The 57130-nt window shown below is 73.0% G+C and carries 53 protein-coding genes and 1 pseudogene (1 of these 54 running past the window's edge); 9 read left to right on the top strand and 45 right to left on the bottom strand.

What is annotated here, in order from left to right:
- From OG500_RS25350 to OG500_RS25340, 3 genes are all read left to right on the top strand, one after another.
- Nucleotides 1-169, top strand: partial view of an aspartate aminotransferase family protein gene (locus tag OG500_RS25350; RefSeq protein WP_327069120.1) — the end only. The gene continues 1226 nt to the left of window position 1, outside the view; the window shows 169 of its 1395 coding nt (coding positions 1227-1395); the start codon falls outside the window, past its left edge; its stop codon occupies nt 167-169.
- Between the two features lie 354 nt (nt 170-523).
- Nucleotides 524-1246 (top strand): ABC transporter ATP-binding protein, encoded by a 723-nt coding sequence (locus tag OG500_RS25345; RefSeq protein WP_329583637.1) that lies wholly within the window; start codon nt 524-526, stop codon nt 1244-1246.
- 64 nt (nt 1247-1310) lie between these two features.
- Nucleotides 1311-2468 (top strand): hypothetical protein, encoded by a 1158-nt coding sequence (locus OG500_RS25340; RefSeq protein WP_327069118.1) that lies wholly within the window; start codon nt 1311-1313, stop codon nt 2466-2468.
- A gap of 52 nt (nt 2469-2520) precedes the next feature.
- Here OG500_RS25340 and rlmN read toward each other — a convergent pair whose 3' ends face one another.
- The 6 genes from rlmN to rpsB all read right to left on the bottom strand — a co-directional run bounded on the left by rlmN (nt 2521) and on the right by rpsB (nt 8194).
- Nucleotides 2521-3621, bottom strand: coding sequence for a 23S rRNA (adenine(2503)-C(2))-methyltransferase RlmN (rlmN, locus tag OG500_RS25335; RefSeq protein ID WP_327069117.1), 1101 nt, complete (start codon nt 3619-3621; stop codon nt 2521-2523).
- Between the two features lie 100 nt (nt 3622-3721).
- Nucleotides 3722-4681, bottom strand: coding sequence for a phosphatidate cytidylyltransferase (locus tag OG500_RS25330; protein ID WP_327069116.1), 960 nt, complete (start codon nt 4679-4681; stop codon nt 3722-3724).
- Complete coding sequence (gene frr / locus OG500_RS25325) at nt 4681-5238, bottom strand: ribosome recycling factor (protein WP_327069115.1); 558 nt, start codon at nt 5236-5238, stop codon at nt 4681-4683. The genes OG500_RS25330 and frr overlap by 1 nt, the downstream gene beginning before the upstream one ends.
- 74 nt (nt 5239-5312) lie before the next feature.
- Nucleotides 5313-6068: a UMP kinase gene (gene pyrH, locus OG500_RS25320; RefSeq protein WP_327069114.1), complete on the bottom strand. Its 756-nt coding sequence runs from the start codon at nt 6066-6068 to the stop codon at nt 5313-5315.
- A gap of 267 nt (nt 6069-6335) precedes the next feature.
- Entirely contained in the window at nt 6336-7172 is an 837-nt protein-coding gene (gene tsf / locus OG500_RS25315; RefSeq protein WP_327069113.1) for a translation elongation factor Ts, read from the bottom strand.
- A 131-nt stretch (nt 7173-7303) separates the two neighbouring features.
- Entirely contained in the window at nt 7304-8194 is an 891-nt protein-coding gene (gene rpsB / locus OG500_RS25310) for a 30S ribosomal protein S2 (RefSeq protein ID WP_327069112.1), read from the bottom strand.
- Between the two features lie 555 nt (nt 8195-8749).
- Here rpsB and OG500_RS25305 point away from each other — a divergent pair.
- Nucleotides 8750-9391 (top strand): annotated as a pseudogene (locus OG500_RS25305) (peptidoglycan DD-metalloendopeptidase family protein); the annotation flags it as partial.
- A 137-nt stretch (nt 9392-9528) separates the two neighbouring features.
- Here OG500_RS25305 and OG500_RS25300 read toward each other — a convergent pair.
- The 18 genes from OG500_RS25300 to proS form a co-directional block, all read right to left on the bottom strand.
- Nucleotides 9529-10098, bottom strand: coding sequence for a TetR/AcrR family transcriptional regulator (locus OG500_RS25300; protein ID WP_327071683.1), 570 nt, complete (start codon nt 10096-10098; stop codon nt 9529-9531).
- A gap of 136 nt (nt 10099-10234) precedes the next feature.
- The gene (gene whiG, locus OG500_RS25295; RefSeq protein ID WP_327069111.1) at nt 10235-11083 is read right to left on the bottom strand and encodes an RNA polymerase sigma factor WhiG; all 849 of its coding nucleotides are present in this window, start codon (nt 11081-11083) and stop codon (nt 10235-10237) included.
- A gap of 1599 nt (nt 11084-12682) precedes the next feature.
- Entirely contained in the window at nt 12683-13912 is a 1230-nt protein-coding gene (gene dprA / locus OG500_RS25290) for a DNA-processing protein DprA (protein ID WP_329583628.1), read from the bottom strand.
- Nucleotides 13909-15543, bottom strand: coding sequence for a YifB family Mg chelatase-like AAA ATPase (locus OG500_RS25285; RefSeq protein ID WP_329583625.1), 1635 nt, complete (start codon nt 15541-15543; stop codon nt 13909-13911). Before OG500_RS25285 ends, dprA begins: the two co-directional genes overlap by 4 nt.
- Nucleotide 15544: 1 nt before the next feature.
- Nucleotides 15545-16042, bottom strand: coding sequence for a YraN family protein (locus tag OG500_RS25280; protein WP_329583621.1), 498 nt, complete (start codon nt 16040-16042; stop codon nt 15545-15547).
- A 140-nt stretch (nt 16043-16182) separates the two neighbouring features.
- The gene (locus OG500_RS25275; protein WP_110669769.1) at nt 16183-16509 is read right to left on the bottom strand and encodes a DUF2469 domain-containing protein; all 327 of its coding nucleotides are present in this window, start codon (nt 16507-16509) and stop codon (nt 16183-16185) included.
- A 57-nt stretch (nt 16510-16566) separates the two neighbouring features.
- Nucleotides 16567-17061 (bottom strand): NUDIX hydrolase, encoded by a 495-nt coding sequence (locus OG500_RS25270; RefSeq protein WP_327069107.1) that lies wholly within the window; start codon nt 17059-17061, stop codon nt 16567-16569.
- 46 nt (nt 17062-17107) lie between these two features.
- Nucleotides 17108-17908, bottom strand: coding sequence for a signal peptidase I (gene lepB / locus OG500_RS25265; protein WP_329583614.1), 801 nt, complete (start codon nt 17906-17908; stop codon nt 17108-17110).
- Between the two features lie 113 nt (nt 17909-18021).
- Nucleotides 18022-19035, bottom strand: a complete 1014-nt coding sequence (gene lepB, locus OG500_RS25260) for a signal peptidase I (protein WP_327069105.1) — start codon at nt 19033-19035, stop codon at nt 18022-18024.
- Nucleotides 19036-19278: 243 nt separating this feature from the next.
- Complete coding sequence (gene lepB, locus OG500_RS25255; RefSeq protein ID WP_329583609.1) at nt 19279-20271, bottom strand: signal peptidase I; 993 nt, start codon at nt 20269-20271, stop codon at nt 19279-19281.
- A gap of 70 nt (nt 20272-20341) precedes the next feature.
- On the bottom strand, nt 20342-21238 hold the full coding sequence (gene lepB / locus OG500_RS25250; protein WP_329583606.1) for a signal peptidase I: 897 nt from the start codon (nt 21236-21238) through the stop codon (nt 20342-20344).
- Between the two features lie 65 nt (nt 21239-21303).
- Nucleotides 21304-21654 carry a 50S ribosomal protein L19 gene (gene rplS, locus OG500_RS25245; RefSeq protein WP_327069102.1) on the bottom strand — a complete coding sequence of 117 codons (351 nt, stop codon included), beginning with the start codon at nt 21652-21654 and terminating at the stop codon, nt 21304-21306.
- A gap of 166 nt (nt 21655-21820) precedes the next feature.
- Nucleotides 21821-22639 carry a tRNA (guanosine(37)-N1)-methyltransferase TrmD gene (gene trmD / locus OG500_RS25240; RefSeq protein ID WP_327071682.1) on the bottom strand — a complete coding sequence of 273 codons (819 nt, stop codon included), beginning with the start codon at nt 22637-22639 and terminating at the stop codon, nt 21821-21823.
- 53 nt (nt 22640-22692) lie between these two features.
- The gene (rimM, locus tag OG500_RS25235; protein WP_329583601.1) at nt 22693-23241 is read right to left on the bottom strand and encodes a ribosome maturation factor RimM; all 549 of its coding nucleotides are present in this window, start codon (nt 23239-23241) and stop codon (nt 22693-22695) included.
- A gap of 135 nt (nt 23242-23376) precedes the next feature.
- A complete protein-coding gene (locus OG500_RS25230) occupies nt 23377-23616 on the bottom strand; it encodes an RNA-binding protein (RefSeq protein WP_266293475.1) in 240 nt (79 codons plus the stop codon).
- A gap of 2 nt (nt 23617-23618) precedes the next feature.
- Nucleotides 23619-24056, bottom strand: coding sequence for a 30S ribosomal protein S16 (gene rpsP / locus OG500_RS25225; RefSeq protein WP_329583598.1), 438 nt, complete (start codon nt 24054-24056; stop codon nt 23619-23621).
- 240 nt (nt 24057-24296) lie between these two features.
- Nucleotides 24297-24920, bottom strand: coding sequence for a hypothetical protein (locus OG500_RS25220; protein WP_442789224.1), 624 nt, complete (start codon nt 24918-24920; stop codon nt 24297-24299).
- Between the two features lie 310 nt (nt 24921-25230).
- Entirely contained in the window at nt 25231-26643 is a 1413-nt protein-coding gene (gene proS / locus OG500_RS25215) for a proline--tRNA ligase (RefSeq protein ID WP_327069097.1), read from the bottom strand.
- Nucleotides 26644-26868: 225 nt separating this feature from the next.
- Here proS and OG500_RS25210 point away from each other — a divergent pair, with 225 nt between their 5' ends.
- A complete protein-coding gene (locus tag OG500_RS25210; RefSeq protein ID WP_329583594.1) occupies nt 26869-27645 on the top strand; it encodes a class I SAM-dependent methyltransferase in 777 nt (258 codons plus the stop codon).
- 27 nt (nt 27646-27672) lie between these two features.
- Here the strand turns inward: OG500_RS25210 and ftsH are convergent, their stop codons facing one another.
- The 7 genes from ftsH to nsdA form a co-directional block, all read right to left on the bottom strand.
- Nucleotides 27673-29592 carry an ATP-dependent zinc metalloprotease FtsH gene (ftsH, locus tag OG500_RS25205; protein WP_327069095.1) on the bottom strand — a complete coding sequence of 640 codons (1920 nt, stop codon included), beginning with the start codon at nt 29590-29592 and terminating at the stop codon, nt 27673-27675.
- Nucleotides 29593-29664: 72 nt separating this feature from the next.
- A complete protein-coding gene (locus tag OG500_RS25200; RefSeq protein ID WP_327069094.1) occupies nt 29665-30195 on the bottom strand; it encodes a GNAT family N-acetyltransferase in 531 nt (176 codons plus the stop codon).
- 94 nt (nt 30196-30289) lie between these two features.
- A complete protein-coding gene (ffh, locus tag OG500_RS25195) occupies nt 30290-31858 on the bottom strand; it encodes a signal recognition particle protein (protein ID WP_327069093.1) in 1569 nt (522 codons plus the stop codon).
- A gap of 88 nt (nt 31859-31946) precedes the next feature.
- Entirely contained in the window at nt 31947-34394 is a 2448-nt protein-coding gene (locus OG500_RS25190) for a [protein-PII] uridylyltransferase (protein WP_329583589.1), read from the bottom strand.
- An 87-nt stretch (nt 34395-34481) separates the two neighbouring features.
- The gene (locus tag OG500_RS25185; RefSeq protein ID WP_327069091.1) at nt 34482-34820 is read right to left on the bottom strand and encodes a P-II family nitrogen regulator; all 339 of its coding nucleotides are present in this window, start codon (nt 34818-34820) and stop codon (nt 34482-34484) included.
- Nucleotides 34817-36178: an ammonium transporter gene (locus OG500_RS25180; RefSeq protein WP_329583586.1), complete on the bottom strand. Its 1362-nt coding sequence runs from the start codon at nt 36176-36178 to the stop codon at nt 34817-34819. Before OG500_RS25180 ends, OG500_RS25185 begins: the two co-directional genes overlap by 4 nt.
- A 320-nt stretch (nt 36179-36498) precedes the next feature.
- The gene (gene nsdA / locus OG500_RS25175; RefSeq protein ID WP_327069089.1) at nt 36499-37956 is read right to left on the bottom strand and encodes a transcriptional repressor NsdA; all 1458 of its coding nucleotides are present in this window, start codon (nt 37954-37956) and stop codon (nt 36499-36501) included.
- Nucleotides 37957-38305: 349 nt separating this feature from the next.
- Between nsdA and OG500_RS25170 the strand changes: the two genes are divergently transcribed.
- Nucleotides 38306-39022, top strand: a complete 717-nt coding sequence (locus tag OG500_RS25170) for a bifunctional DNA primase/polymerase (RefSeq protein WP_327069088.1) — start codon at nt 38306-38308, stop codon at nt 39020-39022.
- A 98-nt stretch (nt 39023-39120) separates the two neighbouring features.
- On the opposite strand, the gene ftsY is transcribed toward OG500_RS25170, so the two are convergent.
- The 6 genes from ftsY to OG500_RS25140 all read right to left on the bottom strand — a co-directional run bounded on the left by ftsY (nt 39121) and on the right by OG500_RS25140 (nt 47634).
- Nucleotides 39121-40353 carry a signal recognition particle-docking protein FtsY gene (ftsY, locus tag OG500_RS25165; protein ID WP_327069087.1) on the bottom strand — a complete coding sequence of 411 codons (1233 nt, stop codon included), beginning with the start codon at nt 40351-40353 and terminating at the stop codon, nt 39121-39123.
- A gap of 262 nt (nt 40354-40615) precedes the next feature.
- A complete protein-coding gene (smc, locus tag OG500_RS25160; RefSeq protein ID WP_329583582.1) occupies nt 40616-44407 on the bottom strand; it encodes a chromosome segregation protein SMC in 3792 nt (1263 codons plus the stop codon).
- Between the two features lie 322 nt (nt 44408-44729).
- Nucleotides 44730-44933 carry a hypothetical protein gene (locus OG500_RS25155; protein WP_184935389.1) on the bottom strand — a complete coding sequence of 68 codons (204 nt, stop codon included), beginning with the start codon at nt 44931-44933 and terminating at the stop codon, nt 44730-44732.
- A gap of 359 nt (nt 44934-45292) precedes the next feature.
- Complete coding sequence (locus tag OG500_RS25150) at nt 45293-45571, bottom strand: acylphosphatase (RefSeq protein WP_327069085.1); 279 nt, start codon at nt 45569-45571, stop codon at nt 45293-45295.
- Nucleotides 45572-45599: 28 nt separating this feature from the next.
- Entirely contained in the window at nt 45600-46148 is a 549-nt protein-coding gene (locus OG500_RS25145) for a winged helix-turn-helix transcriptional regulator (RefSeq protein WP_327069084.1), read from the bottom strand.
- A 94-nt stretch (nt 46149-46242) separates the two neighbouring features.
- Nucleotides 46243-47634: a hypothetical protein gene (locus OG500_RS25140; protein ID WP_329583577.1), complete on the bottom strand. Its 1392-nt coding sequence runs from the start codon at nt 47632-47634 to the stop codon at nt 46243-46245.
- A gap of 302 nt (nt 47635-47936) precedes the next feature.
- On the opposite strand from OG500_RS25140, the gene OG500_RS25135 reads away from it, so the two are divergent.
- The 3 genes from OG500_RS25135 to OG500_RS25125 all read left to right on the top strand — a co-directional run bounded on the left by OG500_RS25135 (nt 47937) and on the right by OG500_RS25125 (nt 51246).
- Complete coding sequence (locus OG500_RS25135; protein WP_329583573.1) at nt 47937-48539, top strand: DUF6542 domain-containing protein; 603 nt, start codon at nt 47937-47939, stop codon at nt 48537-48539.
- Entirely contained in the window at nt 48532-50178 is a 1647-nt protein-coding gene (locus OG500_RS25130; RefSeq protein ID WP_327069081.1) for an LCP family protein, read from the top strand. The genes OG500_RS25135 and OG500_RS25130 overlap by 8 nt, the downstream gene beginning before the upstream one ends.
- A gap of 156 nt (nt 50179-50334) precedes the next feature.
- Nucleotides 50335-51246: a hypothetical protein gene (locus tag OG500_RS25125; RefSeq protein WP_327069080.1), complete on the top strand. Its 912-nt coding sequence runs from the start codon at nt 50335-50337 to the stop codon at nt 51244-51246.
- A gap of 73 nt (nt 51247-51319) precedes the next feature.
- Here OG500_RS25125 and mutM read toward each other — a convergent pair whose 3' ends face one another.
- From mutM to OG500_RS25085, 8 genes are all read right to left on the bottom strand, one after another.
- A complete protein-coding gene (mutM, locus tag OG500_RS25120) occupies nt 51320-52192 on the bottom strand; it encodes a bifunctional DNA-formamidopyrimidine glycosylase/DNA-(apurinic or apyrimidinic site) lyase (protein ID WP_327069079.1) in 873 nt (290 codons plus the stop codon).
- A gap of 59 nt (nt 52193-52251) precedes the next feature.
- Nucleotides 52252-53031 carry a ribonuclease III gene (gene rnc / locus OG500_RS25115; RefSeq protein ID WP_327069078.1) on the bottom strand — a complete coding sequence of 260 codons (780 nt, stop codon included), beginning with the start codon at nt 53029-53031 and terminating at the stop codon, nt 52252-52254.
- Between the two features lie 20 nt (nt 53032-53051).
- Entirely contained in the window at nt 53052-53225 is a 174-nt protein-coding gene (gene rpmF, locus OG500_RS25110) for a 50S ribosomal protein L32 (RefSeq protein WP_030056747.1), read from the bottom strand.
- 2 nt (nt 53226-53227) lie between these two features.
- Complete coding sequence (locus OG500_RS25105; RefSeq protein WP_327069077.1) at nt 53228-53869, bottom strand: YceD family protein; 642 nt, start codon at nt 53867-53869, stop codon at nt 53228-53230.
- Nucleotides 53870-54041: 172 nt separating this feature from the next.
- The gene (locus tag OG500_RS25100) at nt 54042-55232 is read right to left on the bottom strand and encodes a cell division initiation protein (RefSeq protein WP_442789223.1); all 1191 of its coding nucleotides are present in this window, start codon (nt 55230-55232) and stop codon (nt 54042-54044) included.
- A 127-nt stretch (nt 55233-55359) separates the two neighbouring features.
- Nucleotides 55360-55848: a pantetheine-phosphate adenylyltransferase gene (gene coaD / locus OG500_RS25095; protein WP_327069075.1), complete on the bottom strand. Its 489-nt coding sequence runs from the start codon at nt 55846-55848 to the stop codon at nt 55360-55362.
- A gap of 67 nt (nt 55849-55915) precedes the next feature.
- Entirely contained in the window at nt 55916-56479 is a 564-nt protein-coding gene (gene rsmD, locus OG500_RS25090; RefSeq protein WP_327069074.1) for a 16S rRNA (guanine(966)-N(2))-methyltransferase RsmD, read from the bottom strand.
- Nucleotides 56480-56613: 134 nt separating this feature from the next.
- Complete coding sequence (locus tag OG500_RS25085; protein WP_327069073.1) at nt 56614-57123, bottom strand: hypothetical protein; 510 nt, start codon at nt 57121-57123, stop codon at nt 56614-56616.
- Nucleotides 57124-57130 lie beyond the last annotated feature (7 nt).

Genomic DNA, 57130 nt, shown 5'->3' with positions numbered 1-57130 from the left:
CGGCTTCCTCTCGAAGGCGCTCTTCGACAACGGGCTGTACTGCCGTGCCGACGACCGTGGCGACCCGGTCATCCAGCTGGCCCCGCCGCTGATCTCCGACCAGTCGACCTTCGACGAGATCGAGCAGATCCTGCGGGTCAGCCTCACCGACGCGTGGAACAAGATCTGATCACCCGGACCTGTTGATGCCGCTCGGTGACCTGCGCCGAGCTGCGGGCGGGTACCGCCTCGTTCCTCGGCGATCCCCACCCTCCGCTAGTCGCAGGTCAGTCGCGGGCTGACCACCCTCACACCGCGGGGCGGTCCCGCGCAGTCCCCTTCCCGGGGCTGCCGGGACCGCCCCACGGTGTTTTTCTGACTGATCTGCTGATAGTTCGTCCGGGTTTACCCCAGCTACGTCCCGTGTGCCGCAACCGCAACGCGACCTTGTCGTTCTAATCTGACGACTGTCATTCCCCTGCTCCGGACCGCACCTCCCGTGCGGCACCCGTGCAGAGCCCTCTCGGACCGGCGGAGGAATTCCATGTCAGCGGCCCCGCCCGACAACGACGTGCTGTGGGCCCGGGGGATCGTCAAGTCCCACCAGGGGACCCCGGCGGTGCGGGACGTCTCGATCGCCGTCCGGGAGGGCGAGGTGCTCGCCATCACCGGCGCCCGCGGCTCGGGCAAGTCCACCCTGATCGGCTGCCTCTCCGCGCTGCTGCCGGTGGACTCCGGCGAGGTCTGGTTCAACAGCTCGCCGGTGCACACCCTGAGCCGGGCCGGACGGGAGAAGCTGCGCCGCGACCGGTTCGGCTTCGTCGGCTCGCAGCCCCACCTGGTACCGGAACTGACGGCCCGGGAGAACGTCGCCCTGCCCCTGCTGCTGGCCGGCTCCGGCCACAAGGCCGCCTACAGCGCCGCCGACGACTGGCTGGAGCGGCTCGACGTCACCGACTGCGCCAAGCGCCGCCCCGCCGAGCTGATCCAGAACCAGCGCCAGCGGATCGCGGTGGCCCGCGCCCTGGCCCCGCTGCCCCGGGTGGTCTTCGCCGACGACCCGACCGCGCCACTGCACCGCGAGGCCCAGGACCAGGTGCTGCGGATACTGACCAGCGCCGCCCGCTCCCACCAGCTCACCCTGGTGCTGGCCACGCACGACCCGGAGCTGGCCAGGTACGCGGACCGGACCGTGGCGCTGGTGGACGGCCGCACCCCGGCCCCCGCCGCTCCGGTGCGCCGCGCGGCGGTTCCGGCCGGCCACTGACCCTCTGCCCCGCTGCGCCCCGCACCACCCCACCGGTCACCGCGAAGGACTGAAGGACTATCAGGTGTTCTACTTCCGCCTGGTCAGGGGATACCGGGTCCTGGACCTGGGCCGCTGGCTGCTCACCGCCGCGGCGGCCGCCGTGGTCGCCGCCTTCCTGCTGCGGGCACTGGGCCGCGCGCTGAGCGACCCGCCGGGCAGCGGCGAGACGGTGGAGCGCCTGCTCTGGTGCCTGCCGCCGCTGGTGGCGATCGCCTGGTTCACCGCGGCTGCGGCCCGGGCCCTGCCCGCCCAGCGCCCCGAGCGGATGGCCGGGCTGACCGCCGCGGGAGCCGGACCGCGGCGGCTGCGGCTGCTGATCGCCGGCGAGACCGCGCTGGCCTGCGCCCTGGGCGCGGTGGCCACCCTGCTGCTCTTCCTGGTGCTGCGCAACAACATCGCCGGCCCGGGCCTGGCTCCCGAGCTGGGCATGGGCGTGCCACTGCCGCCGGCCGCGCCGGTGGCCCTGCTCGCCCTGCTCCCGCTCGCCGGCGGGCTCGCGGCAGCCGTGGCCGTCCGGGGAGCGGAGCTGCTGCCCGGCGGCGAGGAGCAGGCCGCGGCCGAGCGCTTCGGCCCCCTGCGCACCACCCTCGCAGCGCTCCTCGCGTTCGGCGGCACGTTCACCGAGCTGTACGCGCTGCGCCCGGCGGCGGCCTACGATCCGCGCCCGCTGCAGCTGCCCGCCGACCTCGGCCACACCAGTGCCACGCTGCTGGCCGGGTGGGTGGCGGCGGCGCTGGGGCTGGCCCTGCTGACCGGGCCGCTGCTGGCCGGGACCGGACGGCTGATCGCGGTGGGCCGGCCCAGCCCCCGGCGGCTGCTGGCCGGCCGCGGGCTGACCGGCGCGGCCCCCGCGCTCGGCGCTCCGCTGGCGGTGCTGGCCTTCACCATGGCCGTGGTGCTGACCTCGGTACGGCACTGGGTGGCCCCGGGCGCGGACGGCACCGGGCCGCTGCCGGCCACCGAGGCGCTGCTGACCACCGGCTGCGTGGTCGCGGCGGTGCTGGCCCGGCTGACCGAGATCCGGGCCGGCCGGCAGCAGGGCGGGGCCGCCCTGCTGCGGCTCGGCGCGCCGCCGCGGCTGCTGTTCGGGGCGGCCCTGCTGCGCTGGGCCGCCGCCGGCAGTGTGGTGCTGGCCACCGGCGCACTGACCGCGGTGCTGGGCGCGGGGATGCTCTCCTAGCGCCCGTCCCGGCCCCGGGCCGCTCGCCCGCCGGGCCGCCTTCCGCGGTGCGTCAGCCGGCGGCCGCGAGCTGGCCGCAGGCGCCGTCGATCTCCTGACCGCGGGTGTCGCGGACGGTGGTGGGCACCCCGTGCGCCTCCAGCCGGCGGACGAACTCGCGCTCGTCCTCGGGCCGCGAGGCGGTCCACTTGGAGCCCGGAGTCGGGTTCAGCGGGATCAGGTTGACGTGCACCCGGTGGCTCCTGATCAGCCGGCCGAGCAGGTCGGCCCGCCAGGCCTGGTCGTTGATGTCCTTGATCAGGGCGTACTCGATGGAGATCCGCCGGCCGGACTTCTCCGCGTAGTTCCACGCGGCGTCCAGCACCTCGGCGACCTTCCAGCGGGTGTTCACCGGAACCAGCTCGTCGCGCAGCTCGTCGTCCGGGGCGTGCAGCGAGAGCGCCAGGCGGCAGCTCAGGCCCTCGTCGGCCAGCCGGTTCATCGCCGGGACCAGGCCCACGGTGGAGACCGTGATGCCGCGCTGGGAGAGGCCGAAGCCGTCCGGGGCCGGGTCGGTCAGCCGGCGGATCGCGGCCAGCACCCGGTTGTAGTTGGCCAGCGGCTCGCCCATGCCCATGAAGACCACGTTGCTCAGCCGCGCCTCGCCACCGGGGATCTCGCCCGCCTTGAGGGCGCGCATCCCGGCCGCGATCTGCTCGACGATCTCGGCGGTGGACAGGTTGCGGGTCAGGCCCGCCTGGCCGGTGGCGCAGAACGGGCAGTTCATGCCGCAGCCGGCCTGGGAGCTGATGCACATCGTCACCCGGTCCGGGTAGCGCATCAGCACCGACTCGACCAGGGTGCCGTCGAAGAGCTTCCAGAGCGTCTTGCGGGTGGTGTCGTCGTCGCACGAGACGTGCCGGACCACCGACATCAGCTCGGGCAGCAGCGCCGTGACCAGCTTCTCGCGCCCGGCGGCCGGAATGTCGCTCCAGGCGGCCGGGTCGTTGCTGAGCCGGGCGAAGTAGTGGTTCGCCAGCTGCTTGGCGCGGAAGGGCTGCTCGCCCAGCTCGGCGACGGCCTCCTTGCGCTCGGCGGGGCTGAGGTCGGCGAGGTGTCGCGGGGGCTTGGCGCCACGCGGCGCGACAAAGGTCAGTTCTCCGGGTGCAGGCATGGTCCGTCCAGTGTCGCAGATGGCCGAAGGCCCCGGACGCGGTGCGTCCGGGGCCTTCGGGTGCCGTCCGCAGTGCGGCGGCGGGGGTGGGCCGGGTCGGTCAGCTGCCGACGAAGGCGGTCAGCAGCAGCCAGACCACCGGGGCGGTCGGCAGCAGCGAGTCGAGCCGGTCCATGATGCCGCCGTGGCCCGGCAGCAGGGTGCCCATGTCCTTGATGCCGAGATCACGCTTGATCATCGACTCGGCCAGGTCGCCGAGGGTCGCGATGACCGCCGCGCAGCCGCCCAGGATCAGGCCCTGCCACCAGTGGCCGTCATCGATGATCCACTGCATCAGCAGCGCACCGGCCAGCATCGACAGGCCGATCCCGCCGGCCAGGCCCTCGCGGGTCTTGCCGGGGCTGATGGTCGGCGCCAGCTTGTTGCGGCCGAACTTGTAGCCGACCGCGTACGCCCCGGTGTCACTGCAGATGGTGACCACCAGGAAGAGCACGATCCGCTGCGGACCGTCGTGGGCGGAGAGGAGCAGGGCCACGAAGGTGGCCAGAAAGGGCACGTAGAAGGCGGTGAAGACACCCGCGGTTATGTCGCGCAGGTAGTTCTCCGGCGGCGCGCTCATCCGCCAGATCATCAGTGCCAACGCGGTCAGTGCGAGCGCCGCCGCCGCGCCCTGCGGGCCGATCCAGTACCCGGCGGTCAGCATGCCCACCCCGCCGAGCAGCAGCGGCAGCAGGGCGACGTTGACGTCCTTGCGCTCGGCCAGCCGGCTGGTCAGCTCCCAGCTGCCGACCGACGCCGCCGCCACCACCACGATCAGGAAGAGCACCTTGACCACGAACAGCGAGACGATGATCACCGCTCCCAGTCCCAGCCCCACCCCTATCGCGGCGGGGAGGTTGCGGCCGCCACGCTGCTTGCGAGGCTGCTGCGGCTCGGGCTGGGCCACCGGACTCTCCTGCGCTGGGGGTAGGGACCCCCGGTCCACCTGCGGCGGGCGCGGTGTCACGGGGGCCTGCGGGGTTGCGCCCCTTTCGCCAGGGGCTTGGGGAGCGTCGTTCATCAGACTTCGAGGAGCTCGGCTTCCTTGTGCTTCAGCAGCTCGTCGATCTGCGCCACGTAGCCCGCGGTGGTGTCGTCGAGCTCCTTCTCCGCGCGGCGGACCTCGTCCTCGCCGGACTCCTTGTCCTTGACCAGCTTGTCCAGGGTGTCCTTGGCCTTGCGGCGGATCGCCCGGATGGAGATCTTGGCGTCCTCACCCTTGTTGCGGGCGACCTTGATGTAGTCCCGGCGGCGCTCCTCGGTGAGCTGCGGGAAGTTCACCCGGATGATGTTGCCGTCGTTGGACGGGTTGACGCCCAGGTCGGAGTCGCGGATCGCCTGCTCGATGTTGCGCAGAGCGCTCTTGTCGAACGGGGTCACCACCGCCATCCGGGGCTCCGGAACGGCGAAGGAGGCGAGCTGGTTGATCGGCGTCGGGGCGCCGTAGTAGTCCGCGACGATCTTGGCGAACATCGCCGGGTGCGCCCGGCCGGTGCGGATGGCGGCGAAGTCGTCCTTCGCGACCGTGACGGTCTTCTCCATCTTCTCCTCGGCCTCGAGGAGGATCTCTTCGATCACAGTCTGCTCCCTGTCCGGTTGCCTTGATGGCGTTCTGACGGTCCGTACGGCCTGGCCGTGCGGATGATTGCTGCTCAGGCCCGGACGGAATCCTGGCTGATGAGTGTGCCGATCTTCTCACTCTTCACCGCGCGAGCGATATTGCCCTCCGCGAGCAGCTCGAAGACCAGGATCGGCAGGCCGTTGTCCTTGCACAGGGTGATCGCGGTGAGGTCGGCGACCTTGAGGTCGCGCGAGATGACCTCGGAGTACTCCAGGGCGTCGAAGCGCACCGCGTCCGGGTTGGTCTTGGGGTCGGAGTCGTAGACACCGTCGACGCCGTTCTTGCCCATCAGCAGCACCTCGGCGTGGATCTCCAGGGCACGCTGCACGGCGGTGGTGTCGGTGGAGAAGTACGGCATGCCCATACCCGCTCCGAAGATCACCACGCGGCCCTTCTCCAGGTGCCGGACGGCGCGCAGCGGCAGGTACGGCTCGGCGACCTGTCCCATCGTGATCGCGGTCTGGACCCGGGTCTCGATCCCTTCCTTCATCAGGAAGTCCTGGAGCGCCAGGCAGTTCATCACCGTGCCGAGCATGCCCATGTAGTCGGAACGGGCCCGGTCCATGCCCCGGACCTGCAACTCCGCGCCACGGAAGAAGTTGCCCCCGCCGATGACCACCGCGACCTCGGTGCCCTGCCGGACGACCGTGGCGATCTCACGGGCGATCTTGTGGACGACGTCGGGGTCGACGCCGAGGCCGCCTCCGCCGGCGAACGCCTCACCGGACAGCTTGAGCAGAACACGACGGCGGGCGCCGTCCTGCGCGGACTCCTGCGTCTTCTGCATGGACTTCTCCTTCTACACCTGCTGGTTCACAGGTATGTCACCTGCTGGCACACGGGCCGGGGTGTGCGGCCCCCGGGCCCGGACGCGCGGCCCGCAGGGCCTGCCGGAGCACCCGGCGGCCCGCGCGTACACGCGAGGAGGCCACTGCCGCGGGAACCGGTACGGTCTCCTGCACGGCAATGGCCTCCTCGTCGTTCTGGTGCCGACTCACTGATGGACAGCGGCGGCCGCGGTTCCTACCTTAGGCGGGAACCAGATGAACGTGGCTCAGGCGCCGACGCGGAAGCGGGCGAAGCGCTTGAGGGCGACGCCGTTCTCCTCGAGGACCTTGGCGACGGACTTCTTGTTGTCCTTCGCGAAGGCCTGCTCCAGGACGGAGTTCTCCTTGACGAAGCCGGTGACGCGACCCTCGACGATCTTCGACAGGGCGGCCTCGGGCTTGCCCTCCTCGCGAGCGGTGGCCTCGGCGACGCGGCGCTCGTTCTCGAGCACCTCGGCCGGGATGTCCTCGCGGGAGAGGAACTTCGGCGCGAAGGCCGCGATGTGCTGCGCGACGTCCTTGGCGACCTCGGTGTTCTCCTTGTCGAGCTCGACCAGGACGCCGACCTGCGGCGGCAGGTCGGGCGAGGTGCGGTGCAGGTAGACCGCGACGAAGCCGTCGGCGAACTGGGCGAAGCGGTCCAGGACGATCTTCTCGCCCAGGTTCGCGTTGGCCTCGTCCACGAACTGCTGGACGGTCTTGCCGGCCTCGATCTCGGAAGCCAGGGCGGCCTCCAGGTCGGCCGGGGCGGCCTTGGCGAGGTGCGCGGCGATCGCGTCGGCGACCGCGACGAACTTGTCGCTCTTGGCGACGAAGTCGGTCTCGCACTTGAGCTCGACCAGCACGCCGGACTTGGCGTCCTCGGCGATCAGGGCAACGACGGCGCCGTTCTCGGCGGTGCGGCCCTCACGCTTCGCGACACCCTTGAGGCCCTTGATGCGGATGAGCTCAAGAGCCTTCTCGACGTCGCCCTCGGCCTCGTCGAGAGCCTTCTTGCAGTCCATCATGCCGGCGCCGGTGAGCTCACGGAGCTTCTTGACGTCCGCGGCGGAGATGTTCGCCATGGTGTGAATCTCTTCTCGCGTCTCGCGTGTCTGCGGGGTGGGTGCGCCGGGGCTCATGGTTCAGCCCCGGCACGTGGAGAGAGGGGCACTCGCCGGTGTTCACCGACGAGCACCCCTCACCCTTCGGTGCGTCAGGCCTGCTCGGCCTCGGCGGCCGGAGCCTCGGCAGCGGGGGCCTCAGCGGCGGGGGCCTCGGCAGCGGGAGCCTCAGCGGACTCGGCGACGGGGGCCTCGTCGGCCTTCTTGTCACCGGTCGCCAGGAGGTCCTGCTCCCAGTCGGCCAGCGGCTGGTCGGCGCCCGGCTCGGCCTTGACGTCGCCCTTGGCGACACCGGCACGGGCCTTGAGGCCCTCGGCGACGGCGTCGGCGATCACACGGGTGAGCAGGGTGACGGAGCGGATCGCGTCGTCGTTACCCGGGATCTTGTAGTCGACCTCGTCGGGGTCGCAGTTGGTGTCGAGGATCGCGACGACCGGGATGTTGAGCTTCCGGGCCTCGCCGACCGCGATGTGCTCCTTCTTGGTGTCCACGATCCAGACAGCGCTGGGGACGCGCTGCATGTCGCGGATACCGCCGAGGGTCTTCTCCAGCTTGTCGTGCTCGCGCTGGAGGACCAGGAGCTCCTTCTTGGTCAGGCCGGAGCCGGCCACGTCCGAGAAGTCCAGCTCGCCGAGCTCCTTGAGGCGCTGCAGACGCTTGTAGACGGTGGAGAAGTTGGTCAGCATGCCGCCGAGCCAGCGCTGGTTCACGTAGGGCATGCCCACGCGAGTGGCCTGCTCGGCGATGGCCTCCTGGGCCTGCTTCTTGGTGCCGACGAAGAGGACGCTGCCGCCGTGGGCAACGGTCTCCTTGACGAACTCGAACGCGCGGTCGATGTAGTTCAGCGACTGCAGCAGGTCGATGATGTAGATGCCGTTGCGCTCCGTGAAGATGAAACGCTTCATCTTCGGGTTCCAACGACGGGTCTGGTGACCGAAGTGGACGCCGCTCTCCAGCAGCTCCCGCATCGTGACGACGGCCATGGCCGCGCTCCTCAGGTGTTGCGCCCGGCTCGTCGTTGCTGCCTGTTGGCACTCGGCGACTACCGGGTCTGCCTCGGTTGTCCGTGCCGGTCGGGTGACCGTCACGCCTGACGCCCCGACGTGCCGAGCCGTCCGGGCCTGGGCGGCGGGGCCGCTTACAGGCTCGGGGGACCGAGCGGCACTCGCACCGGGCGGGGCGGCGGACCGGGCCTGGGGGCGGTGGGCCGCGCGCTTGATCGCCGGTGGCGGGGCGTGCGAAGTCGACCCGAGAGACCGGGTCGCGTTGTGAAGTGTACGGGAAGCGCCGCGTGACCGGCGACTCTGCGGTCAAGGGGCTGGCTCAGGGGCCGCTGAGGGGCTGTCCGGGGGCAGGCTGGGGACTTGCCCAGGAGGGGCTGGCCGGGGCCGGCTGGGCGGATCACGCGAGCTGGTGATCGGGTCGTCGGCTCGCAGATGCGGCTGTACAGGTGAGAGGCACTGTGCACAGGGCCCGGGTTGTCCACAGACTTCGGGACGGGGGTGGTGACGGCGAGCTGCCGGGCGGAGCCTCGCGGCATGACTACTCCGCTCAGGTCCGCTCCCCTGCGGTCCGCACTCCTGAAGTCCGCACTCTTGAAGTCGGCACTCCGCCCCCGTTCCGTTCCTTCCGTCCTCGGCTCGCTCATCCGCTTCGGCTCTCTTGTCACCGGCGGCTCCCGCTGTGCCGGGCGCACGGTGCTCCGCGTGGCGGCGTGCTCGGCCCTGGTGCTGACCGCCTGCGCCGGGCCGTTGCCGGCCAGCGCCCGGGCGTCGCCGCTCGTGGACGGCGCCCCGCCCGGTACGGGTCCCAGCCCCGGGCCCGGGCGAGCTTGGCCCCTGGGCGGTGCGGCCGGGGTGCTGCGCCGGTTCGCGCCACCGCCTGCGGCATGGGCGGCCGGGCACCGCGGCGTCGATCTGACCGCTGCAGCAGGCGAGCCCGTCCATGCCGCCGCGGCGGGGGTCGTCGCCTTCTCCGGCGAGGTCGCCGGGCATCCGGTGGTGACGGTGCTGCACCCGGGCACCGGCACGCCGCCGCTGCGCACCACCTACCTGCCGGTGCTCGACGGCGCCGCAGTGGGGACACCGGTGGCGGCCGGTGCCGTCATCGGCCGCCTCGCGCCGGGGACCGGGCACTGCCCGGCGAGCTGCCTGCACTGGGGGCTGCTGCGGGGCGGGCGCTATCTCGATCCGCTCGCGCTGCTCGGGGCCGGACAGGCACGGCTGCTGCCCCTGCGCCCGGCAGAGCGGATCGCCGTTGCCGCGCCGCGGCCCCTCGCTCTCGCGCCGGGTGGGCCCCCGTCGGCGGGTGCGGCCGATCAGTTCGCGGGCGTGGTGGCCAGGCCGCGCAGGGCCAGTGCCACGGCGGTGTCGGCGATCAACTCGCGCTCGGCGGCGGACCGGCCCTCCGAGTACTTGACCGCCGACTCCACCACACCCTGGAGCAGGGTCGCTGCCAGCCGCGGATCCTGGTGGCCCAGCGCGCTCAGGGCCTCCACCACCAGCCCGACCAGCCCTGCGTGGGCGACCCGGATCCGGTTGCGCGCGGCCTCGTCCAGCTCCGCGGCGGAGAGCGCCACGATGGCCCGGTGCCGCGGATCGCCGGCCAGCACGAGCTGACCGCGGATGTACGCGGCCAGCTGCTCGTCCGCACTGTCGCAGGCGGCCATCCCGGCCTCGATCTCCGCCGCCCAGAGCGGGAAGTCCACCTCGCAGAGCTGCTCCACCACGGCGGCCCGCGATCGGAAGTACTCGTACACCGACGAACGGGCCAGCCCGGTCCTGGCGGCCAGGGCCGGGAAGGTGAGCGCTTCCATCCCGCCTTCGGTCAGGAGCTCGCGGGCGGCGTCCAGGAGGGCGGCACGCTGCAGTTGGCGGTGCTCGGCCAGGGTGGCAGCTCGGATCTTCGGCACCCTCCCACTGTACGGAGCCCATCTGAGAGCCGAGCCCTCGGCGCACCCGCCGGGGCGGGTGGCCGACCCGGCAGCACAGCCCCTGGCATCGAGCCGGCCGACGGGCGGGCCGTCAGCGCAGATCGGAGAGCTTCGCCCGCAGCTGGAGGACCGACTTGGTATGGATCTGACTGACCCGGCTCTCGGTCACCCCGAGGACCTGACCGATCTCGGCAAGCGTCAGGCCCTCGTAGTAGTAGAGCGTCACCACGGTCTTCTCCCGGTCCGGAAGCGTGTTGATGGCCCTGGCCAGCAGCTTGCGCAGCTCACGGTCCTCGGCGACCTCGACCGGGTCGTCGGCGCCCGTGTCCTCCAGGGTGTCCATCAGACTCAGCCGTTCGCCACCCTCACCGGCCGGGTGGAGCAGTTCGTCCAGCGCCACCACGTTGGCGAGCGAGAGCTGACTGAAGATCGCGTGCAGGTCCTCGATCGCGATGCCCATCTCCGCGGCCACCTCGGGCTCGTGCGGAGTCCGTCGCAGCCGGGCCTCCAGGGCGGCATAGGTCCGCTCGACCGCCTTGGCCTTCTGCCGGATCGAGCGGGGGATCCAGTCCAGGGCCCGCAATTCGTCGATGATCGCGCCGCGGATCCGGCTGATCGCGTAGGTCTCGAACTTGATCGCCCGGTCCAGGTCGAACTTCTCGATCGCGTCGATCAGCCCGAAGACACCGGAGGAGACGAAGTCCGCCTGCTCGACGTTGGCGGGCAGGCCGACGCCGACCCGGCCGGCCACGTATTTCACCAGGGGCGAGTAATGGAGGATCAACTGCTCGCGGAGGTAGGGGTCACCGCTGCCCTTGTAGGAGCGCCAGAGCGACTCGAGTGCGCTCTGTCCGCCTGTACCCCGCGCACCCGGCCGCGCGTCGGCCGCGCGGGCCGGAGTGCAGGCGGCCACCGTGGGGGGCGCGGTGGTGGAGGGCACGCGGCCCGAGGGCGGGGTTGCTGACGACTGGGCAGGTGTCGGCGGGGCGGCCGGTGGCGCGGCAGCTGGCGGTGGGGTGCCGGCCGGTGGCGGCGCAGCCTGCTGACCGAGCCGCGGCCGTGCCCCGGTGGCGGGTTCGGCAGCACCGGGTGGGCGGCCGGGGCCGCTCTGCCCCCCGGACGGCCTGGCCGGTGCGGGCACCGCCACCGCCGGATCCGCCGGCAGCGGTCGCGGACCGCAGTCGGCCCCCCGCCCTGCCGAGCCGGTCGGCGTCGGGGGTGCCGGGGCAGAAGGGCGGTCCCGTCCGGCGTGCGGCCCGGGCTCCGCGGCGACCCGGGCCGCACCGCCGCTGCCGACGCTCTCGCCCTGCCCCCGCCGGGCCGGACTGCGGTCCGGCCCGCGTCCGGGTGCCGGCACCGAGGCCATCCCGGGCACCCCGGACGCTCTCTGCGCCACCACTGCGGCCCGCCCCGCCGCACGGCCGATGGCCCGGTTCCCGCCTGCCTCCGCACCGGCGGGCACGATGACGCTCTGCCCGCGCGTGGCGTCGATCCGGCGTGCCCGTGCTGCGTTGCCCGGGCCGGCTCCGGGGACCGCCTGCTGCTCGGGGCTGCGCCCAGGCGCGGGGAGCGCATGCGGGAGAACGTGTGGCGCCCGCGGACCTGGCACGTCCTCACGTCGCCCGGTGGGCGGGACGGCCGTCGGAAAGGCCGGCTGGTCCGCTTGCGGAGCCGGGGGTTGCTCGGCGGAACCGGCCGGGTGGTGCTGCTCAGGGTCGGGCGCCGGGCCGGCGCCGAGGCTGGGGTCGGCGAGCGGTCTCGCGGGCGGGCCGAGTTCCGAGACCGGTGGACGGCCCACAGGGGGGAACGGCGTGGCGTTCGGCCTGGGCAGCCGGGCGGGCGACTCGGCACGGGTGTCGCCTGGCAGCGCCGGCCGGGCCGGCCGAGCTGCCACCGGCGCTGCCCGGCCGGCAGCGCCCACTGGGGCGCCCGCTGACGGCTGGTCGGCCGAGGATCTGCGCGGCTCCCGGGCAGATGGCTCCCCGGAGAGTGCTTCCCTCGGGTGCGCGGTGCGTTCGGCCGCGCGCCCGGTCGGCTCCGGCGCGTTCAGCGCCCGCCCACCGACGACCGCGCCCCCTACCTCCGCGCCCGGTGCGCTGCGCCACTCGGCGCCGTGCTCCGGGCCCGGAGTGCTTGGCGGGACGTCAGCTCCGGACAGCGGCACGGCGACGCTCGGCGGATGACTGCTCGACAGGACGGGCTTCGCGGGCTGGGCGTCGGTGCTGAGTCGCGAGTCGGTGCCGGAGCCCCCCGAGGGCAGGCCGGCACTGGTCACCCTGTGTCCGGGAATGTGTGTGGGCATACGTGGGTCTGCGCCGTTCTGCCGAGTCATGTGCTGATAGGGAAGCCATAGCGAGCGTAGCGTGACCGAGTCGATGCGCTGTGCTACCACCACCTGGCCGTCGCTCGTTCCGGTGGCGTTCACTCCGTCGTGGGAACGGGCGCGCACGATTCGGGACCTCCGGGGCGGCGCCGTCGCGCGGTGCGGATGCCCGTGACCGCACCAACGAGCACCGCGCACCTCACGATTCGTCAGCCGTCAACGGATCACCCTCCAGTGCGATCCCACGCGTTGGACGAAGCCCAGCGAACAGAGTCCGTAGAGCTCCTTGCGGACCTGATCGGCGGGGAAACCGGTGCGCAGCACCAGGTCAGGGACCGATGCGCCGGCCGGCCCGCCCGGGATCGCCTCCAGCAGCTGAGCGGCGGCGTGGTGGAGCAGGTCCCTGGGGCGGGGCCGGGAGTCGCGCGGTGGGGCGAGGTCCGCGCCGATCGAGCCGATCTGCTCGGCCACCTCCGCCGCGTCGGTGACCAGCGTGGCGCCACCGCCGCGGATCAACGCGTGCACACCGGCCGAGAGCTCGGAGGTCACCGGCCCGCACACGCCCATGGTGTGCCGGTTGAGCTCCTGGGCGCGCCGGGCGGTGCTGAGCGCGCCGCTGCGCACCGCCGCCTCGACGACGACGGTCCCCCGGGTCAGCGCCGCCAGCACCCGGTTGCGGAGCACGAAGCGGAAGCGGTTGGGATGCTCCCCCGGCGGCAGCTCGCTGAGCAGCTGGCCCTGTTCGGCGATCCGGCCGATCAGTTCGCTGTTGCCGCGCGGGTAGCGCACGTCCACTCCACAGGCGAGCACCGCCACCGTCATACCGCCCACCGCGAGCGCGCCGCGATGGGCCGCCGCGTCGATGCCGTAGGCCGCCCCGGAACAGACCACCCAGCCGCGCTCGGCGAGTGCGGCCGCGAGCTCCGTGGCGACATGCGCGCCGTAGGCCGTGCAGGCGCGGGCGCCGACCAGCGCGACCGAGCGCAGGGCGAGCAGTCGGAGCGAACCGGTGCCCAGCACCCACAGGCCGATCGGCTGGGCATCGGCCAGGTCGGCCAGCTGGCTGGGCCACTCCGCGTCGGTGGGGACGAGGAAGCGGCCACCGATCGCCCGCAGCCGTTCGAGGTCGGCGACCGGATCGGTGAGTGCCAGCCGCCGGCGCAGCACCTCCAGGCGTTGCTGATCGAGGCTCAGCTCGGGCACCTCCTGCCCGGTCCGCACCAGCTCGATCAGTTCGGCCGCGGACCGCGAGCGCAGCCACCGGCCCACCGCCGTGGTGCCGGGCTCGACCAGCCGGGTCAGCGCGACCCGGGCCAGCCGCTCCTCCCCCGGGAGTGCCGCCCGGACGGCACCCGCACCGGTGTCGGCACCCGTGCGCGGACCGGTGTGCGGACCGGTGCCGGCCGTGAGGTCCAGCGCGGTCTGTCTCTCTGCCCGCTCGGTCATGGCCGCCCTCCCAAGGGCCTGCTCAGCGGCGCCCCCAGCGATCGGACACCGCTCGGAAAGCCACGCCGCAGCACCAGGGCCGCCTGCACCTCGGCGGCCCCGGGGGCGTCGCGGCCTGCCAGGTCGGCGATGGTCCAGGCCACTCGCAACACCCGGTCCAGCCCGCGCGCGGTGAGGTGGCCGTGCTCCATCTCGCGCTCGGCCTCGGTCAGCGACCCCTCCAGTGGCCGCCAACGGGTGCGCAGCTCACGGCCGGGGACCTCGGCGTTGGTGCGCCACGGCGTCCCGGCGAGGCGGGCCGCGGTGCGCTCCCTGGCGGCCCGGACCCGGGCGGCCACCACGGCGGTGCGCTCGGCCGAGCTGTCCCGGTCCAGCAGTGCGGCCCGGGTCACCGGCTCGACCTGGACCCGGAGGTCCACCCGGTCCAGCAGCGGCCCGGACAGCCGCGCCTGATAGCGGCTCACCATGGTCGGCGTGCACTCGCACCCCTCGCCCCGCCGGGAGTGCCGGCCGCACGGACACGGATTGGCCGCCAGGCAGAGCAGGAAGTTGGCCGGCAGCCGCAGCGAGCCCGCCGAGCGGGCGATCACCACCTCACCGGACTCCAGGGGCTGGCGCAGTGCGTCCAGGACCCGGACCGGGAACTCCGGTGCCTCGTCCAGGAAGAGCACGCCGCGGTGGGCCAGCGAGACGGCGCCCGGGCGGGGCAGTCCGCTGCCGCCGCCGATGATGGCGGGCATCGTGGTGGAGTGGTGCGGGGCGCAGTAGGGCGGCAGGTCGACGAGTGGACGCCCGGCGGGCAGCAGTCCGGCCACCGAGTGCACCGCGGTGACCTCCAGCGCTTCGGTCCGGGTCAGCGGCGGGAGCAGCCCGGGCAGGCGCTCGGCGAGCATCGTCTTGCCGGCTCCGGGCGGACCCTTGAGATAGAGGTGGTGGGCGCCGGCGGCGGCGATCTCCAGCGCCTGGCGGGCCTCCTCCTGCCCGGCGACGTCCGCCAGGTCGGGGCCGAACTCGGGGTCGGCGGTGGTCCGGCGCACGGCGGCGCCCGGCAGCAGCAGGCCGGACATCAGCGGGTCGGGGCTGCCGGCGACCGGATCCGGCGGCTCCTCGGGGACGGGCGCATCGGTGAGCAGGGCGATCAGCTGGCGCAGGCTGCGCACGCCGAGCACCGAGACGCCGGGAACCAGCGCCGCCTCGGCCGCGGTCTGCTCCGCGACCACCACCTGCCGGTAGCCGGCATCGGCAGCCGCCAGCACCGAGGGCAGCACGCCGCGCACCGGGCGGACCCGGCCGTCCAGCCCGAGCTCGCCGATGACCAGCAGGTCGGCGATGGCCTCCGGCGGCAGGCGCTCGGCGGCGGCGAGCACCGCACAGGCCACCGCGAGATCGAAGCCGCTACCGCTCTTGGGCACCGAGGCGGGACTGAGCCCGACCGTGAGCTTGCGCTGCGGCCAGCTCTCCCCCGAGTTCACCACCGCCGCCCTGACCCGGTCGCGGGCCTCACTGAGCGCCTTGTCGGGCAGCCCGACCAGGGTGAAGGCGGCCACGCCCGGTTCGAGGTCGGCCTGCACCTCGACCACGACGCCGTCCACCCCGATCAGGGCCACCGAACAGGTTCGCGCGAAGGCCATCTCAGACCACCCCCCGCAGGTGCTCGATCCGCGCGGCACCGCGCGCCCGGCTGACCACCGCGACGAGGTCGATCCGGACCCCGCCGGGCGGCAGCGGCACCACGGTGGCGGGTGGGACGGGTGGGGTCGGCGCCGGGTCGCCCGGCCGGGGCGCGGCTCCGGTGTCGTCGCGGGGCGGCGGCGCCCCGGTCACGCCCTCGGCCAGCCGGACGAAGTGCTCCGGCCAGCGTTCGGCCAGCCAGCGTTCGGCGAGGTGGCGCAGGCGCTGCGCCTTGACCGTGCCGATCGCCTCCGCCGGCTGCTGGAAGCCCTGCTCCGAGCGGGTCTTGACCTCGCAGACGGCGACCGTGTCGCCATCGAGCACGATGATGTCGAGTTCGCCCTCGGGGCAGCGCCAGTTGCGCTCAAGGACCCGCAGGCCCTGTTCGGCGAGCCGGCGGGCGGCCACCTCTTCGCCGTAGCGGCCCAGGGCCGTGTGTGCGTTCTGCACGGCGATCACCTCCGATCACGGAGGTTGCCGTCCAGCATCCGTCCCGACCAGCGGGTGCCGTCGAACTGTGGACAACCCGGGGGGTGTGGACAATCGCCGCCACCCGGACGGATGCACCGGGGCCCCGCCGGCTCGGGGCCCCAGCAGGTTCAGCTGCCGAAGCCCGCCTCGTCCGAGGGCAGCTCCAGGTCGCTCTTCGCCAGTTCCTCGATGTTGACGTCCTTGAAGGTCAGCACCCGCACCTTCCGGACGAACCGGGCGGGGCGGTACATGTCCCAGACCCAGGCGTCGGCCATCGAGACCTCGAAGAACACCTCCCCCTGGACCGAGTGCACCTGCAGCTCGTAGTCGTTCGTGAGGTAGAACCGCCGTTCGGTCTCGATCACGTACTTGAACAGGCCGACGACGTCCTTGTACTCCCGGTAGAGCTTGAGCTCCATCTCGGTCTCGTACTTCTCGAGATCTTCCGCACTCATGCAGGCGTCCCCTCAGCTCGGCATGTCCCTCCCCATTGTGGACCACGCCACCCTCGGTCAGAGGCGGACCGGGTCGACCGGTGACCCCTGTTCCAGCAGGAGTTCCAGCAGCTCCGCCAGCCGCACCGGGTAGACCTGCTCGGTCGTACCGCGCAGTTCCGCCAGCGTCCACCAACGCGCCTCCCGCAGTTGGGCGCGCTCCTGCCGCTCGGAACCCGAACTGTCCGGCTCGGGCCCGGCGCGCCGGATCCGGGCGAGGTGGAAGCTCTGGCGCTGCTCGTACCGCTCGCCGTCGTACGGGAACAGCGCCAGGTCGACGGCGACCACCGGCCCCAGCTCGATCCCGGTCAGCCCGGTCTCCTCCGCCAGCTCCCGCCGCGCCGCCGCCCGGCTGTCCTCCCCCGGCTCCAGCCCGCCGCCCGGGGTGAACCACCAGGTCCGGGCCGGTTCGGCGGGGTCGAAGCCGTGGAAGAGCAGCAGGCGGTCGGCCGAATCCAGCAGCAGCACTCGGGCCGCTTCACGCCGCCGCACCACCGGCTCACCGGCACCCATCCCGTCCACCGCTCCCGTATCCGGCTCTCAGCGCCGCAGCCGCGGCTCAGCGCCGCCCGCGCGCCCGGCGCGCCAACGCGGCCACCGGCCCGGTCAGCGAGGTCAGCACGATCACCGCCGCACCGGCCACCGACGCCCAGGCGGCGGGCACCAGCGGCCCCGGCCGGCTCGCCACCGGGCCGCCCAGCGCGTCGAAGGCCACCGTACGCCCGCGCAGGCCCGCGTGGCCGGACGGCCAGACGGTCGCCTCCACCCGGGCGATCACATCGGTGGCGGGCACCGTCCCGGAGAGCTCCTCCAGGTGCGAGCGGGAGTCCAGCGAGCTGCCGCGGTTGTCGCCGAGCAGGAAGAGCCGCCCCGCCGGGACCTGGATGCTGAAGGGTGTGCCCGGCAGTTGGTCGGGCGCCAGATAGGGCTCGGTCACGGGCTTGCCGTCGACCGCCAGGCTGTGCTCCGCGCTGCCGTAGGCCACCGTGTCGCCGCCGACCGCCACCACCCGCTTGACCATGGTGGCGCCGCCTTCCCAGGTCGGATCGTGGAAGACCACGATGTCGCCGCGCCCGACCTGTCCGCCGTCGACCTTGCGGGCGAGCACCGTGTCACCGGCGGAGATGGTCGGCTCCATCGAGCCGGTGGGCACCGCGTAGGGGCGGTAGTCCAGGGCGATCAGCCCGAACCCACCCAGCAGCAGGCCGAGGCCGAGCACCAGGGCCACGGTCTGCAGCACCGCGCCGGCTCCCCAGCGACGCGGGCGCGCCGCCGGTGCGGCGCCCGGCGCCGCAGCCGCGGTGTCCGTCCCAGCACCGGGCCCGGACGGGCCGGGACCTTCTTCGGTGAGCCTGCTCATCGGGACCGTCCTGGTTCGAGGGCCGGGCACGGCGGCGGGCCGTGACACGTCCGAGCAGATTACTCGTCGGTACCACGGCCCGCGCAAGAGAAAACGGAAGGAAAAGGGACGGGTCAGTCGCCCTTCGTGCGCCGGCGGCGCAGCCACCACGCCACCGGCAGGGTCCCGACGGCGCCGAGCGCCGGGGGCACCAGGCCCGCCGTCGCGATGCCCTTCTGCCCGAAGGTGGACGGCACCGGCAGGGTGGACCAGTGGTTGACCGGCCAGGCCACCACGAAGGCCCGCCCGACCACGTCGTTCACCGAGACGAAGCCGCCGCCGGGCTCGCTCTTGGTGGCCGGCTGGTCCATGTGGAAGCGCGAGTCCAGCGAGTCGCTGCGGTGGTCACCCATCACCCAGATCGCGTTCGGCGGCACCTTGACCGGCCCGAACGGCTTGCCCGCGCACGGGTCCGGCGGCGTGATGCCCGGGGTGTAGACGTAGGGCTCGTTCAGCGCCACGCCGTTGACCTTGAGCGGCCCGTTGCCCTGGCACTCGATCGTGTCGCCGGCCACCCCGATCACGCGCTTGATCAGGTCCTTCTCGTTGGCCGACGGCATCAGGCCGATGAAGCTCAGGACGTCCTGGGCGCCTCGGACCACCGCGTTGGAGCTCTGCTGGGTCCCCTCGCCGTCGAGCCAGCCGCCCGGGTCGTGGAAGACCACCACGTCGCCGCGGTCGGGCTTGGAGCCGAACCACGGGGTCAGCTTGTCCACGAGCACCCGGTCGCCGATCTGGAGGGTCTGCTCCATCGACGCGGACGGGATGGAGAAGGCCTGCACGAAGAAGGTCTTGATGACCAGGGCCAGGACCAGCGCGATACCGACCAGGATCGGCAGTTCCTTCCAGAACGAGCGCTGCTTGCGCTCGCCGGCCCGCTTCTCCTTGTCCTCCGCCGGGGCCCCGGGGGCCTGCGGACCACCGTCGCCGGGGCGCTCGTCGGCCGCGCCCGGCAGCGGGCCACCGCCCTGGCCGCCCGCGCCGTCGCCCGGCTCGGTCGGCTGCCCGGACTCGGTGGACTGGGCCGTACGGCCGCCGGAGCCCTCAGGCTCGCCGGCCCCGCGGGCGCCGATCACCAGATCCCCCACGACATCTCCTCCCTGCTGTGCGGACGACCATCGTCCGCGCTCACCAGTGCCGCGCAGCGGACACCTCGTCTGTGACCGACCGTGAACCCGGCTCAGGCCTGCCCATCAGCGGACGGCCTGACACCAGCACAGCCTTCGGAACCATCCGCACGGCACGGGCCGCGAGGATGTCTGCACTTCTCTATCACTCCGAGTGGTCCACCCGGCTCTCCCACACGGCGGCTCGGCGGACCGGACGGACCGTCAGTCCGGGCCCGCTGATCGCCGGGCCGCCCGCCAGCGGCGTCGGGCCGCGCGCGAGCCGCCGGTGAGCACCCCGGATCGTCGCCGCCGCAGCAGCGCCGGGGAAACGCCCAACATCCCCATAACGAGCGAAGGTTCCAGGGGATCCGGGTTGAGCCCGACCGATTGGCCCGTGCTCCCAGCGGCGAGCGCACCGCCCCCCGGCGACCCGAGTGCGGCCGGAGTCCGGTAGCTGGGCCGGGAGATCCCCTGCAGGCGGTCCAGCGGCCACGCGATCAGGAAGGCGCGCCCGATCACGTTCCCGACCGGCACGGTGCCCTGCCCCGGGCCGCTCATGTGGTAGCGCGAGTCGGCGGACAGGTCGCGATGGTCGCCCATCACCCACAGGCGCCCCTTGGGCACCGTGACCCGGAACGGGATGCGCGAGGGCAGGTTGCCGGGAGCCAGGTACGGCTCCGCGATCGGCGTGCCGTTGACGGTGATCCGGCCCTGGTCGTCGCAGCAGGCCACGGTGTCGCCGCCGACCCCGATCACCCGCTTGATCAGGTCCTGCTCGTTCGAGGAGGGCAGCAGGCCCACGAAGCTGAAGGCGTCCTTGAGGCCGCGGACGACCGGGCCGCCGGCGTCCGTGGCGGGCTGGTTCTCCAGCCAGCCGCCCGGGTCCTTGAAGACCACCACGTCGCCGCGCTGCGGTGTGCTGCCGAACCAGGGGGTGAGCTTGTCCACCAGCACCCGGTCACCGACCTGGATGGTCTGCTCCATCGATCCGGAGGGGATCGAGAAGACCTGCACGAAGAAGGTCTTCAGCACCAGCGCGATCAGCAGCGCCACCACGGCGATCACCGGGAGCTCGCGCCAGAGCGAGCGCCGGCCGGTGCGCGCGGCCCGCCGGGCGGTGCGCCGCCGCTGCGCGCGCCCGCGAAGGGGCACGGCCGAGCCGGTCGGCGGGCCCTCGGCCGAACGCTCCGCCGACGTGGACCGGTCGTCGCTCACGCCCGACGGCCCGGCGCCGCCGTGCGGGTCCGCGGCGCCGTCGGGCCGCGGGTGGCCGCTGGGTGCGGGTCTACCCCTGGTTCCCACGGGCACCGCCCTTCGCTGCCGCGGCGACGGCGGCGAAGCCGGCCGGCGGGTCCAGCGAGGACCAGTGCCCGACCGGGAAGATCACCCAGGCGGCCCGGCCGATCACCTTGCTGACCGGCACGAACCCGCCGCCGGGATCGCCGAGGTGGTCCCGGGAGTCGCTGGAGTTGCTGCGGTGGTCGCCCAGCACGAAGAGCTTGCCGGGCGGGACCTGGACGTCGAAGCCCACGCTGGAGGGGGCGTCGCCCGGGTACAGGTAGTCCGACTCGGCCAGCGGCACGCCGTTGACGGTCAACTCGTGGGCGCCGGCCCGGTAGGTCACCCGGTCGCCGCCCACACCGATCACCCGCTTGACGAAGATCGAGCCGTCCGAGGGCGCCAGACCCAGCGCCGAGCCGAACTTGCGCAGCTCGGTGCCGATGCCGATCGACTCGTTGCCGCCGGGCACGAAGGAGTCGGTGCCGTCGAAGACCACCACGTCGCCGCGGCTCACGGTGCCGCCGAACTGGTAGGACAGCTTGTTCACCACCAGGCGGTCGCCCGGGCGCAGGGTGTTCTCCATCGAGCCGGAGGGCACCACGAAGGGCTGCGCGACAAAGACGTTGACCAGCAGCAGGATCAGGACGCAAGCGGCGACGAGCTTGGCCAGGTCGCGCAGCCGCCAGCCGCCCTCGGGCGCGGGCTCGGTCGGCTCGGCGGAGGCCGGCTCGGGCGCGGTCGGCTCGGCGGCGCCGGTGCTCTCGACGGCCTCGACGGCGTCACTGACATCACCGGCTTCACCGGCTTCACCGAGCGAAACGACCGCGGACCGCGACGGCGGTCCCGCACCCGGAGGTGCGGAGGTGCCGTCGCGGTCCGCGATCGGTTCGTGCGTGCTCATCGGGGCTGAGCTTAGCGGCCCAGCCTGAGCGTGCCGCACCCCCGACTCGCGCCGGGGGCAGCGACTCAGCGGTCGCGCTTCTCCTTGATCTTCGCGGCCTTGCCGCGCAGGTCACGGAGGTAGTACAGCTTGGCGCGACGGACGTCACCGCGGGTGACGACCTCGATCTTCTCGACGACCGGGGTGTGCACCGGGAAGGTGCGCTCCACGCCGACGTTGAAGCTCACCTTGCGGACGGTGAAGGTCTCACCGATGCCCGCGCCGTGGCGGCGGATCACAACGCCCTGGAAGACCTGGACACGGGAGCGGTTGCCCTCGATGACCCGGACGTGAACCTTCAGGGTGTCACCGGCGCGGAAGGCCGGAATGTCGGTACGCAGCGAGGCCGCGTCGACAGCAGCGAGCTTGTTGCTCATGATGCTCTCCATCGCGGGCGCCACGGGCCGCCCACGGAAATTCGTGACAATGGGATGGGTTGCGGGTCGCCTCGGCCATAGCGATCCCCCCGTGGCGGGGGCGCAGGACCACCGGCTCTCCTGGTCGATAAGACCTGTGAAGAGCCCGGCGACAGACAACAGCGGCCTATTCTTCCACAGCCTCGGCTACTCGGAGAAATCGGCCGCGCTCCTCGTCCCAGCCGAGCCCGAGCACGCTCAGCGCCTCGCGCTCCTTCTTGTCGAAGGAGGAAAGGCGCCAGCGCCCCACCAGATCGGGGCGATTGGCCAGCGTGCGGGTGAAAGCCTGCTCGCGCCGCCAGCGGGCGATCTTGCCGTGGTTGCCGCTGAGCAGCACCTCCGGCACCGCCCGGCCGCGCCACTCGGCGGGCTTGGTGTAGACCGGGCCCTCCAGCAGGTCGGCCATCGCGCCGGGGGCGAAGGAGTCGTCGCGGTGCGACTCGGCGTTGCCGAGCACGCCGGGCAGCAGCCGGGCGATCGCCTCGACCATCACGAGCACGGCGACCTCGCCGCCGGCCAGCACGTAGTCGCCGATCGAGGCCTCGACCACCGGCATCCGGGTGGCGGCCTCCTCGATCACCCGCCGGTCGATGCCCTCGTAGCGCGCCGGGGCGAAGGCCAGCCACGGTCGGGCGGCCAGCTCCTGGGCCAGCTCCTGGGTGAACGGCACACCGCTCGGGGTGGGCACCACCAGCGTCGGCAGCTGCCCGGCCGGCCCGGCGGCGCAGACCGCGTCCAGCGCCTCGCCCCACGGCTCGGGCTTCATCACCATGCCGGGGCCGCCGCCGTACGGGGTGTCGTCCACGGTCCGGTGCACGTCGTGGGTCCAGGAGCGCAGGTCGTGCAGGTGCACGTCCAGCTGACCGCGCGCGCGGGCCTTGCCGACCAGCGAGACGTTCAGCGGCTCCAGGTACTCGGGGAAGATCGTGACGACGTCGATCCGCATGCCGTGCGGCTCCTCGGCCACGGCCACGGGCTCCTCGACCCCGTCGGCGGCCGTCATCGGTCGCCCTCCGGTCCGCCGGCCACCTCGGCCCCCTCGCCGTCGATCAGCCCGCCGGGCGGGTCGATGACGGCCCGCTGGTTCTCCAGGTCGATGGTCGGCACGATCTTGCTGACGAACGGGATCAGCACCTCGGTGCCGTCCGGCCTGGTGACCGTCAGCAGGTCCTGGTAGGGCAGGTGGACCACCTCGGTCAGCTCGCCGACCGGGGTGCCGTCCAGCAGCACCACGTCCAGGCCGATCAGCTGGTGGTCGTAGTACTCGTCCTCCTCCTCCGGCCGCTCCTCCGGGTCGACCTCGGCGATCAGCATGGTCCCGCGCAGCGCCTCGGCGTCGGTGCGGTCCTTGACGCCGGCGAAGCGGATCAGCAGCCGACCGCTGTGCACCTTGCCGGACTCCACGGTCAGCGGGCCCACGGTGGCGGGGTCGGTGAGCAGGACCGCGCCGGGCCCGAGCCGCAGCTCGGGTTCGTCGGTGCGGACCTCGACGAAGACGTCCCCCCTGATGCCGTGGGCGCGGCCGATCCGGCCGACGACGAGCTGCACGGTGCACTCCTGAGCGCTAGCTACTACGGGTACGAGCCGCCGGGGCGGGCTCGCTTAAGAAGGTACGGGGATGGGAAAAGAGATCCGGCCGGGACGCGTGGAGCGTCCCGGCCGGATCTCAGGCGACGGTGACCGTCAGCGGATGTTGTCCACGTCGACCAGGTCGACCCGGACGTTGCGACCGCCGAGCGCGCCGACCACGGTGCGCAGCGCACGCGCGGTGCGGCCGCCACGGCCGATCACCTTGCCGAGGTCATCGGGGTGCACTCGCACCTCGATGGTGTTGCCCCGACGCAGATTGCGCGAGCGCACCTGAACGTCCTCGGGGTGCTCGACAATGCCCTTCACCAGGTGATCGAGGGCGTCCTCGATCACGCTCAGGCCTCGGTGGAAGCGGCGTCGGCGTCGGCGTCAGCCTCGGCCTTGTCCGACTTCTTGGCCTTCGGGGTGATGGCAACACCGGTGGTGGCGTCCTCGAAGCCGGCGACGGCCTTCGCGAACAGGTGCGAGAAGTCCTCGACCTTGGGCTCGGCGACCAGCAGCGGGGCCGGGGCGGGCAGGCCCTTGAACTTCTGCCAGTCACCGGTCAGCTTGAGGATGGCGAGCACCGGCTCGGTCGGCTGGGCGCCGACGGACAGCCAGTACTGGGCGCGGTCGCTGTCGACCTCGATCTTCGAGGGGTTGTAGGTCGGCTGGTAGATGCCGATCTCCTCGATCGCGCGACCGTCACGCTTGGTGCGCGAGTCGGCGATGACGATGCGGTAGTGCGGGGCGCGAATCTTGCCGAGACGCTTGAGCTTGATCTTGACTGCCACGGGAGTGGATTCTCCTGGAGTTGACGTGGGTGAGCGACCGCGCTCCCGCGTGGGGTTGCGGGGTCGGTCGTTCGAATGACACGCCAGCCGTAGGCGAGAGGGTTCCTGTTGGCTGCCGGGTATCAGCTATCGATTGTGCCACATCACGCACAGCCGCCCGACCGGGGGCGGAACCCGACCACGGGCTGTGCGTGACGCGGCACAGACCGCGGGCCGGGCCCGGCCGGAGGGCGTACGCGATCAGGCGATCTTGAACGGCTGCTGACAGGCGCCGCACACGATCGAGGCCTGGGCCAGCACCGACGGCACCACCCGGACGTTGCGGCCGCAGCCGCAGACGGCCTTGACCCGCACGCCGCCACCGGAGGAGCCGTGCCGGGCCGCCGGGCCGCGGAACGCGCGCAGCACTCCGCCGTCGGGCGTCCCGGCCACCGCCTGCTGGTGGGCGCCGAGGGCGAGCTCCAGCCGCTCGATGGTCGCGGCGTACCGCTCCTGGGTCTCGGCGAGCATGGTCACCTGGGAGAAGCCGCTGCTGGCATGCGGTTCGACCGGGTGCGCCAGCCCCAACTCGGAGGCGAGCAGAAGGAATCGACGGTTGTGGTAGCGCCCGGCCCGGGAGGTGTCCCGGATCTCGCGGGCGGCGGCCAGTCCGTGGGCGGCCTCGTGCAGCAACCGCTCGAAACCGAGCCGGGTGCCGCAGGCCGAGGACGACTCGCCGATCAGTGCCTCGGGCGAGGCGAGATCGGGGAGGTCGTGATGGTGGGCCTGGATGTCGCTCCAGGCGGCGGCCAGTTCGGCCGCGAGGACGAGAGGCTGTGTCGTGCTCACGCTATGCCAACGAGGGAGTCGGTTCCGACGTTCCATTCTTGAGCACTCACCAGGAATTCCCGGAGAACTCTCAGCTGGGCGTAACAATGCCCGTGTTGAGCGTTCGAAATCTGACGCAAGACCAACCCCCTCGGTGTCTGCACCCGTCGTTCCTCGCCGGGTCGCCCGATTCCCGGGCACGGCAGAGCGCCGCGCCGAGTTGTCCGGCCCGGGCCCTGTACGTGTTTTTGACAGGGCCACGGGCCGTACACCGTACCGCTAGTTCGCCCGCACTGGGAGTTGACCGGCCAGTAGGCGAGACGCCGTCACCCACTGGTTACTCAGCCGGTGAAACAGCGCGCCTAAATCAGTAGGCCCGCGCGACAATCGCGAGGTTGCCTTCCTGGTCGTACGAGTCCGGGACCGAACCGTCGGCGGCGACCAGGCAGCGGACCGAGACACCCTGCTCGGCGAGCTTCGTCTCGCCCTCCGGGCCGAGGTCGGCCCAGGAGATCCGGCCCCAGCCGGTGGCGGCGGCCTCGACGCACTCGTCGATGGTCTTGACGTCCACCGTGCGGGACTCGCGGCGCTCGCGGGACTGGCGCAGCAGCAGCGCCTGGTCCTCCTCCAGGATCCCGGGCACCAGCGCGGCCAGCGCGTCGATGGAGACCGGCTCCTTGCCGCCGGGGATGCGGCGGGCCAGCATCGCGGTGCCGTTCTCCAGGTCGCGCGGGCCGACCTCGATGCGCAGCGGGACGCCCTTGAGCTCCCAGTCCACCGCGCGGCGGCCGAACGGGGTGTCGGTGCGGTCGTCGACCACCACGCGCACGCCCGCCGCCTCCAGGGTGGCGCCGATCTCGCGGACCTTGGCGATCACCGCGTCGTCGCCCTTGATGGCGAGCACGACGGCCTGCACGGCCGCCAGCCGCGGCGGGACCCGCAGGCCGTTGTCGTCGCCGTGCGACATGATCAGGCCGCCGACCATGCGGGTGGTGACACCCCAGGAGGTCTGCCAGACGTGCTCGCGCTCGGCGCCCTGCAGCTGGTAGGTCGTGTTGAAGGCCTTGGCGAAGTTCTGGCCCAGCTCGTGCGCGGTGCCCATCTGCAGCGCCTTGCCGTCGCCCATCATCGCCTCGAGGGTGAGGGTGTTGATGGCGCCGGCGAAGCGCTCCTTGACGGTCTTGCGGCCGAGCACCACGTCGATGCCGAGCACGTTGGTCATGAAGTCGCCGTAGACCTGGGTGTGGATCATCGACGCGTACGCGCGGGCGTCCTCGTAGGTGGCGTGGGCGGTGTGGCCCTCCTGCCAGAGGAACTCGGTGGTGCGCAGGAAGACTCGCGGGCGCAGCTCCCAACGGACCACGTTGGCCCACTGGTTGATCAGCAGCGGCAGGTCGCGGTGGCTCTGCACCCACTTGGAGAAGTACTCGTTGATGATGGTCTCGGAGGTGGGCCGGACCACGACCGGCTCCTCGAGGTCCTTGCCGCCGCCGTGGGTGACAACTGCGAGCTCGGGGGCGAAGCCCTCGACGTGCTCGGCCTCCTTGGTCAGGTAGGACTGCGGGATGAAGAGCGGGAAGTACGCGTTCTGCGCACCGGCCTTCTTGATCCGCGCGTCCAGGTCCTGCTGCATCCGCTCCCACAGCGCGTACGCATACGGTCGGATGACCATGGTGCCGCGCACCGGACCGTTGTCGGCCAGTTCGGCCTTGTTGATCAGATCCTGGTACCAGCGCGGAAAGTCGTCCGCCTGGGGGGTGAGAACGGGAGCCTTTGCCATGGGGCGAATGGTACGGCGTGGGACGGACGGAGTGTGAATCGATTCCATCCGCACGGCCGGGAGCGGGAGCCGGAGCACCCCCAGGGGGCGCACGCCCGCCGAACGGCGATGCTCCGGCGTGCTCCTCTGGACGCCGCGCCCGCGCCGCGCTTCGCTGGAGTCGGGACGAACCGTGGGGGGAGCATCCGCAGCTCGTTGGACCGGACCTGATTGGGAGGCCACCCGATGGCTTCAGCGCACGGCACGGCACCCGCACCGCCCCGCCCGCGGCCCGCCTCACGGGCGCGCGACTGGGCCGAGATCCAGGAGCGCACGCTGGTGCCGCTCTACGAGGCGGTGCACGAGCGTGCGGCCGTCGGCCCCGGGACCAGCCTGCTCGACCTGGGCTGCCGCTCCGGCCTCGCGCTGCTGCTGGCGGCCGGGCGCGGGGCCCAGGTCGCGGGCCTGGAACCGGACCCGGAGCTGCGCGAGCTGGCCCGGGCCCGCCGGCTGGCGGTGGCGGCCGGGAGCCCGGGGAGCAGCCCGGCCCACCGCGTGGTCACCGTCTTCGAACCGCTGCGGATGGCCGAGGAGCCGCACCGGGTGGCCCGGGAGGCCGCTCGCCTGGTGCTGCCCGGCGGGCTGGTGGCGCTGGCCGGCTTCGGGCCGGCCCGGGACTGCCAGAGCGCGGCCGTGCTGGAGGTGGCCCGCCGGCGCAGCGGACCGCGCCGGGCGCCCGACCCGCTGCGGCTCGGCGGGGCCGGCGAGCTGGCCGCACTGGCCGCCGGGGCGGGGCTGCGCGTGGTGGCCAGCGGGCGGGTGAGCTGCCCGTTCGGCTATCCGGACCTGGACAGCGCCGTGCGCGGGCTGCTGGCCACCGGCTGGTTCGACGCGGCGGTGGCCTACGCGGGCGAGGCACCGGTGACCAAGGAGGTCGCCGAGGCGCTGCACCCGTTCACCCGGGCGGACGACACCGTCCGGATGGCCAACGGGTTCCGCTACGTGCTGGCCGAGCGGACCTGACGCGGTCCGCTGCGACCTCACGCAGCCTCAGGCGGAATCCCGCGCAATCCCGGCGGCCCGGTAGGCGGCCTCCTCGTCCAGCGTCTCGTGCTCCAGCAGGGCCGCGGCCAGCGCGTCGAGCCGGGGGCGGTGCTCGTTCAGGGTGGCCAGTGCCTCCTCGTAGCACTCGGCGACGATCCGCCGGGCCTCGTGGTCGACGAGGTCCAGCGTGCTGGGCGCGGCGGACAGGCCGTAGGCGCCCTGGCTGTCGTCGGGGATCGCGGTCAGCCGCCCGACCCGCTCGCTCATGCCCCAGCGGCCGGCCATCCCGCGGGCGATGTTGGTGACCTGCTCCAGGTCGCTCTCCGCGCCGGTGGTGATCAGCCCGTAGACCACCTGCTCGGCGGCCATCCCGCCGAGCGCACCGATGATCCGGCCGCGCAGGTACTGCTCGGTGTAGGAGTAGCGGTCGGCCTCCGGGGTGGACATGGTGACACCCAGCGCCCGGCCGCGCGGCACGATGGTGACCTTGCGGACCGGGTCGGCGCCGGGCTGCAGCATGCCGAGCAGCGCGTGGCCGCTCTCGTGGTACGCGGTCCGCCTGCGGTCCGCGTCGGGCATCACCAGCGGCCGCACGGCGCCCAGTTGGACCTTCTCCAGTGCCTCGGAGAGGTCCCGCTGGTCCACGCTGGGCCGCCGGCGCCTGACCGCCAGCAGGGCCGCCTCGTTGACCAGGTTGGCGAGTTCGGCGCCGGTCATCCCCGGGGTGCTCTTGGCGACCTCGGCCAGGCTGGTGCCCTGGGCGAGCGGCACCTCGCGGGCGTGGATGGCCAGGATCGCGGTGCGGCCGTCGCGGTCGGGCGGGCTGACGTTGACCACCCGGTCGAACCGCCCGGGGCGCAGCAGCGCGGGGTCGAGCACGTCGGCCCGGTTGGTGGCGGCCAGCACCACGACGCCCTCGGAGCCGGAGAAGCCGTCCATCTCGGTGAGGATCTGGTTGAGCGTCTGCTCGCGCTCGTCGTGGCCGCCCATCGTGTTGCCGCCGCCGCGCTTGCGCCCGATGGTGTCGATCTCGTCGATGAAGATGATCGCCGGGGCCACCTTGCGGGCCTCGGCGAAGAGTTCGCGCACCCGGCTGGCGCCGACCCCGACGATCATCTCGATGAACTCCGAGGCCGAGGCGGAGAAGAACGGCACCCCGGCCTCGCCGGCCACCGCCCGGGCGAGCAGCGTCTTGCCGGTGCCCGGCGGGCCGGCCAGCAGGACGCCGCCGGGCATCTTGGCGCCCAGCTTGCGGTAGGCGCCCGGGTTCTTCAGGAAGTCCACCACCTCGGTCAGCTCCGCCTTGACCTCGTCGATGCCGGCCACGTCGGCGAAGGTGGTGCGCTTGCCCTCCTCGGGGGTGACCGGCTTGGGCGGGGCCTTGCGGCCCAGCGGCCCACCGCCCGGCCCGCCGGCCATCCGGCGGGCCAGCAGCACCCAGACGACGATCAGCAGCAGCATCGGGGCCAGCGAGATCAGCAGGTTGGCCAGGAAGCTGCGCTGCTGCACGACCGGTTCTGCGGTGACCTCGACGCCCTGGGTGAGCAGGGTGCTGTAGAGGTTGTCGTTGGCGAACGAGGGCCGCTGGGTGGTGAACTCCGTGTAGCTGCCCTTGCCGCCGTCCGGCTTGGGCGCGGACGCCTTCAGGGTGCCCTCGATCGCGTCGCCCTTGGAGTAGATCTTGGCGATGTTGCCCTTGTTCAGCTCGTTGTTGAACTCGGTGTAGGAGACGGTGGTGCCGCCGCCGTTGCCGAAGAAGCTCAGCAGCAGATCGCTGATCAGGAAGACCACCAGGGCGGTGAGGATCAGTCCGATCCAGCCGCCGGGCATCTTGCGGCGCGGCGGGGTCGGCGGCGGCGGAGGCGGCGCACCCTCGGAACGCCAGGGCTGGTCGGGACTCTGGCGGGGCGGCACGGGTTCGGTCACAGTCCGGACCATACGGGCCGAAAACCGGACAATCCACCAGCAACGCCGCCGCGCCGGTCTACCCCGGAGTGCTCATGAGACCCCCCGCGGCGGCCACTCCTCGGCCGTCAGGGCGAACCGCTCGTGGTCGCGCCAGGCGCCGGCGAGGAAGAGCATCCGCGGAGTGAACCCCTCGTGCCGGAAGCCCAGCCGGCGGGCCAGTGCGATCGAACGCTCGTTCTCCGGCTGCACGTTGATCTCCAGGCGGTGCAGGCCCAGACCGCCGGCCACCTGGTCGGCGAAGCAGCGGTCCACCACCAGCCGCATGCCCTCGGTCATCCGCCCGGTGCCCGCGTAGGGCAGGTAACTGTCGTAGCCGAGGGCGGCGTTGCAGAACCGGCCCATCACGATGTTGGACACGTTGCACTTGCCGACCAGCCCGGCGTCCACCCGGTCGACGATCAGGTAGCTGCGCAGCCCGGGACCCTGACGCTGCAGCAGGTCCGGCAGGCCGTCCGGCTCGACCGGGTTCCACGGCCTGATGTGCTCGGCCGATCGCAGCACCGCGGCGGCGTACGGACCGGTGTCGGTCGATCTGGGGGCACGGATGGTCACTCGGCTCATCGCAACATCATCGGGCACGCGTACGGCCCGCCACCTCATGACGAAGGCGGCGGGCCGTACGGCGATCACCTGCTCAGCGCAGGTCGGACGAGCATCAGAGCAGGTCCTTGAACTCCTTGGGCAGCTCGAAGTCGGCCGGGCCCTTGCCCGCACCGATCCCGAACGCACCGCCGTCGGCGCCGGCCTGCTGCCCCGCGCCCGGGCCCAGCGCCCGGCGCTCGGCGGCGGCGGCCTCCTCCTGGGCCCGCTTGAGCGGGTTGCCGCTCTTGCGCTTGCCCTTGGCGACCGGCGCCTTCTTGCCCGACTTCTTGCCGCCGCCGCCCATGCCCGGGATCCCCGGCATGCCCGGGATGCCCTTGCCCGAGGCCATCGCGGTCATCATCTTGCGGGCCTCGAAGAAGCGCTCGACCAGGTTGTTGACCTCGCCGACACCGACGCCCGAACCCTTGGCGATGCGCAGCCGGCGCGAGCCGTTGATGATCTTCGGGTCGGTCCGCTCGGCCGGGGTCATCGACTTGATGATCGCGCCGACGCGGTTGACGTCCTTGTCGTCGATGTTGTTGATCTGCTCGCGGATCTGGCCCATGCCGGGGAGCATCCCGAGCAGCTTGGAGATCGAGCCCATCTTCTGGACCTGCTCCAGCTGCGACAGGAAGTCGTCCAGCGTGAAGTCCTTGCCGCCGCCCTGCAGCTTGGCGGCCATCTTCTCGGCCTCGGCCTGCGAGAAGGTCTGCTCGGCCTTCTCGATCAGCGACAGGACGTCGCCCATGCCCAGGATGCGCGAGGCCATCCGGTCCGGGTGGAAGGCGTCGAAGTCGTCGACCTTCTCACCGTTGGAGGCGAACATGATCTGCCGGCCGGTGATGTGCGCCACCGAGAGCGCGGCACCACCACGGGCGTCGCCGTCCAGCTTGGAGAGCACCACGCCGGTGAAGTCGACGCCCTCGAGGAAGGCCTGCGCGGTGGTGACCGCGTCCTGGCCGATCATCGCGTCGACGACGAACAGGACCTCGTCCGGGTTGACCGCGGCCCGGATGTCGGCGGCCTGCTGCATCAGCTCGGCGTCGATGCCCAGGCGACCGGCGGTGTCGACGATGACGACGTCGTACTGCTTCTGCTTGGCGTACTCGATCGCGTCCGAGGCCACCTTGACCGGGTCGCCCACGCCGTTGCCCGGCTCGGGGCCGTAGAAGGCGACACCGGCCCGGTCGGCCACCACGTTCAGCTGGGTGACCGCGTTGGGGCGCTGCAGGTCGCAGGCGACCAGCAGCGGGGTGTGCTTCTGCTGCTTCAGCCAGTGGCCGAGCTTGCCGGCCAGCGTGGTCTTACCGGCGCCCTGCAGACCCGCCAGCATGATCACGGTGGGGCCGGTCTTGGCGTACTGCAGGCGGCGGGTCTCGCCACCGAGGATGCTGATGAGCTCCTCGTTGACGATCTTGATGATCTGCTGCGCCGGGTTCAGCGCCCCGGAGACCTCGACGCCGAGCGCCCGGTCCTTGATCTGCTTGATGAAAGCCCGGACCACCGGGAGCGCGACGTCCGCCTCCAGCAGGGCGATCCGGATCTCGCGGGCGGTGGCGTCGATGTCCGCCTCACTGAGGCGGCCCTTGCCCCGGAGGTTCTTGAACGTCGCTGCGAGGCGGTCGGAAAGAGTGTCGAACACGTCGGTCGCGGGTCCCTTGCGGCATCGGTATGAGTACGGTCGTCGCCCACCAGGGTATCCGGACACCCCGGCCACCGGCCCCACCCGGTCAGCGCAGTGCTCCGCGCACCTGCTCGGCCACCGCCTCGGCGGCGGCCCCGGTCAGTCGGGCACCGGCCGCGTCGGTGAGGTAGAAGGCGTCCACCGCGTCCGCACCGAGGGTGCTGACGTGGGCGGTGCGCACCCGCACGCCCGCCTCGTCCAGCGCCCGGCCGATCCGGTGCAGCAGGCCGGGGGCGTCGTGCGCGCGCACCTCCAGGACGGTGGCGGTGGCCGAGACGCCGCCGGGCGCCACCGTGACCGTGGGCGGCGGCACGCTGCTGCCGCGCCGACGGGGCACCGCCGCGTCCCGCTCGGCCAGCCGGCGTCCGGGGTCCAGCGAGCCGTCCAGGGCGCGGCGCAGGTCGGCCCGCAGCCGGGCGGCCTCGGGCAGCTCGCCGAACTCGGCGGCCACCCGCCAGGAGAGCAGCAGCACCGGGCCCGCGCCGATCGGGTCCAGCTCGCGCAGGGTCAGCGTGCGGACGGTGAGGCGGTTGAGCGCCAGCACCCCGGAGACCGTGCCGAGCAGCCCCGGCCGGTCCACGATGGCCAGCGTCAGCTCCGCACCGGTCGGCTCGCCCTGCCCGGTGGCCTCCTCGGACGGCACCGCGGCCGCGGAGGGGAGCATCGCCAGGGCCGGCTCACCGGTGCGCGCCGCCTCCACCGCCAGCCGCTCCTGCGCCACGGTGGCGCCGCCGGCCTCGCCCTGCGGCGACGCCGGCTCCTCCCCCGCCAGCACGCCCGCCACCCGGTCGGCCAGGGTGGCCACCAGCGAGGCCCGCCACGCGCTCCAGGCGGCCGGTCCGGTGGCGAGGGCGTCCGCCTCGGTCAACGCGTGCAGCAGCTCCAGGTGCTCGGTGGTGCCCACCGTCTTGGCGATCAGCTCCACGGTCGCCGGGTCGCCCAGGTCGCGCCGGGTGGCGGTCTCCACCAGCGTCAGGTGGTGGCGCACCAGCAGCGCCAGGCTCGCCACGTCCGCCTCGCCGAAGCCCATCCGGGCGGCCACGTCGCGCACGATCACCTCGCCGGCCACCGAGTGGTCCCCCGGCCAGCCCTTGCCGAGGTCGTGCAGCAGGGCGGCGACCAGCAGCAGGTCCGGGCGGGCCACCCGGCGGGTCAGCGCGGCGGCCCGCACCGCCGTCTCGATCAGGTGCCGGTCCACGGTCCAGGTGTGCACCGCGTTGCGCTGCGGACGGCAGCGCACCCGCTCCCAGTCCGGCAGCAGTCTGGTGATCAGCCCCTCGGCCTCCAGCGCCTCCCAGACCGGCAGGCAGGCCTCGCCCGCGCCGAGCAGGGTGATCAGCTGTTCGCGCGCCTCGTCGGGCCAGGGCACCGGCAGCGCCTTGGTCTCGGCGGCGAGCCGGCGCACCGTGGCGTAGCCGACCACCAGGCCGGCCTGGGCGGCGGCTGCCGCCGCGCGCAGCGGCAGCACCGGGTCGGTGGCCGGGCGGGCGCCCTGGGCGAGCACCGCCTCGCCGTCCTGCTCGACCACGCCCTCGGCCAGCGGGCGCCGCGCCGCGCTCCCGCGGGACAGCGCGTCGGCCCCGCGGGCGGCGGCGCGGCCGAAGCGGAACGGCCGCCGGCCGCGGGAGCGGCGGGCGGCCAGCAGCCGGTCCACCGCGCGCCAGGTCACGTCGCCGGCGTAGGCGATGGTGCGGGCAGCCTGGTAGACCTCGCGCAGCAGGGTGTCCGCATCCAGCACGCCGAGCGCGGCGGCCACCTGGTCCTGCTCCTGGAGCGCGAGCCGCTCGGTGGCCCGCCCGGTGGCCAGGTGCAGCGCGTCACGGACGTCGCTGAGCCTGCGCTGGGCGGCGTCCAGGCCCTGTCGCGGCGCGTCGGCCAGCCAGGAGGCGGCGATCGCGTCCAGCGCCACCACGTCCCGCAGGCCGCCCCTGGCCTCCTTCAGGTCGGGCTCCAGCCGGTAGGCCAACTCGCCGTGGCGCTCGGCCCGTTCCCGCCCGAGTTCACGCAGCTCGGGCAGCCGCTCGGCGGCCCGCTCCCGCCAGTCGGCCAGCACCGCCGAGCGCAGCGCGGCGGTCAGCTCGGCGTCGCCGGCCAGGTGCCGGGCGTCCAGCAGGCCCAGCTGCGCCTTCAGGTCGGCGGCGGCCACCGCACGGGCCTCGGCGGGCTTGCGCACCGAGTGGTCCAGGCCCACACCGCTGTCCCAGACCGGGTACCAGAGCCGGTCGGCGAGCGCGCCGACCGGGGCGCCGTCGTGCAGCAGCAGCACGTCCAGATCGCTGCGCGGGGAGAGTTCGCCGCGGCCGTAGCCGCCGACCGCGACCAGGGCGACGCCGTCCGCGCCACCGCCGGCCGCCGCGAGCAGGCCGGTCAGCCAGCGGTCCGTCAACGCGGCCAGCGCGGTGCGCCGTTCGCGGCCGGTCAGTGCGGGGTCGGCGAACAGGTCGGCCCGGGCGGCCTGGTAGTCCACGGGTTCGAGCGGGTCAACGACGGTCATGGCGGCTCCCGACCGAGCGGGAACGGACCCGCGGTGGGTGCTCTCCGCTGCGGGTCCGTCCGGTGAGGTGATGTCAGACTGGGTGATTCACAGGGCGTCGGGTCCGCGCTCGCCGGTCCGCACCCGGACCACGGTGTCGACCGGGACGCTCCAGACCTTGCCGTCCCCGATCCGTCCGGTGCGGGCGGCCTTGAGCAGGACCTCGATCACGTCCTCGGCGTCGTCGTCGGCGACCAGCACCTCTATCCGGATCTTCGGGACCAGGTCGACGGTGTACTCGGCGCCCCGGTAGACCTCGGTGTGGCCGCGCTGGCGGCCGTAGCCGCTGGCCTCGGTGACGGTCAGGCCCTGGACGCCGAAGGCCTGCAGCGCGTCCTTGACCGGCTCCAGCTGGTGGGGCTTGACGACGGCGGTGATCAGCTTCATCGGGCGTCCACTCCGGTCTTGTGCGTGGTCCTGGGTCCAGCGGGCTCGGCGGCGCCGGGCTTGGCCGCCGCTGTCGCGGAGCCGCCCAGCGCCCGGGCCAGGCTGGCCCCCACCGCGCTGAAGTCGTAGGCGGTCTCGGCGTGTTCGGCCTGGTCGATGCCGGCCACCTCGACCTCCTCGGCGACCCGGAAGCCGATCGTCCTCTGAATCGCCTGGCCGAGCAGCCAGGAGAGCACGAAGGAGTAGCCCGCGACCACCAGGACGCCCAGCACCTGCTTGCCCAACTGCCCCCAGCCGCCGCCGTAGAAGAGGCCCCGGGCGCTCTGGCCGACGTGCCCGGTGGCGAACAGGCCGATCAGCACCGAGCCGATCGCACCGCCCACCGCGTGCACACCCACCACGTCGAGCGAGTCGTCGAAGCCCAGCTTGTACTTGAGGCTGATCGCGGCGGCGCAGACCGCGCCGGCGATCAGGCCGATCGCCAGTGCCCCGAGCATCGAGACCGAGCCGCAGGCGGGGGTGATGGCCACCAGGCCGGCCACCGCGCCGGAGGCGGCGCCGAGCGAGGTGAAGGCGCCGTGCCGCAGCTTCTCGTAGGCCAGCCAGCCGAGCATCGCGGCGGCGGTGGCGACCTGGGTGTTCATGAAGGCCATGCCGGCCACGCCGTTGGCGGCCAGCGCCGAACCGGCGTTGAAGCCGAACCAGCCGAACCAGAGCAGCCCGGAGCCGAGCATCACCAGCGGCAGGCTGTGCGGGCGCATCGGGTCCTTCTTGAAGCCGACCCGCTTGCCCAGCACCAGGCACAGGGCCAGGCCCGCGACCCCGGCGTTGATGTGCACGGCGGTGCCGCCGGCGAAGTCGATCACGCCCAGGTGGTCGACCAGCCAGCCGCCGTGGCCGTTGTCGGTGTAGAAGACCCAGTGCGCGACCGGGAAGTAGACGACGGTGACCCACAGGGCCACGAAGAGCGACCAGGCCGTGAACTTGGCCCGGTCCGCGATCGCACCGCTGATCAGCGCCGGGGTGATCACCGCGAACATCAGCTGGAACGCGGCGAAGGCGGTGACCGGGATCGAGCCGTTCAGGTCGTTCATCCCGATGCCACGCATGCCGAGGTGGTCGAGATTGCCGATCAGACCGTGGAAGGAGTCGTTGCCGAAGCTGAGGGTGTAGCCGTAGAGCACCCAGAGCACGCTGACGATCGCCAGCGAGATGAAGCTCATGACCAGCATGTTGAGGGTGCTCTTGACCCTGACCATGCCTCCGTAGAAGAAGGCCAGGCCCGGGGTCATCAACATGACCAGGGCCGCACTGATGAGCACGAAGGCGGTATCGCCCCCGCTGAAGCCGTCCGGCATCGGCGTCTCCTCCAGGTGTCCGCCGCGCCACCCTCGGGATCCTGTCCCGTGCCACCCGGGGTGTCGGCGATGGACAGGAGAGTGCCGAAGACGGGTTTCGGCCAGTGCGGCTCGGTGTTTCGCCGTCGTGAAGCGGTCGACGCACCGGTTACGGGTACGTGAACTACGGCCGTGCCATGACAGGCCGTGAGGTACCGTACCGCCGCACACCACCCGGGGTGGCCATTCGATCACCCCGGGTCCACCGAACGGACTACCGCGGGGCTAGGCCGTGTCTCACAATTCCCGCCAGGCGCGCGACGCGAATTGTGAGACACGGCCTAGACCGCCTCGTACTCCGGGATCTGCTCCACCACCAGGTCGGCCAGCCGGTGGACGGCCGGAACCGAGCGGTAGTCCCGGGTGGCCGCCGCCGAGGTCTTGCGGACCCGGGTGTTGAGCCGCTCGGAGCGCACCTTGCCCGCGATCTCCACCGCCTCCTCGGCCAGCACCGTGGCCTGCTCCGGCTCGCCGCGCAGCAGGTGCACGCTGGCCATGCCGACCAGGTTGAAGGCGTAGGAGCGGGTGTGGTTCTCCTTGTCGGCGCGGAACAGGTCGACGGCGGTGGCCATCACCGGCTCGGCCATCGAGGCGTACCGCGGGCTGCGGCTGGAGTGGTAGGCGAGGTCGCGGAAGGAGTGCGCGTTCTCCGCGTACAGCTCGGCCTTGGAGAAGAACCGCAGCCAGTCGGGGTCGTTCTCCACCGCGCCGGTGTCGGTGAAGGTGTCCTCCGCCAGCCGCACCGCGCGGGCGCAGCGGTTGACCTCGCCGATGTTGGAGTACGCGCGGGCCTCCATCGCGTAGAGCAGCGCCTGCTGGCGCGGGGTGGCGGAGTCCCGGCTGCCGTACTGGGCCAGGTGGATCAGCTCCAGCGCGTCCTCGCCGCGGTTGAGGTGGATCATCTGGCGGCTCATGTCGGTCAGGATCTGCGCGCCGAACGGGCGGTCGCCGGCCTCCTTGGCCGCGTGCAGGGCCAGCACGTAGTACTTCTGCGCGCTGGGGTGCATGCCCACGTCGTAGGACATCCAGCCGGCCAGGTGGGCGAGTTCGGCGGTGAGCCGGAACAGGCGCTGGGTGATCTGCGGCGCGTAGGTCTCCTGCAGCAGGTCGGTGACCTCGTGCAGCTGGCCGACCACCGCCTTGCGGCGCAGGCCGCCGCCGTTCTGCGCGTCCCACTGGCGGAAGGTTCCCGCGGTCTGTTCCAGCAGCTGCAGCTCCGGCTCGGAGAGCCGGCCGGTGAACGGCTCACCGCCGCCGGCCGCCGCCAGGATCGGGGTGGGCGAGCCGCCGGGGCCGGGTGTGAGCCAGCGCTGCATCGGCTCGATCAGCGCGGCGCCGGCCGTCAGGGCCAGCGAAGTCCCGAGGAAGCCGCGGCGGTTGAGCATCAGGTCGCTGCGCGAGTACTCGCTGATCAGCTGCACCGTCTGCGGGCCGCTCCAGGGCAGGTCGACCCCGCCGCCGGCCACCGTGGAGACCGGCACGACGGTGCGCAGCCCGAGGTCCTCGACCGAGACCACCGAGCCGAAGCGCTCGGAGAAGAGGTCGGCCATGATCTTCGGAATCGGCTCACGCGGCTGCTCGCCGTCCAGCCAGCGGCGTACCCGTGAGGTGTCGGTGCTCACGTGGTGCGCGCCGAGCTGGCGCGCCTGCCGGTTGACCTGTCTGGCGAACTCGCCCTTGGACCAGCCGCTGCGCGCGAACCAGGCCGTCAGTTTCTCGTTTGGCTGCTTCTCTGCCATTGAGGGTCCACCCCAGTCCCGCCGGGCCCCGCTCGGGGGCCTGCCGTCATCCCGCCCACGCACCCACCGCCCCGGTCCGTGTGCTGAACGTAACCTGCCGCGCCGGGCCCGGGGGATGCTTCGCCGGGAATCGCCACCATTCGCCACCCCCACGACGGGAGCCGACGGTCCGTCAGCAGCGCTTCACTGGTAGCCGGATCCCGCCCGGTACCGGGTGGATCGACTCCTGCACTCGACGGCGCACTCCGCTCGCCGCGCGCCGCCACGCGAGAACGCACGCTGGACGCGAGAATTTGACTGTGCGTCACAGTCCCGTAACCGCCGGCAATCGAATTCTGTTGGGGGAGGCATGGACAACCTGTTCGGCGATCTGAGGTTCGGCTCGCGCCGCCGCATCCGCGCCACCGCGTGCCAGGCCGCGGCCGAGTACGCCGGGCGCTGGGGCTGGACGGTCGCCCTCGGCGGCTCGCAGGCCCGCTCGGGAGCCGCGGCCCGGGTGCGACCGGCCCACCCGTGCGCCTGCGGCCGGCCGCACTGCGCGGCGCCCGGGCTGCATCCCCCGCACGGCGCCGCCGCCCGCGAGCTGCCGCCCGGCGCCGCGCCGCACGAGGCGCGCGAGCTGTGGAGCGGCGAGCCCGGGGCCAGCGTGCTGCTGCCGGCCGGGCGCACCTTCGACGTGCTGGACGTGCCGGAGCCGGCCGGGCTGCGCGCGCTGGTCCGGCTGGAGCGGATGGGCACCCAGGTGGGCCCGGTGCTCGCCTCCCCCAGCGGCCGGCTGCTCTTCTTCGTCGCCCGCGGCACCGCCGCCAAGCTGCCCGACCTGCTCTACCGGATGGGCTGGGACGACGCCGCGCTCGACCTGGTCTGCCACGGCGAGGGCACCTTCCTGGCCGCGCCGCCCACCGTGCTCACCGGCCTCGGCCCGGTGCGCTGGCTGCGCCACCCCTGCCGGGAGAGTGCCGCCCGGCCGCCCGAGGCCCGGCTGCTGCTGGGGACCCTCGCCTACGCCTGCCACCGCGGGCGGGAGCGGGCGGTGGCGGCAGAGCCGGCCTGGCTCGCCTCCTGATCCACGGATCCAGTGGTCACGGCTCCACGGCTCCCGAACGCGAACGGGGCGCCCTCCCCCACTGGGAAGGACGCCCCGCGAACCGGCCCCGACGGGGGTCAGTCGCCGATCAGCGCGTCCACGAACGCGGCCGGCTCGAACGGCGCCAGGTCGTCGGCACCCTCGCCCAGGCCGATCAGCTTGACCGGCACGCCCAGCTCGCGCTGGACCGCGACCACGATGCCGCCCTTGGCGGTGCCGTCCAGCTTGGTGAGCACGATGCCGGTGATGTCCACCACCTCGGCGAAGACCCGGGCCTGGACCAGCCCGTTCTGCCCGGTGGTGGCGTCCAGCACCAGCAGCACCTCGTCCACCGCGCCGTGCTTCTCCACCACCCGCTTGACCTTGCCCAGCTCGTCCATCAGGCCGGTCTTGGTGTGCAGCCGGCCCGCGGTGTCGATCAGCACGGTGTCGGCACCCTCGGCGATGCCCTCCTTGACCGCGTCGAACGCGACCGAGGCCGGGTCGCCGCCCTCGGGCCCGCGCACGGTGCGGGCACCGACCCGCTCGCCCCAGGTCTGCAGCTGGTCGGCGGCCGCGGCCCGGAAGGTGTCGGCCGCACCGAGCACCACCGAGCGCCCGTCCGCGACCAGCACCCGGCCGAGCTTGCCGGAGGTGGTGGTCTTGCCGACACCGTTGACGCCGACCACCAGGACCACCGCGGGGCGGCCGTCCTCGTGCTTGGCGGTCTTCAGCGAGCGGTCGGCCTCGGTGCCGATCAGCGCCACCAGCTCCTCGTGCAGCAGCGCGCGCAGCTCGGCCGGGGTGCGGGTGCCGAGCACCTTGACCCGGGTGCGCAGCCGCTCCACCAGCTCCTGGGTGGGAGCCACGCCGACGTCGGCGGTGAGCAGGGTGTCCTCGATCTCCTCCCAGGTGTCCTCGTCCAGCCGGTCCCGGGAGAGCAGCGCCAGCAGGCCCTTGCCGAGCGAGTTCTGCGAGCGCGACAGCCGCGAGCGCAGCCGCACCAGCCGGCCCGCGGTGGGCTCGGGCACCTCGATCGCGGGCGCCTCGACGGCCTCCTCCGGCTCGACCTCGACGGTCTCGACCGGCGCGGGGAGCTCGACCTCCTCGACGGTGGTGACCGGGGCCTCGCGCGGCGGGGCGGCCTCGTCACCGACCTGCGGCTCGGCCGGGGCCGGCTGCTTCGGCTCGGTCGCCTTCGGCTTGGCGGGCAGCGGCGCGGTGGGGGCCTTGGGGGGCAGTTCCTTGCGCCGCCTGCCGCTGACGACCAGGCCGGCGACCGCGCCGACGGCGATCACGGCGATGACCACGGCAAGGATCACGTATTCCACATCAAACTCCTTCGCTGGTACTCCGGCCGTGGCCGGGGTATCGAGTGATCCTCCCGCGGATGACCTTTCGTCACACCGCCGCTACGCCCTGTCACGCACCCGTGCGGTGCCGCTCGGGGCCCGGCCGTCGCGAAGCGTTCGGACGGCCGAGTGAGAAGCCCTCTCGCCGTGAGAGGGAGGAGTCACAACGCGACCCAGTATCCGTGATCGCACCGCCCCACGGGCGGATGCCCCGGCATCGGGCCTGTCCGGCGGCGGCCGTTCAGTCGGCCGGTCGCGGGGCGGCTCCACCGGCGAGGGCCGCGTCCTGCTGGTGCGGCAGCGCCGGGGGCCGCCGCCGCTCCCGGTCCTTCTCGCGCAGCCGCTGGCTGATCACCTGGGAGATGCCGTCGCCCTTCATGGTCACGCCGTAGAGCGCGTCGGCACACTCCATGGTGAGCTTCTGGTGGGTGATCACGATCAGCTGGGAGCTGTCCCGCAGCTCCTCCATGATCCCGATCAGCCGCCGCAGGTTGGTCTCGTCCAGCGCCGCCTCGACCTCGTCCATCACGTAGAACGGGCTCGGCCTGGCCTTGAAGATGGCGACCAGCAGGGCCACCGCCGTCAGTGAGCGCTCGCCGCCGGAGAGCAGCGACAGGCGCTTGACCTTCTTGCCCGGCGGCCGGGCCTCCACCTCCACGCCGGTGGTGAGCATGGAGTCCGGCTCGGTCAGCACCAGCCGGCCCTCACCGCCGGGGAACAGCCGGGCGAACACGCCCTCGAACTGGGCAGCGGTGTCGCGGTAGGCGGCGGTGAAGAGCTCCTCCACCCGCTGGTCCACGTCCCGGACGATCTCCAGCAGGTCGCGCCGGCTCTTCTTGAGGTCCTCCAACTGCTCGCCGAGGAACTGGTGGCGCTCCTCCAGCGCGGCGAACTCCTCCAGGGCCAGCGGGTTGACCCGGCCCAGCTGCTGGAAAGCCTTCTCGGCCGCGCGCAGTCGCTTCTCCTGCTCGGCGCGGACGTAGGGACGGCTCTCGCCCGACGGCCGCCCGTCCTTGCCGGGCTGCTTGCCGGGCTCCTTCGCGGACTCCTTGCCCGGTCCCCCGGCCGGCTCCTTGTCCGGATCCTTGTCCGGTTCCTTGTCCGCTGCCTCGTCGAGCGGGGGCGGCACCGGCTGGTCCGGCCCGTAGCCGCTCAGCAGTTCCTCGCCCTCGATGCCGAACTCCTCCAGGGCCCGGGTCTCCAACTGCTCGATCCGCAACCGCTTCTCGGCCCGCAGCACCTCGTCGCGGTGACCGGCGTCGACCAGCTTGTCCAGCTCGTCCTTCAACTCCCGGCCGCGCTCGCGGATCTGGCGCAGCACCGTCTCGCGCTCCGCCCTGGCCTGCTCGACGGCGGTGCGCTCGGCCTCGGCCCGGCCCAGCGAGACCTCCAGGCAGGTGAGCAGCGCGCGGGCGCCGGCGGCCACCGCACCGGCCACCCGGGCGTGCCGCTCGGCGCGCTTGCGGCGCTCGGCGGCGCGGGCCCGCGCCTCGCGCTCGGCGCGGGCCGCGCGGTCCAGGCTCTCGGCCCGACCGGCCAGCGAGCGGACGCGTTCCTCATGGGTGCGCACCGCCAGCCGGGCCTCCAGCTCGGCCTGCCGGGCCGCGGTGCCCAGCTCGGCCAGCCGGTCGCGCTCGGCCGAGTCGGGCTCTTCGCTCTCCTCGTCCGCCAGTTCCTCGGCCGCTGCGAGCCTGGCGGCCAGCTCCTCGGCGGCGTCGGCCGCCGCGGCCAGGCCCTGCTCGGCCCGCTCGACGGCCGCCGTGGTGCGCTCGGCCTCACCGGCGGCGGCCCTGGCCTGCCCGCCGAGCCGGCCCAGCGAGCCGGCCACCTCGGCCCGCTGCTTCTCGGCCCGGCGGCGGTCGGTGGCCAGCTGCTCGACCGCCGCGGCCAGCTCGCTGCGGTGCTCCTTGGCCTGCGCCAGCCGCTCGGCCAGCTCGGCGCAGCGCCCGGTCAGCTCCTCGATCGCGCGGGCCGCCGCGTCGACGGCGGCCTGGGTCTCCAGCTGGCTGGGCGGGCCTGCCGAGCCGCCCTGGGCGAGCGCGGCGGCGAGCAGATCGCCCTCGGCGGTGACGACGGTCAGCCGCGGGTGGGTGGCGAGCAGGCGCCGGGCGGCGGCCAGGTCGGCGACCACGGCGGTGCGGTGCAGCAGCGCGCGCACGGCGGGCAGCAGGCCGGCGGGGCCGTCCACCAGCTCGGCGGCCCAGCGGGCGCCGAACGGCGCCAGGTCGGGCAGTTCCACACCGCCCGGTTCCGGGCCGCTCGGTTCCTGGTCGGTGCGCGCCAGGCCGGTGAGCGCAAGGTCGGCCGGCTGGGTGCCGGCGATCAGCAGCGCCGCCCGCCCGGCGTCCGCCTCGCGCAGCAGGCGCAGCGCGCCGACGGCCGTGTCGAGGTCGGCCACCGCGACGGCGTCGGCCACCGCCCCCAGCGCCGCGGCCACGGCCACCTCGTGGCCGTGGGCCACGGTGAGCAGTTCGGCCGCCGGGCCGAGCACGCCGGCCAGGCGCTCGGCGGCGCCCAGCAGCGCGCCGGTGCCGTCCTTGCGGCGCAGGCCGAGCGAGAGCGCCTCATGACGCGCGTTGAGCGCGGCGCGTTCCCGCTCGGCCGCGCTCTGCGCCTCCCGGGCGGCGCTCAGCGCCTGCTCGGCGCCGGCCAGTTGCTCGCGCGCCTGCTCGTGCGTGTCCGCGAGCTGTTCGTCGCCGGTCTCCAGTCCGGCCACCTGCTCCCGGAGCAGCTCGAACTCGGCCTGCGCAGCCTCGGCCCGCACCGCGGCCTCGTCCCTGGCGGCCGCCAGCCGGTCGATCTCGGCCTGTGCGCCCGCCGCCCGGCTGGCCGCCGCGGCGGCCTGGCCCTGCAGCCGGGCCAGACCCTCGCGGCGGTCGGCCACCGCCCGGGCGGCCGCCCTGAGCCGCTGCTCCTCGGTGCCGAGCGCACGCTCGGCACCGGCGCGGGCCTCCACCGCCTCGGCGAGCGCATCGGCAGCCGCCTCCAGCGCCTCGGTCAGCGCGGCCTCCTCGGTGCGCACCCGCGCGGCCTCCGCGGCCAGCTCCTCCGGGTCGCGGCCACGCCGCTCCTCGCCCTGCCGCTCGGTCTCGGCGTGCCGGACCCTGGCCTCGGCCAGGGTGATCGTGCCGCGGGTCCGCTCGACCAGGGCGGAGAGCCGGTACCAGGCCTGCCGGCCGGCCTCCAGGCGCGGCCCGAGCTGCTCGACCTGGGCCTCCAGCACCGCCTCGCGCTGCCGGGTGCGCTGCAGTTCCTGCTCGACCGTGGACTGCCGCAGCCGCAGGGCGAGTTCGTCGGCCACCTCGGCCTGTATGGCCTGACGCAGCGTCAGCAGGTCGTCGGCGAGCAGCCGCAGCCGGGCGTCGCGCAGCTCGGCCTGGATGCCGGCCGCCCGGCGGGCGATCCTGGCCTGCCGGCCGAGCGGGCCGAGCTGGCGGCGCAGTTCGGCGACCAGGTCCTGCACCCGGTTGAGGTTGGCCGCCATCGCGTCCAGCTTCCGCAGCGCCTTCTCCTTGCGCTTGCGGTGCTTGAGCACTCCGGCGGCCTCCTCGATGAAGGCGCGGCGGCCCATCGGGTCGGCCTGCAGCACGGAGTCGAGCCGGCCCTGGCCCACGATCACGTGCATCTCGCGGCCGATCCCGGAGTCGGAGAGCAACTCCTGGATGTCCAGCAGCCGGCAGGCGTCGCCGTTCAGCGCGTACTCGCTGCCGCCGTTGCGGAACATCGTGCGGGTGATGGTCACCTCGGCGTAGTCGATCGGCAGCGCGCCGTCGGTGTTGTCGATGGTGAGGCTGACCTCGGCGCGGCCGAGCGCGGCACGCCCGCTGGTGCCGGCGAAGATGACGTCCTCCATCTTGCCGCCGCGCAGCGACTTGGCGCCCTGCTCGCCCATCACCCAGGAGAGCGCGTCGACCACGTTGGACTTGCCGGAGCCGTTCGGGCCGACCACGCAGGTGATGCCCGGCTCGAAGCGCAGCGTGGTGGCCGAGGCGAAGGACTTGAAGCCGCGCAGCGTCAGACTCTTGAGGTGCACGCGCTGCTCTCCCTACCGCTTCCCGTGTCCCGCGAGAGGTCCCACGGGCTTCCCGCGCCCCGACTGTATCCGCCCGGCGCGGCGGTTTCGGGAGGGCTGGCCGTGGGCAGCCTCAGACAAAATGAAGGTCAGGGCCCCGGTAGCAGGCGAGGGGCGGCAGGTGGGGGCCACAGGCAAGGGGAGAGACGACGAAGGGACGCCGGTGAGGGCGTCCCTGATGATCGCGTTCCGTCCGGGATCACGCACGACCCCGACGCGGAGCGAAACACATCCACGTACGGCTGACCCGCCCGGTCTCCATCCGGTCGAGTCGGTGTTGCTTTCAGGTGAGTGCGGGCTCCCGCTGTCCCAGGTCGATGCTGTCGAGCAGGGAGTGCTCGTCAGCGACCGCGACCAGCGCGTCGTTCTCGGCCTGCATCCGAACGAGTTCGGCTTCCAGGTCCTGGACGCGCTGCTGAAGCCGCCGCATCTCGGACAGCATTCGCGGGTCGGGGCCGCCGACGTACCCGAGAAGCGCCTTTGCCATGATGTATGGTCCTCCACGCTGAGTGACCGAACCGGTACGGTACAGGTCGAGGGGAAGGGGTGACGCGCGCGCTGGCGAATCCAGGGCAGCCGAGCTGGCAACACAGGTCAGACACTGTGGATGTACGGCCACAGGGCATGACCCTGCCCGAAATCACGGTCGCGTGCGCGGGCTTCCAGCGTCTCACCAAAGACCGTACGGGTCAACACGATCACCGCGTGCTACAACCCCGCTGTCACCTGCATGGCGGTCGACTCACGCCACGGGCAGCGGACCGTGCCACCGGAGGGACGGTGGATCACTGCACGATGCGGAGTTAACCACGGGTAGGCCCTGATGGCAACCATCACGTCACCCGCTCAGCGGATGGCAAAGCTGTCGTACCCGTCGCCGGTCGCGCTCCAGATCTCGGTCACCCCGGTGACCCGGCCCGGCGTTCCGGGGCCCCGCAGCAGGGCCAGCAGCAGCTCGCAGTCGGCGTGCGTGCCCTCGGCCACCACCTGGACCCGGCCGTCGTCGAGGTTGCTCGCGTAGCCGGTCAGGCCGATCTCCAGCGCTCGGGCCCTGGTCCACCAGCGGAAGCCGACGCGCTGGACGGTGCCCCGCACCCAGGCGGTGGCTCGGACGTTTTCGTGCATCCCCCGAGCCTATGGTGCGCGGCGCGGGTCAGCCCAGCGGGCCGGACCGCTCCCAGCCCGGGGTGTGGATGTCGAGGGTGAGGGAACCCTGCACGACCTCCTCGCCGCAGCAGCGGCAGACCCAGGCCGGATCCAGCTCGTGCTCGGCCTGTCCGCCGCCCGTGTGGCACAGGGTGACGGGCGGCTCGGTCACGGCCCAGCGGTCGCCCCAGACGAGCAGCGCCTGGGTGACCGGGGCCAGCTCACGGCCCGCCCGGGTCAGGTGGTACTCGTAGCGGGCCGGGCGCTCCTGGTAGAGCCGGCGCTCGACCACGCCGGCCTCCTCCAGCGCCCGCAGCCGGGCGGTGAGCCGGTCCCGCGGGGCACCGGTGTTGCGCACGATCCGGTCGAAGCGGTGGTTGCCGTAGAACAGCTCGCGCACGGCGAGCAGCGCCCACTTCTCCCCCAGGATCTGCAGCGCGGCGGCGATCGAGCAGGGCCGTCCGGCGGGCTTGGCGGTCGCCGCCCGGGCGGCGGCCGGACGGCCGGACGGGTCAGCCTGGCCGGCGGCGGGGGCGATGACGGGATCGGTGCTCACAGCGCCAGCCTGCCACAGGGGGTTCCATTCTCAAACCAAGCAGGCCGGGCCCGCTCCCGAAGGAGCGGGCCCGGCCGATCGGCGTGGCGGCGGCTCACCAGTCGCCGCCACCCCCGAAGTCCCCGCCGCCGCCGAAATCGCCACCACCGAAATCGCCGCCGCCGAAGCCGCCGAAGTCGTTGCTGTTGAAGTCGCCGCCGGAGTCGTCGCCGCCCTCGTAGCGCTCGTGACCACCGTCGAAGCCACCGTCGTAGCCGCCCTCGTAGCCCGGACCTGCCGCCCAGGCGCTGGGGCCGGAGAAGACCGAGCCGAGCATGGTGCCGACGAGCAGGCCCGGCAGCAGGCCGGAGCCGTAGCCGCCGAAGTAGCCGCCCGCCCACGGGCCGTAGGCCGGCCCCGCGTTCCAGTACGGCTGCGGCCCCTGGTCGGTCTGCACGGTGCGGATCGCCGGGTCGAGCCCGGTGGCCAGCCGCTGCGCGTCGGCCGCGCAGACCGGCACCGAGCGGGCGGCACCGTCCGCCGGAGCCCAGTCGGCGTCCTGCACCGAGGGCCCGTGCCGCGGGTCGAAGAAGCACGGCGGGCGGCGCTCCGGCAGCGCCCGGCCCGCGCGCCGGGCGGCCAGCGTGGCCAGCGAGAACCGGCCGTCCTCCAGCGCCTCGGTGACCGCCTTGACGTCCTCGGGGCGCTTGGCCTCGTCCATGCTGCGCTTGGCCCGCTCGTAGGCGTCCAGCGCGTGGGTGTAGTCGGCGCGCTGGACGTCGTCGGCACCGGCGGCCCCGGGGTTGAAGTCCAGCCGGTCCAGTTCCTCGCCGAAGGCGGTGATGTCCTCGTCGACCACGGTGCGCAGCGCACGCAGCTCGGCGGCCTGCTGCTCCTCCTTGCGCTTGCGGGCCCGGCGCAGCAGCAGGAAGCCGCCACCGGCGACCAGCGCGATGATCACCAGCGGCACCACGATCACGGCGGCGCTGATGCTGGAGTCCTTGGCGCCGGGCGCGTGACCCTTCACCTTGGGACCCGCGGTGGTGACGAAATCGGTCAGCGTCGCGTTGATGTCTCCGTGGTGGGAGTCGAACGAGGCCTGCGCGTAGTTGCGGGCGGTCTGCGCGTTCATCGCCGTGGGGTCGGTCCGCACGGCGAACTGGTCGCCGCGCCAGATGGCGTAGACCCCGGTGATCCCGGCCTTGGTGCGCAGGTCCTGAAAGACGTTCGCCGCCGGGTACTGGTCACTGGCCGGGACGACCGCGACCATGATCGGCTTGTCGGCGTCCTTGATCTTCTTGGTCAGGGCGTCGGCCTGGTCCTGGCTGAACCGGCCGGTCATCGCCGGGTCGACGTAGACCTTGCCGTGCTTGAGGGCGGCACCGGCATCGTCGAGCCCGCCCGCGGCGAAGGCCGAGCCGGGGATCAGCAGGAGCAGCAACCCCAGCAGCGTCGCCAGGGCCGCGGCCGGGCGCAGGGCCCCGGAGCGGCGAAGAACGATTCTCATGGTCCAGACGCTACCTGGCCGCAGATCGGACCAACGGGTACCAGCCGGGCATCGCGAGGGTGCGCGAATCGCCTGCGAGCCATCAACTCTCCGACTCGACAAGCTGGTTACCATGTCAACCAAGCCAGAACCAAAGTCACATCAAAACTTATTCTCTTACGCGAGCGTTACGTTCCCAGAAGCGCGGAACCGTCAAGGCTCCCGATGCCGTCCAAACGCTTGCTAGATTTCGCAACTGTCACACGCCGGCGGCCGTCGGCTAGACCGCCGGACACACCGGCCGACCGGACGAGGTAGGGGACATGGCAGGCCAGCGGGCGGGTTCGCCCATCGGCGAAGCACAGGACCAGGCGCACTCTCGAACCAGAGCGCGCGGTGCGCAGCTGCCATCCCCCAGACGCGGTGCCGACACCCCGCTGCCCGACCGGCCGTCCGCGGGCCGGGCCGCCGCCCGCTCCCGCGCCGGCGCACCCCGCAGCCGCCGGGCGACCCCCGGAGCGACCGCGCTGGCCGCGCTCGGCCTGCCCGTGATCGGTGCCTTCACCGACGAACTGCTCGGCTCCGCGCCGGGCGGCGTCTTCACCGTGCTCACCGTGCTCGGCACCGCCGCCGCGGCCTGGCTGGCCACCCGCAACGGCTGGTGGTGGGTGCTCACCGGGGTGGCACCGGTGGTGCTCGGCTGCACGGCCGGCGCCGAACTGCTCGCCCACCGGGACAAGTACGCCGACACCAAGTCGGTGGCGACCGGCGCGGCCAGGTGGGCCGTGCACGCCTTCCCCGTGATGGGCTGGGCGATCGGCGCCGCGGTGCTGGTGATCGTGCTGCGGCTGGTCCGGGAGAAGAACGCCCGCTCGAAGTCCGCGCGTGAGGGGCGCGGGCGGCAGAAGGAGAGTCGCCGTGGCTGACCGTCCAAGGGGCGAGCGCCGCCCGACCACCGGCAGGCCCAGGCCCAAGGCGAAGCCCAGGCGCCGCTCGCCGCTGCTGATCGCCGGTCGCACCATGGCCTGCGCCACCTCCCTCGCGGTGCTCGGCACCTGCGGCTTCACCTGGTACGCGTACACCTCGCTGACCAACGGCCTGACCACCTCCAGCGCACTGAGCGAGATCCGGAAGGGTGCGCCGCCGCACCTGGACAACTCGGTCAACCTGCTGCTGATCGGCCTGGACAGCCGCAAGGACATGAACGGCAACGACCTGCCGGGCGAGTTCGTCCAGGACGAGCTGCACGCCGGCTCCAGCAGCGACGTCGGGGGCTACAACACCAACACCCTGATGGTGATGCACATCCCGGCCAACGGCGGCCAGGTCACCGCGCTCTCCATCCCGCGCGACGACTGGGTGCAGACGGTCAGCGCCGACGGGAAGATGCACAAGATCAAGGAGGCCTACGGCATCGCCAAGGCCGCCTTCGAGGCCAAGAACGCGAGCAGGGGACTCTCCAAGGCGGACATGGAGCGGCAGAGCCGCGACGCGGGGCGCCGGGCCACCCTGGCCACCGTGCAGTCCTTCCTCGGCATCCCGATCGACCACTTCGCCGAAGTCAACCTCAAGGGCTTCTACGACATCGCGCAGGCCGTCGGCCCGGTCCAGGTCTGCCTGAAGAACGCCACCAAGGACCCGGCCATGGCGGGCCAGGGCTCGGGGGCCGACTTCACCAAGGGCATCAACACCCTCAACGCCTCCCAGGCCCTGTCCTTCGTGCGCCAGCGCCACAACCTGGCCGGCGGCGACTTCGACCGCACCCACCGCCAACAGGCCTTCATCTCCTCGGTGATCGCCAAGCTGAAGGCCGACGGGGTCATCGGCGACCTGGGGAAGATGCAGAAGCTCTTCGACGTGGTCAAGCAGGACGTGGTGATAGACGACCAGTGGAACGTGCTCGACTTCGCCCAGCAGGCGCCCAACCTGTCGGGCGGCCACGTCGAGGCGAACACGCTGCCGGTCGCCCAGCTCTCGAAGATCAACGGCCAGGACGTCAACATCGTCGACCCGGTGCAGATCAAGCGGATCGTCCAGCAGCTCACCGGGCACGACCCGGCGCCGGCCGACAACCCGGTGGCCGGCGGCGCAGCCCCGAGCCCGGCCCCCGCCGCGCCCAGCACCGCGCCGAGCCAGGCGCCCGACCCGGCGGCCAAGCTGACCGGGACGGTGGACGTGACCAACACCTCCACCGTCCCGCACGCCGCCGACACCGAGGCCAAGGCGCTGGCCGCGCTCGGTCTCACCGAGGGCCGCACCGCGCAGGGACCGCACCAGAGCAGGACCACGGTGACCTACGGCACGGGCGAGAAGGACGCGGCCGAACAGGTCGCCGCCCGCTACGGCGTCACCGCCGCGCCCAGCACCGGCGTGCGGGCCGGGCACATCCAGCTGACCCTGGGCACCGGTTTCACCCCGCCCGACGCCCCGGCCTCCCCGGCACCGGCCTCCCCGGCTCCGGCCGCTCCCGCCGCCGGCAGCTCGGCGCCGGCAGCCGATCCGGCGGCCGGACTCCCGATGCAGGGCAGTGCCGTGAAGATGGGCGGCATCCCGTGCGTCGACTGACCCGCGCCCTGGCTCCCCGGCCACGCGGCTGACCAGCGCGCACGACCGGGAGGGGGTTTCTCCAGACCCCCTCCCGCAGGGCATAGTGGACCCCATCCCGCCCCCCTGTGCTTGTCCGACAAGCCTTGCGCCTGCCGCCCCTCGATCGGAGTACATGTGATCATCGGCTTGGTGACCGCCGTCGCGGCCTCCACCTGCTACGGCCTCGGTTCGGTGCTGCAGGCGGTCGGCTCACGCCGCTCGGCCCGCGAGGAGCGGGAGTCCGAGCAGGCGCAGGTCACCGAGCACGGCGGACCGAGCCTCAGCTCCACCGCGAAGGCCGCGGTCACCTGGGAGTTCATCCTCGGCACCGTGCTCGACTTCGTCGGCTTCCTGCTCGGCGCGCTCTCCGCCCGGCTGCTGCCGCTCTTCCTCTCCCAGACGGTGATCAGCGCCAACCTGGTGATCACGGCGCTGTGCAGCATCAAGCTGCTCGGCATCCGGCTCAAGCGCCCGGAGTGGGCCTCGATCGGCGTGGTCTGCGGCGCGCTCGTGCTGCTCGCGCTGGCCGCCGGCCACGAGGGCACCGGGACCACGTCGATCGCCACCCACTGGTGGCTGCTGGGGATCTCCGTGGTGGTGATCGCCGGCGGCGCGGTGCTGGTGCGCCGGATGGGCACCAACGGGGCGATCGTGGCGGGCCTGCTCTCCGGTCTCGGCTTCGGCGCCCTGGGCATCGGGGTCCGGGTGCTGAACGGTGTGAACCCGCTCGACGTGGGTCAGCTGGTCAGCGACCCGGCGCTGTACGCGATCCTGGTCGGCGGCCTGGGCGGGATGTACCTGCACACGGTGGCGCTGCAGATCGGCTCGGTGAACGGCGCCACCGCCGCCCTGGTGGTCGGCGAGACGGTGGTCCCCGGCCTGGTCGGCGTCCTGTGGCTGGGCGACGCCACCCGGGAGGGGCTGGCCTGGCTCGGCGTGCTCGGCTTCGTGCTCGCGGTGGCCGGCGCGATGGCGGTGGCGCACTTCGGCGAGGGCGAGGGCGCGATCCAGCTGGAGGCCAAGGAGCACGAGGCGGCCCACCACTAGGCCGTGTCTCACACTTCCCGCCAGGCGCGCGAATTGTGAGACACGGCCTAGGCAGCGGTCCGGTCGGACCCGCTCAGCCGGCGGTACGCAGGCGCGGTACGCGCTGGCAGCGCGGGCAGAAGTAGCTGGAGCGGTTCATCCAGGCCGCGCGCCGGATCGGCGTGGCGCAGCGGTAGCAGGGCTGGCCCTCGCGGCCGTAGGCGTCCAGCGAGCGGGAGAAGTAGCCGCTCTCGCCGTTCACGTTGACGTAGAGGCTGTCGAAGCTGGTGCCGCCGACCGCGAGCGCCGCCGTCATCACCGCGCGGGCGTTGGCCAGCAGGGCCTCGGCCGACGGGCGGGTGAGGGTGTCGGTGGGGCGGTCGTAGTGCAGCTTGGAGCGCCACAGCGCCTCGTCGGCGTAGATGTTGCCGACTCCGCTGATCAGGCTCTGGTCGAGCAGGGCGCGCTTGACGGTGGTCCGCTTGGCGCGCAGCGCGAGGAGGAACGCGGCGTCGTCGAAGCGCGGATCGAGCGGATCGCGCGCGATGTGCGCGAGCGAGGCGGGCAGTTCATCGCCGTCCACCGGCGCCAGCGGTTCGACCGCGAGGTGGCCGAAGGTGCGCTGGTCGACGAAGCGCAGCTCGCGCCCGCCGTCGGTGAAGCGCAACCGGATCCGCAGATGCGTCTCGTCCGCGGTGACCGGGTCCTGGACGAGCAGTTGGCCGCTCATGCCGAGGTGCCCGAGCAGGGAGAACCCGCCGTCCGCGAAGGGCAGCCAGAGGTACTTGCCGCGCCGCTGCGCCTCGCCCAGGGTGACCCCGGCCAGGCGTGCCGCGAAATCGGCGGCGCCGGCCGGCTGCCGGCGCACCGCACGCGGGTGCAGCACCTGGGCCTCGGCGACGGTGCGACCGCTGACCCAGCGGGCCAGGCCGCGCCGAACCACCTCGACCTCTGGCAGCTCGGGCACGGTCGGTCAGCTCCTTCGGGCAGCGATGCTCACAGCGGCACCGGTGACGCCGGCTGTGGTCAGGCCGCGGGAGCGGCCGGGTCGCTGTACTTGGCCTTGATCGCCCGCCAGGCGCTCTCGGCCGCCTTCTGCTCGGCCTCCTTCTTGGAGCGGCCGGTGCCGCTGCCGAAGGCCTCGCCGGCCACCCGGGCAGCCGCGTTGAAGGTCTTCTCGTGGTCGGGACCGGACTCCTCGACCACGTACTCCGGCACGCCGATGCCCACCGAGGCGGTGAGCTCCTGCAGGCTGGTCTTCCAGTCCAGGCCGGCGCCCAGCTGCGAGGACTCCGCGATCAGCGGGTCGAAGAGCCGGTGGACGAACTCGGTCGCCGACTCCAGGCCCTGGTCCAGGTAGATGGCGCCGATCACGGCCTCGACGGTGTCCGCCAGGATCGAGGACTTGTCGCGACCGCCGGTGCCCTCCTCGCCCTTGCCGAGCCGGATGAAGGTGCCCAGTTCGAGACCGCGGCCGACCTCGGCCAGTGCGCGCGAATTGACCACCGCGGCACGCAGCTTGGCGAGCGTGCCCTCCGGCACATCCGGGTGGATGCGGTAGAGGGTGTCGGTCACCACCAGGCCCAGCACCGAGTCGCCGAGGAACTCCAGGCGCTCGTTGGTGGGCAGGCCGCCGTTCTCGTAGGCGAACGACCGGTGCGTCAGGGCACGTACCAGAAGGGCGCGCTCGAGTTGGTACCCGAGGCGCCCTTCCAGGACGTCGTATGCGGTCGAGGCCGGCCCGCCGCCCGGTTCACCCCCGCTTTTGCGAGGACCCGACTTGCGGGAGGCGTGAGCGTCCGACATCGATCCGTCCACCCCGCCGATCAGACCGAGAGGACCTGGCGACGGTTGTACGTGCCACAGCTCGGGCACGCGATGTGACCGAGCTTGGGCTCGTGGCAGCGGTCGCACGCCACGAGGGCCGGGACGACGGCCTTCCAGTTGCTACGGCGGTGGCGCGTGTTGCTGCGCGACATCTTCCGCTTCGGAACAGCCACGGCTACTTCTCCTGGTTCTCGGCGAGACCCTCACGGGTGTCGCTGTCCTTGTTCTCGTCACCCTCGTCGCCGGGGGCGGCGGAGAGTCCCTGCAGAGCCGCCCACCGGGGGTCGACGGCGTCGTGGTGGTGGTCCGGGTCGTCGCTGAGCCGCGCTCCGCACTCGGAGCACAGGCCCAGGCAGTCTTCCTGGCACACCGGCTGCAGCGGCAGTGCGAGCACCACCGCGTCACGCAGCACCGGCTGGAGGTCGAAGAAATCGCCCTCCAACCGGTAAGTCTCTTCGTCGTCCTCCTCGGACGACTCCTCCTGGGAGGGGGCCCGGCGGCCGCGCTCGTCGGTCTCGGGGTAGTAGTACAGCTCCTGGAACTCCACGTCGAGGTCGTCCTCGACGGGCTCCAGGCAGCGCACGCACTCACCGGTCACGTGGGCCTCGGCGGTGCCCGAGACGAGCACTCCCTCGACCACCGACTCCAGGCGCAGCTCCAGGGCCATCTCGCTACCGGTCGGAACGCCGATCACATCGACGATGCCGAGCCCCTCGGGCGCCTGGAGAGTGCGCTCGACCGTGCGCATCGAACCGGGGCGACGGCCGAGCTCATGCGTGTCGAACACGAGCGGGTCGCGGTGGTCGAGGCGGTTCACGGTTCCTGACTTCCTGGCGGCGGGCGCATCACTGCGCGGCGCGAGTAGTGGCTTGAGGGTCCGGCCCACCGCTGTCGCGCGGGCAGCCGAACAGTCCGGCAGCAGAGAGCCGGAGTGGTCAGCGTACCCGAGAGCGCGCTCAGGCCCAACTTCGCTCCCCCGGCGGACCGGGCTACCGGCCGCCGAGCTCCCGCAGCCTGGTCATGTCGATCATGCTGGTGTCGAAGAAGCTGGTCTCGTCCAGCGAGGCCGCGGCGGCGGGCGCCGGCGGCGCGGCAGGCTGCTGGTAGTAGCCGTGCTGCTCGTAGCCGGGCTGGGCCTGCGGGTAGCCGGGCTGCTGTTCCTGGTAGTAGCCGGCGGCGTACGGGTCACCGCCCTGCTGGCCCTGGTAGTACTGGCCCGCGTACGGGTCGCCGTGGCCGGTTGCCGGGTCGTAGCCGCCGCCGTAGGCGTCCTGGTAGCCGCCCTGCTGCGGTGCGTACGCCGCTGCCGCGGCCGGCTCGGCGTACTCCTGCCCGCCCGCGAAGCCCTCCTGGCCCGGGTAGGCCGGGGTGCTCTGGTAGACGCTCTCGCCGGGCGCCCCCTGCCAGGCCGGCTCGGCCGCGGGCTCCTGCGGCCAACTCTGCTGGACCGGGACCTCCTCGCGGTACCAGGGCTGCTCCTCCTGGTCGGTGGCGGCGAAGCCCGCCGCCACCGCCTCGGCGCGGTCCTTCTGCTGCTGGGCCTGGTCGGCGGCGGCCAGGTAGGCGCCCAGCTCGTCGATCGGGGCCTTGCCGAGCAGCTTGTCGCGGCCGCGGCCGACCGCCTCCAGGGTGCCGCCGAGCACCGCCTGCAGGGTGGCCAGCTTGGCGTCGACGTACTCGTCGACCTCCGGGCTGGGACTCGCCGCGGACTGGAACTCCTCGCCGTCCTCGATCTCCAGGCCGGCCGCCCCGCGCAGCTTGTCGCGGCCGCGGCCGACCGCGCCCAGCGTCTTGGTGAGGACCACCTCGAAGTTGGCCAGCTTGCTGTCGACGTAGTCGTCGGCCTCCTGGCGCTTGAGGCCGACCTCCTCGCGGGCCTCGGCGAGGATCCGGTCGGCCTCGGCCTGGGCCCGGCGGACCACCTCGGTGTCCGAGATCAGCGAGCCGCGCTCGGCGTGCGCGCCCTGGATGATCCGGTCCGCCTCGCCCCGCGCGTCGGCCACCACCTGCTCGTGGTCGGCCATCACGGACTGGGCCTGGGCGAGTTCGGCGGGCAGTTCCTCGCGCAGCCCCTGCAGCAGGGCCACCAGCTCGGCCCGGTTCACCACACAGGAGGCCGACATCGGCATCGCACGGGCGCTCTCGACCACGGCGATGATGTCGTCGACTTTCTTCTGCACGTCCACGGGGCTTCTGTCTTTCCGTGAGTACCGCGGGGCGGGACTACAGACTGTACGTCAGAATCCTCGGCGCCCTCGTCGCCCCTGGGCGCCCCCGTCGCCCCGCGGTCCCAGCCCCTCGGTGGCCCTAGCGGGCGGCCCGCTCGGCGATCCGCTCCACCAGGCGGCGGTGCACCACCGGGGGGATCAGGTGCGAGACGTCACCGCCGTAGGAGGCCACCTCCTTGACGAGGGTGGAGGACAGGAAGCTGTAGGTCGGCGAGGTCGGTACGAAGAGCGTCTCGACGCCGCTGAGGCCGCGGTTCATCTGGGCCATCTGCAGCTCGTAGTCGAAGTCGCTCACCGCGCGCAGGCCCTTGACGATGGCCGGGATGTCCCGTTCCCGGCAGAAGTCCACCAGCAGGCCCTGGTGCGACTCCACCACCACGTTGCCGTACGGCGCGCAGGTCTCCTCGATGAGGGCGATCCGCTCCTCGATGCTGAACAGGCCCTGCTTGTTCTTGTTGATCGCCACCGCGACGTGGACCACGTCGTAGAGCTTGGAGGCCCGCTCGATGATGTCGAGATGCCCGTTGGTGATCGGGTCGAAGGAACCCGGACAGACGGCGCGGCGCATTGCGGTGTGGCTCCCTTGTCGGCGGTGGTGTTGTCGGCAACAGCGGTGGGCGGCGGGGACCGCCCGGTCAGACGGCCTGGCCGTACCAGAGCGTGCCCTCGCCGTACCGGCGCGAGCGCAGCGCTTCGAAGCCCCCGGGCCAGACGAACTCGCCGCCCCGGGTGCTGCGTTCCACGGTGACGAGTCCCTCGTCCGTGAGCCAGCCCTGAGCCCGGAGTGTGATCAGCATCTCGCGCAGTTCCTCGTCCGTGACCGCGTAGGGCGGATCGAGGAAGAGCAGGTCGTAGGGCTGCGCCGGGGCCGGCCCGGCCAGCACCCGCTCGGCCCGCTCGCCGCGCACCTCGGCGCCGGGCAGCGCCACGGTCTTGACGTTGGCCCGGATCACCCGCGCCGCCGCGGCGTCCGCCTCCACCAGCAGCACGTGCGCGGCGCCCCGGGAGAGCGCCTCCAGGCCGACCGCGCCGGAGCCGGCGAACAGGTCGAGCATCCGGGCCCCGGCCAGGGTGCCGCGCAGCGACTCCAAGGTGGAGAACATCGCCTCGCGGGCCTTGTCGGACGTCGGGCGGGTGCCCCGGCCTGGCGGTACGGCCAGTCGACGGCCGCCGGCCGCTCCGGCGATGACGCGGGTCATGAGTCGTGGTTCCCTCTCTTGCTGGCGGTCACCACGCTATATGGACCGGCCCGCCCGATGTCCGCGGGGCAGCACGACGCGCTGCCCCGCGGACATAGGGCGGGACCGGGATCAGCAGGGGACGTGCCCTGGCGCTACTCCGGTGCGGCCGCGCCGAGCAGGGCCGGCGAGGCGTAGCGGGACCAGGACAGGCAGCCGTCGGGCGGGCAGTACTCGGGGCGGCGCGGGTCGTGCCCCAGCTCGCGCAGCTTGCTGCGCACGGAGTCCGGGGTGCGGCCGAACCGGGCGGCTATCCGGGCGATGGTCTCGCTCTCGTGGAACCGCCGGACCAGCTCCTCCTCGTGCTGCGGCACCCAGGGGGCGCCGTGGCCGGGGTAGAGCTCGCGCAGCACGTCGCGGTCGGGGATGGGCTCGGAGACGTCGGCGACGATCGCCAGGGCGCGCAGCGCGCGGTTGAGCGCGATCCGCAGGCTGGCGACGTCCTCCACCGGGAGGCGGAGCTTGCCGCTGGCCAGTGGGGCGGCGGCGGCGCCCTCGCGCCAGCCGGTCAGGGTGAGGGTGACCTCTCGGTCGTCGTCGCTGGCGAGTTCGATCCGGAAGACCTTGTCGCCCAGCGGGAGCTCGTTGAGATGACGGAATGCCATGGCAGGA

Origin of the sequence: Kitasatospora sp. NBC_01250 (assembly GCF_036226465.1) — a bacterium.
GTDB lineage: Bacteria > Actinomycetota > Actinomycetes > Streptomycetales > Streptomycetaceae > Kitasatospora.
This window is presented reverse-complemented; position numbering and strand designations above follow the sequence as displayed.

Coding starts and splice junctions, on each gene's coding strand:
- OG500_RS25345 (WP_329583637.1), top strand. CDS start 524: ATGTCAGCGGCCCCGCCCGACAACGACGTGCTGTGGGCCCGGGGGATC.
- rlmN (WP_327069117.1), bottom strand. CDS start 3,621: ATGCCTGCACCCGGAGAACTGACCTTTGTCGCGCCGCGTGGCGCCAAG.
- OG500_RS25330 (WP_327069116.1), bottom strand. CDS start 4,681: ATGAACGACGCTCCCCAAGCCCCTGGCGAAAGGGGCGCAACCCCGCAG.
- pyrH (WP_327069114.1), bottom strand. CDS start 6,068: ATGCAGAAGACGCAGGAGTCCGCGCAGGACGGCGCCCGCCGTCGTGTT.
- tsf (WP_327069113.1), bottom strand. CDS start 7,172: ATGGCGAACATCTCCGCCGCGGACGTCAAGAAGCTCCGTGAGCTCACC.
- rpsB (WP_327069112.1), bottom strand. CDS start 8,194: ATGGCCGTCGTCACGATGCGGGAGCTGCTGGAGAGCGGCGTCCACTTC.
- dprA (WP_329583628.1), bottom strand. CDS start 13,912: ATGACCGAGCGGGCAGAGAGACAGACCGCGCTGGACCTCACGGCCGGC.
- OG500_RS25285 (WP_329583625.1), bottom strand. CDS start 15,543: ATGGCCTTCGCGCGAACCTGTTCGGTGGCCCTGATCGGGGTGGACGGC.
- OG500_RS25275 (WP_110669769.1), bottom strand. CDS start 16,509: ATGAGTGCGGAAGATCTCGAGAAGTACGAGACCGAGATGGAGCTCAAG.
- OG500_RS25270 (WP_327069107.1), bottom strand. CDS start 17,061: ATGGGTGCCGGTGAGCCGGTGGTGCGGCGGCGTGAAGCGGCCCGAGTG.
- lepB (WP_329583614.1), bottom strand. CDS start 17,908: ATGAGCAGGCTCACCGAAGAAGGTCCCGGCCCGTCCGGGCCCGGTGCT.
- lepB (WP_329583606.1), bottom strand. CDS start 21,238: ATGAGCACGCACGAACCGATCGCGGACCGCGACGGCACCTCCGCACCT.
- rplS (WP_327069102.1), bottom strand. CDS start 21,654: ATGAGCAACAAGCTCGCTGCTGTCGACGCGGCCTCGCTGCGTACCGAC.
- trmD (WP_327071682.1), bottom strand. CDS start 22,639: ATGCGGATCGACGTCGTCACGATCTTCCCCGAGTACCTGGAGCCGCTG.
- OG500_RS25220 (WP_442789224.1), bottom strand. CDS start 24,920: ATGGAACGTCGGAACCGACTCCCTCGTTGGCATAGCGTGAGCACGACA.
- proS (WP_327069097.1), bottom strand. CDS start 26,643: ATGGCAAAGGCTCCCGTTCTCACCCCCCAGGCGGACGACTTTCCGCGC.
- OG500_RS25210 (WP_329583594.1), top strand. CDS start 26,869: ATGGCTTCAGCGCACGGCACGGCACCCGCACCGCCCCGCCCGCGGCCC.
- OG500_RS25200 (WP_327069094.1), bottom strand. CDS start 30,195: ATGAGCCGAGTGACCATCCGTGCCCCCAGATCGACCGACACCGGTCCG.
- OG500_RS25190 (WP_329583589.1), bottom strand. CDS start 34,394: ATGACCGTCGTTGACCCGCTCGAACCCGTGGACTACCAGGCCGCCCGG.
- OG500_RS25185 (WP_327069091.1), bottom strand. CDS start 34,820: ATGAAGCTGATCACCGCCGTCGTCAAGCCCCACCAGCTGGAGCCGGTC.
- OG500_RS25180 (WP_329583586.1), bottom strand. CDS start 36,178: ATGCCGGACGGCTTCAGCGGGGGCGATACCGCCTTCGTGCTCATCAGT.
- nsdA (WP_327069089.1), bottom strand. CDS start 37,956: ATGGCAGAGAAGCAGCCAAACGAGAAACTGACGGCCTGGTTCGCGCGC.
- OG500_RS25170 (WP_327069088.1), top strand. CDS start 38,306: ATGGACAACCTGTTCGGCGATCTGAGGTTCGGCTCGCGCCGCCGCATC.
- OG500_RS25155 (WP_184935389.1), bottom strand. CDS start 44,933: ATGGCAAAGGCGCTTCTCGGGTACGTCGGCGGCCCCGACCCGCGAATG.
- OG500_RS25150 (WP_327069085.1), bottom strand. CDS start 45,571: ATGCACGAAAACGTCCGAGCCACCGCCTGGGTGCGGGGCACCGTCCAG.
- OG500_RS25140 (WP_329583577.1), bottom strand. CDS start 47,634: ATGAGAATCGTTCTTCGCCGCTCCGGGGCCCTGCGCCCGGCCGCGGCC.
- OG500_RS25135 (WP_329583573.1), top strand. CDS start 47,937: ATGGCAGGCCAGCGGGCGGGTTCGCCCATCGGCGAAGCACAGGACCAG.
- rnc (WP_327069078.1), bottom strand. CDS start 53,031: ATGTCGGACGCTCACGCCTCCCGCAAGTCGGGTCCTCGCAAAAGCGGG.
- coaD (WP_327069075.1), bottom strand. CDS start 55,848: ATGCGCCGCGCCGTCTGTCCGGGTTCCTTCGACCCGATCACCAACGGG.
- rsmD (WP_327069074.1), bottom strand. CDS start 56,479: ATGACCCGCGTCATCGCCGGAGCGGCCGGCGGCCGTCGACTGGCCGTA.
- OG500_RS25085 (WP_327069073.1), bottom strand. CDS start 57,123: ATGGCATTCCGTCATCTCAACGAGCTCCCGCTGGGCGACAAGGTCTTC.